Source organism: Stenotrophomonas capsici (assembly GCF_034961085.1).
Lineage (GTDB): Bacteria > Pseudomonadota > Gammaproteobacteria > Xanthomonadales > Xanthomonadaceae > Stenotrophomonas > Stenotrophomonas capsici.
On the sequence record NZ_JAYFUH010000249.1, the window covers coordinates 33,330 to 89,881 of the forward strand.

A 56,552-nucleotide genomic window follows, 5' to 3' on the forward strand; every position below is an offset into this window, starting at 1 on the left:
GAGCTTCGTTACCCTGGGCCTGGCCGGTGAGTTCGGCCCGCAGGGCGTGGCGGTCAACGCACTGTGGCCGCGCACCATCATCGCGACCGACGCGATCAACATGATTCCCGGCGTGGACCCGGCCGGCTGCCGCCGCCCGGAGATCCTGGCCGATGCCGCGCACGCGGTGCTGACCCGCCCGGCGGCCGGCTTGAGCGGGAAGTTCCTGATCGACGATGAAGTGCTGGCCGAGGCCGGTGTCACCGACCTGTCCGGCTATGCGGTGGACCCGTCCAGGCCGCTGTTGCCGGACCTGTTCCTCGACTGAGCAACCCCGCAGGCGCGGCCTCGGCCGTGAAGCACGGTAGGTGCTCAGGGCTCCAGCGGCTCGGGCAGCTCATGCCCGCAGCGGTTGCAGTAGTGGGCCTTGGCCTCGTGGCCCTCATGGCCGCAGACCACGCAGCCGCGGGTGTCCTGGCGACGCTCGCGCAGCATGGTGCCGGCCAGTTCGGCGGTGTAGATGCCGGTCGGCACGGCCAGGATGCTGTAACCGACCAGGATCAACGCCGAGGTGATGAAGCGGCCGAGCGTGGTGTGCGGGACGATGTCGCCGAAACCCACCGTCGCCATCGTCACCACCGCCCAGTACATGCTGGTCGGGATGTTGCTGAAGCCGTAGGCCGGCCCCTCGATCACGTACATCAGGGCGCCGGCGATGATAGCGATGGTGACCACCATCGACAGGAACAGCAGGATCTTGCGCCGGCTGCGCCACAACGCCAGCATCAGCACGCCGCTTTCCTCGATGTAGCGGGTCAGCTTGAGGATGCGGAACACCCGCAGCAGGCGCAGCACGCGCACCACCAGCAGGCTCTGCGCGCCGGGCACGAAGAAGGAGATGTACGAGGGCAGGATCGCCAGCAGGTCGATGATCCCCCAGATGCTGAACGCATAGCGCAGCGGCCGCCGCACCACCAGCAGACGCAGCACGTATTCGGCGGTGAACAGCAGGGTGAACCCCCACTCGACCACGTAGAACCAGCTGGCCCAGGCCACGTGGATGCGTTGCACGCTGTCGACCATCACCACCAGCACGCTGGCCAGGATGGCCCAGACCAGCAGCAGGTCGAACCGGCGCGAAGGCGGGGTGTCGGTGCGGTGGATGATGTCGAACCAGCGGCGGCGCCAGCCGGACTCGCTGGCGGGGTTCAGTTGGGGGGCAGAAAACAGGCGCATCCGTACATTGTGCCGCAGCCCGTGGAATGGGGGACAATGCGGCTTTCACACCCACCCCTCCGGAACGCCATGACTGCCGCCGCTGAACCGCTGTTGTCCCTGTCCAACTACTACCTTCCGGTCTACCGTCCGCGCCAGCTGGTGCTGGAGCGTGGCCAGGGCGCGCGGGTCTGGGATACGCAGGGGCGGGAGTTCATCGACCTGGCGGCCGGCATCGCGGTGTGCAGCCTGGGCCACAACGACGCCGACCTGAAGGCGGCCCTGTTCGCGCAGGCCGACAAGCTCTGGCACACCAGCAACATGTTCTACAGCGAGCCGCCGCTGCACCTGGCGCAGGAGCTGGTGGAGGCCTCGCGTTTCGCCAAGCGCGTGTTCCTGTGCAACTCCGGCGCCGAGGCCAACGAAGTGGCGATCAAGCTGGTGCGCAAGTGGGCCACCGCGCAGGGCCGTGCGCCGGACAAGCGCTTCATCGTCACTTTCCGTGGCAGCTTCCATGGCCGCACCCTGGCCACGGTGACCGCCACCGCCCAGCCCAAGTACCAGGAAGGCTATGAGCCGCTGCCCGGCGGCTTCCGCTACGTGGACTTCAACGACGTGGCCGCGCTGGAAGCGGCGATGGCCGGCGGCGACGTGGCCGCGGTGATGTTCGAGCCGGTGCAGGGCGAAGGCGGCGTGATGCCGGCCAGCGCCGAGTTCATGCGCCGCGCCCGCGAGCTGTGCGACCAGCACGACGCACTGCTGGTGCTGGACGAGATCCAGGTCGGCATGGGCCGCACCGGTGAACTGTTCGCGCATTGGAACTGGGGCGTCACCCCTGACATCGTCACCCTGGCCAAGGCGTTGGGCTGTGGCTTCCCGGTCGGCGCGATGCTGGCCGGCCCGAAGGTGGCCGAGGTGATGGGTGTGGGCGCGCACGGCAGCACCTTCGGCGGCAACCCGCTGGCTGCGGCGGTCGCCCGTGTGGCGCTGCGCAAGCTGTCCTCCGACGAGATCAAGGCCAACGTGGTGCGCCAGTCGGCCGCGCTGAAGGCCGGGCTGGAGGCCATCGGCGAAGAATTCGGCGTGTTCGAGCAGGTGCGCGGCATGGGCCTGATGATCGGTGCGGTGCTCAAGCCCGAGTACGTGGCCGACATCGGCGCGCTGCTGGACCTTGCCGCCGAGAAGCAGGTGCTGATCCTGCAGGCCGGCACCAGCGTGCTGCGCTTCGTGCCGGCGTTGAACATCACCGACGAGGAAGTCGCCGAAGGCCTCAAGCGCGTGCGTGAGGCGATTGCGGCCTACGTTGCTTCGCGCGGCTGAACACGGCCGGCGTTGATCCTGGATGCCCCGGGCAAGCCGCGGCATCCATGCCACCGGGAGAAGCGGCCTCGGCCGCGAAGCTGGTAGCCCCCTCCGGTAGCGGAGTTCTCCTGCCGGTGGAGCATCGCCGGCTTCGCGCCTGAAGGTGCTCTTGCGTCGTGGGATCAGTCCAGCAGGTGATGCCGCCGCAACAGCCGCCGCAACGACTGCGCGTGATAGGCGGTATCGGCCAGCAGGCCTGCCGCACGCGCGCCCTGCACGTTGCGGAACAGGTGATCCACGAACAACGTGCGCGACGGCGGGCAGCCGAGCATCTCGCAGGCGGCTTGATAGGCGGCGGGATCAGGCTTGCGCATACCTAGCTGGGCGCTGCCCAGCACCCGGATGTCCGGCAGCAGTTGCGCGATGAGCGGCAACGTCAGCGCGCCATTGTTGGTCAGGACCGCAACGCGCACGTGGCCTGGAATGCGACCGAGCAGGGCAATGCAGTCACGCCGCGGCGTGCTCGCCGCTCGGCGTGCGGCCAGCCAGTCCTTGGCCTGCAGCGTGCTGCCCAGTGCATCGTTCAGCGCCTCCAGCAATGCCCCGCCGGCCAATGCACCGCGGGCATGGGCAAGTTCCAACGATTGTCCGCGCAGCACGGCATCCAGTTGCGGTGATTCGACGCCCGCGGCGGTTGCCAGCACCTGCAGGAACCGACGGTGGTCGTAGTCGGCCAGCAGGCCATCGAAGTCGAGCAGCAGTGCATGGGGAGCAGGCATCAAGGCAGGGGCAGGCAGGATGGAGGGGAAGTATCGACGCGCGCGCTGGTTCCTGCATCCCTGCGACATCCCGTCGCAGGTGCCATCCGCGCAGCTTGCCTAGAATCACCGCAACCCACGTATTCACGGAGTTGTGCTTGAAGCGTTATTCCCTGCTGTTGGCCCTTGCGGTCCTGTTGCCCGCCGCACCCGCCATGGCCCGCACCTGTGCGGTGACCATCGAGGGCAATGACCGCATGCAGTTCTCGTTGCCGGAAATCCGTGTTGCCGCCGATTGCACCCAGGTCGACCTGATCCTGCGCCACACCGGCAAGCTGGGCGCCACGGCGATGGGCCACAACTGGGTGCTGACCCGTACGCCGGACTTCCAGCCGGTGGCCACGGCCGGCATGCGCGCGACGTTGGCCGACAGCTACCTGCCGAAGAACGATGCGCGGGTGATCGCGTTCACGCCGGTGATCGGTGGTGGTCAGACCACCCGGGTGCGCTTTGCGACCAGCAAATTGACGCGCGGTGGCGACTACACCTTCTTCTGCTCGTTCCCGGGGCATTGGGGACTGATGAAGGGCAAGCTCGTTTTCGGCTGAGCGGGCTGAGGTAGCAGCACACGTGGAGCGGCCCTCATCCGCCCTGCGGGCACCTTCTCCCGCGTGCGGGAGAAGGGCTTGGTCTATCGCGAACTGAAATCGTGCAGCATCCCTGGCGCTCACGCTGACCCCATCCCTTCTCCCGTCTACGGGAGAAGGTGCCCGAAGGGCGGATGAGGGAGGGCTTTCGTTTCTCTATCTACAGATCGTGCCGCAGGATCAGCCCGCCGCCACCACCTTGAACGCCTCGCGCGCTGCAACCAGCGTGGCTTCGATCACCGCATCATCGTGCGCGCTGGACAGGAAGCCGGCTTCGTACGCCGACGGTGCCAGGAACACACCACGCTCCAGCATCGCGTGGAAGAAGCGGTTGAACGCCGGGATATCGCAGGCAGTGGCCTGCGCATACGTTTCCACCTTCTCATCGGTGAAGAACAGACCGAACATCGCGCCGACGCGATTGGTGGTGACCGAAACACCGGCATCGCGCGCAGCCGCTTCCAGCCCATCGCACAGCTTGGCGGTGGCCGCAGTGAGACGGTCATGGAATCCGGGTTCCTGGATCAGCTGCAGCATCGCCAGCCCGGCGGCCATCGCCACCGGATTGCCGCTGAGCGTGCCGGCCTGGTAGATCGGGCCGGCCGGTGCGATCTGCGACAACAATTCGCGACGTCCGCCATACGCGCCCACCGGCATGCCGCCGCCGATGATCTTGCCGAAGGTGGTCAGGTCCGGGGTGATGCCGTAATGCGCCTGCGCACCGCCCAGAGCGACACGGAAGCCGGTCATCACTTCGTCGAAGATCAGCAGCGCGCCGTGCTGCGTACACAGTGCGCGCAGGTGCTGCAGGTAGCCATCGCGCGGCGGGATGCAGTTGGCGTTGCCGACCACCGGTTCGATGATCAGGCCGGCGATGTCGTTGCCCTGTTGCTCGAACAATGCGGTGGCGGCCTCGAAATCGTTGTAGGGCAGGGTGAGGGTGAGTTCGCTCAAGCCGGCCGGCACGCCCGGTGAGGTCGGCACGCCCAAGGTCAGCATGCCGCTGCCGGCCTTGACCAGGAACGAATCGCCATGGCCGTGGTAGCAGCCCTCGAACTTCACGATCTTGTTGCGGCCGGTGGCGCCACGCGCCAGTCGAATGGCCGACAAGGTGGCTTCGGTGCCGGAGTTGACCATGCGCACCATCTCGCACGACGGCACCAGCGCGGTGATGGTCTCGGCCATGGTCACTTCGGCCGCACACGGCGCGCCGAACGACAGCCCGTTGTCGATCGCCTTCTTCACCGCCTGGCGCACGGCCGGATGGTTGTGGCCGACGATCATCGGGCCCCACGAGCCGACGTAGTCGATGTAGCGGTTGCCATCGACGTCATGCAGGTAGGCGCCGTCGGCACGCTCCACGAAGAATGGCTCACCGCCGACCGACTTGAACGCGCGCACCGGTGAATTGACACCACCTGGCAGCAGCGTCTGGGCGCGCGCGAACAGGGCGTGGGATTGGGCGTGGTTCATGGGTAACTCCTCTGTAAGGTTGCAACAGCGTTGAAGCGCGCGGATTCAAAGCCCCTCTCCCGCTTGCGGGAGAGGGGTTGGGGTGAGGGGGGCTTCCAGCGAACAAACGCAAAAAACTCCCCTCATCCGCCCCTTCGGGGCACCTTCTCCCGCCGACGGGAGAAGGGAAAAGCCGTGCCTTTCAGCTGTCAGGTGAATTCAATCAGTGTGGAAACAGCGCCGGTACGCCTGCAACGCAGCCACCGGATCATCCTCGGCGAACACGCCGCTGATGATCGCGAGCAGGTCCGCACCGGCTTCGACAACGGGCCCTGCATTGTCCGGGGTCAGCCCACCGATCGCCACCCGCGGCACGCCCAGTGCGGCGCTTTGTCGCAGCAGGTCGGTGCTGGCGCGGCGGGAGGTGGTCTTGCTGCGGCTGGGGAAGAACGCGCCGAAGGCGACGTAGCTGGCCCCGGCCTGCACGGCACGTTCGGCCAGGGCCAGTTCGTCGTAGCAGGAGGCGCCGATGATGGCCTGCGGCCCGAGCAGGGCGCGGGCCGCGGCGATGTCGCCATCGTCCTCGCCCAGGTGCACGCCGGCGGCACCGACCTGCTGCGCCAGCGCCGCATCGTCGTTGATGATCAGCGGCACCCCGGCCGCGCTGCATAGCGCCTGCAATGCCGTGGCCTGGGCCAGTCGGGTCGGGGCATCCACCGCCTTGTTGCGGTACTGCAGCCAGGTGGTGCCGGCCAGCAGTGGCTGCACGCGCGCGATCAGGCGCGCGCTGTCGGTTTCGTCGGGGGTGATCAGGTACACGCCGCGGGCGGCGGGAGAAGCTGGGGACATGATGGCTACCGGTACGGCGGCGGGAGTGTGACAATCAACGCCGTTTCTCATTGCAGTGATTATCCCCGATGTCAGATGCCACGGCCTCCACCTTCCGCAACTGGATGTGCGTCGTCTGCGGTTTCATCTACCGCGAGGCCGATGGGCTGCCGGAAGAGGGCATCGCCCCGGGCACGCGCTGGGAGGACGTGCCCGATACCTGGACCTGCCCGGACTGCGGCGTGACCAAGGACGACTTCGAGATGGTCGAGCTGGACTGAGCCCCGGCAGGAGCGACCTTGGCCGCGGAGCCGGCGGTGGCTCCGGTGACGGCAGGCGCGGGCCTGCGGGTGGGCAGGTAACCTTCTCGGGAGGGTTGGCGTTGCTTGCAGCTCCGGGCGGTACCGGCTTCGCGGCCGAGGCCGCTCCTGCGGGATCAATGCAGTTTGGGGCGCTCGCCGCCCAGCTCGACCAGACGGTCGCGGATGCTGGCCGCGTCACTGGCCTCCGGTTCCATCTTCAGGTAGCGCGCCAGGTCGGCGCGGGCGCCGGCCAGGTGTTCCAGCTGCAAGTAGGCCAGGCCACGGTCGCGTACCGCATCGGCCTGTTCGGGGGCCAGCTTGAGGACGCGGTCGGCACTGCGCGCGGCGCGGTCCCATTCCCCGCGCTCGGCGTACACGCCATACAGGTTGCGCAGCATGCGCATCAGGATCGCGCGGTGCGGGGCCGGGTCCAGGATCTGCGCCAGCACGCTGTCGTCCGGTGCCTGCCCGCCCAGGTTGGTGCGCGCCCGCTCGCGCAGTTCATCCACGCCGAGCGGGCGACCGCCGTTGAACGGGTCCATGATCAGCACGCCGTCATCCACCGGCAGCCGCACCAGGAAATGGCCGGGGAAGGAAATGCCTTCCAGCGGCAGGCCCAGCCGGCGCGCGACCTCGATCTGCACCATCGCCAAGGAGATCGGGTTGCCCAGGCGCCGCTCGAACACCTCGTTGAGGTAGCTGTTGCGCGGGTCGTAGTACTCGTCGTTGTTGCCGCTGTAGCCCACCTCGTTGAACAGGTGGTGGTTGATGGCGGCGATCTTCAGCGGCCACTCGCGGGTGGCGTCCACCTCCACGCGCAGGTGGTCGGCATGGGCCTGCAGCAGGCGCTCGTAGGCGGCCGGATCCAGTTCGGGATACTCGTCGCGGGCAATCAGCAGCGCGGTCGGCAGCAGTGGCAGGGCGTCGTCGGCCAAGGTGGCCAGCTCGTCCCAGTGCGGAAGGGTGATGCGTGTATCAGACATGCCCCAAGACTGCGGGCAAAGCCCGGCCGGTTCAAGGCCGGGCGCCGGGACGGTTCAATCCGCCTTGGGGATGCCCGGGCCAAAGGTCAGCTCGGCGCCATCCTCCAGCTTCAACCGGGCAGCCTGGCCTGCATTCAGCTCCAGCACGTAGCGGGCCGGCTTGAAGCTGGGGTAGGGCGGGCACATGTCACCGGCCGAGCACGGCGGCACGTCGCGCTGCTGGCTGACCAGGCGGCGCTGGCTGTCGAAGTACAGGATGTCCAGCGGGATGCGGGTGTTCTTCATCCAGTACGCCTGCGGTTCCTCGAGGTCATGGATGAACAGCATGCCGCTGCCGGTATCCATCTGGTCGCGGAACATCAGGCCGCGGGCGCGGGTTTCATCGTTCTGGGCCAGTTCCACCTGGTAACGGGTACCGGCCAGTTCCACCCAATGCTTGCCATCGGCGCTGGCGCAGCCGGCGAGGGTCAGCAGGGAGAGCAGCAACAGGGAGCGCAGTAGGGACATGGAAGGCTCTGTCGGGAAGGAGTGGGTGGCGGTGCGGGGCGAGGGACGGCCGTGGCCTGTCCCCGGGCCCCGCATCAGGTCAAAGCACCTGCGGCGGTTCGCCGCCGACGATCACCACGTCGGCCGGGCGGCGCGCGAACAGGCCCACGGTGACCACGCCGGGGATCTGGTTGAGCTGCTGTTCCAGCTTGACCGGATCGGTGATGGACAGGTTGTGGATGTCCAGGATCAGGTTGCCGTTGTCGGTGACCACACCGTCGCGCCACACCGGCTGGCCGCCGGTCAGGGCCATGATCTCGCGGGCGACCAGGCTGCGTGCCATCGGGATCACTTCCACCGGCAGCGGGAACTTGCCCAGCACCTTGACCTGCTTGCTCGGGTCGACGATGCAGACGAACTGCTTGCTGGCCTCGGCGATGATCTTCTCGCGGGTCAGCGCGGCGCCGCCGCCCTTGATCAGGTTCTTGTTGCCGTCGCACTCGTCGGCGCCGTCCACGTACAGCGACAGGCCGCCGGTGTGGTTCAGGTCCAGCACCTCGATGCCGTGGCCCTTGAGCAGGGCGGTGCTCTGGTCCGAACTGGATACCGCGCCTTCGATCTGGTCCTTGATGCGGGCCAGTGCCTCGATGAAGTAGGCGACGGTCGAGCCGGTGCCGACACCGACGATCATTCCCTTCTGGACGTACTCGATGGCTTTTTCGGCGGCCAGGCGCTTGGCTTCGGACATGGTGGGACTCGATGGAGTTGGAGGAATGCGTGGAACAGGTAGGAGCGGGCTTGCCCGCGAAGCCAGTGTCGCCAACGCTTGCATGCATACCCGCAGCGGGAACAGCGCATGCTTCGCGGCCGAGGCCGCTCCTACGGGGTCAGCTTGATTTCTTTTCCAGCGACAGCAGGCGCTTCCACTGCGCGGCGGTGACCGGGAACACCGACAGCCGGTTGCCCTTGGCGGTCAGCGGGAAGCCTTCGCCCAGTTCGTCGGCATGCAGCTTGATCTCGTCCAGCGCGATCACCTGCGCCAGCTTGCGCTCGAAGGCCACGTCCACCAGCATCCAGCGCGGCTCCTCGCGCGTGCTCTTGGGGTCGTGGTAATCGGATTTGGGGTCGAACTGGGTGTCGTCCGGGTAGGCCTCGCTGGCCACCGTGGCCAGGCCGACGATGCCCGGCACCTTGGTATTGGAGTGGTAGAACAGGATGCCGTCGCCGACCTTCATCCCATCGCGCATGAAATTGCGCGCCTGGTAGTTGCGCACGCCATTCCACGGTTCGGTGCCCACGCGCTGCAGGTCATCGATGGAAAAGGCGTCCGGTTCGGACTTCATCAGCCAGTAGCGCTTGCGGGCGGTCATGCGTTCAACGGTTCCGGGTAGAGAGTGGCCTGCTCGGTACAGATCGCATCGACCGCCACGTCCCAGTCCTCGACCGGCAGCGACGGCACCTGCTGGGCGGAAAAACCAACCCCGACCAACCACGGCGGCGCGGCCTGGCGCTGCCGGAATGCGAAGCTGCGATCATACCAGCCGCCCCCCATCCCCAGCCGCCGTCCGTGCGGATCAAAGCCCACCAGCGGCGCAACGACCAGCGCCATTTCCTCCGGTTGCAGCGCCGTGGAAGGGTCCACGGCGGGCTCGGGAATGCCATAGCGGTTGCTGACCAGTGGCTGCCCGGGCCGCCACGGCGCGAAGCGCAGCCGTTTGCCGTGCAGTACCGGCAGGCAGTAGGTCTGCTGCGGTGGCAACTGCATCTGCCAGCGGTGCAGCGCGATTTCCCCATCCATCGCCCAGTAGCCGGCGACATGGCCGCTGGCGTGGGCAAAGGGCAGGGCAAGCAGGTGCGCGGCCAGGGCTTCGGCGGCGGCGATGCGGTCGGCGGCGGGAATATCACGGCGGCGCTGGCGCAGCTGTTGGCGCAGCCGTTGGCGAGGATCGTCAGTCATCGACACAGGGTATCGGAATCCGGCTGCAAAGCCCCTCTCCCGCAGGCGGGAGAGGGCACGGGCGCAGTCTCGTGCAGCCTGTTCTCACCGGGCTTTTCCCGCACCCTCATCCGCCCTCCGGGCACCTTCTCCCGGTGGCAGAAGGACAAAAAAGAACGGCGCCCATTGGGCGCCGTTCTGGAATATTGCATTCTCCGCGGTGACGATGCGTGCGAAACGACCTTGAACCCGGGGTTCAAGTGGGAGCGTTGGGGGGCCATCGGGCTTCCCGCTACAAGGCGGACTTGCACACCCGGCTCCGTCGCGCCCCCGTGGTCGTCATTAAGGGACAAGGCGAATGTTTGCACACGCCGTCGTTCACAGCAGAGAACGCGGGGCCAGTATAGCGGGGTTGCGTGCGCGGGGGCAGTCTTTTTGCCCGTCCGGCGAGTTCATCTGGCTTAGCCGCTCAGACTGTTCAACGGGCATTGTCGATGGCGATGTCCAGGCGCCGGTTCAGATCGTTCAGCGCGCTTTGGAAACGCTGCTGCTGGGCGGCCTGCTCGTCGCGCACCTGCTGCAGTTCATGGGCCAGGTTGAGCGCGGCCAGCACCGCCACGCGGTCGACCGCCGCCATGCGGTTGCTGCCGCGGATCTCGCGCATCTTCTGGTCAAGCATGCGCGCGGCGGCGGCAAGGCTGTCGCGTTCGTCCGGCTCCACGCCGACGGTGTATTCACGGTCAAGGAGGCGGACGCTGACCGGCTCGTTCTGGCTCACGTGTGCTGCTCCAGCGACTTGAGGCGGGTGATCATGGCTTCCACCCGCGAGCGGGCCTGTTCGTTCTTGGTCAGCAACTGCGAGCGCTCGGCGATCAGCTGCTCCTGCTGCTGGCGCAGGCTGCGGTTCTCGTCGGCCAGCCGCTGGTTGCGCTCGAGCAGCAGCTCGAGGCGGGCGGCGAGGGCGACCAGTTGGCCGGCGGGATCGAAGGCATCCATGGTCGGCACGATAGGCATGCAGGCAGGGGCCGGTCAAGGAGGGCAACACCGCGTGGTTGCTACACTGTGCAGCCGCTGCCGCGCACGGCGTGGTGGCGATCCTTTTCCCGCTTTACAGACCCGTGACATGACCGATCTTCCTGTCGTCAACGACATCCTCCAGGCCAGCCAGTCGCTGGGCCTGGGTGCTTCCCCGGCCGAACTCCACGGCGCGCTGGCCGGCTGGCTTGCCGCCGGCGGTGACGACCTGCCGGACTGGCCGGCCAAGGTGCTGGCCGACGACAACCTGCCGGCACCGGAGCCGGGCAGCGTGCTGGACCGGTTGCGACAGGCCACCGTGGCGCAGCTGGAAGACCGCGACTTCGCCTTCGAGCTGGTCCTGGCCGACGCCTCGGCCCCGCTGCAGGTGCGCACCGATGCCCTGTTCGAATGGTGCCGCGCGTTCTTGGGCGGTTTTGGCCTGGCCTCGGGCAAGCGCCCGGCGCTGAGCGAGGAAGGTGAAGAGGCCCTGCAGGACCTGGCACGCCTGGCGCAGTCCTCCAGTGACCAGTTCGACAGCGCCGACGAGGACGAGGACGCGCTGGCCGAGATCGAGGAGTTCGTGCGCGTGGCGGCGCTGCTGCTGCACGGCGACTGCGTGATGGGCTCGCGGCACCGCCAGCGCCTGAACTGAGGAGCGGCATGAAGCGCCTGTCCGGGATCACCCCCGCCGAATACGCCCGCCGCCGTCGCCAGCTGATGGAAGCGGCCGGCGATGACGCCATCCTGGTGCTGCCCGCCGCCCCCGAGCGCGTGCGCAGCCACGATACGTTCTATCCGTACCGGCAGGATTCGGACTTCTGGTACCTGAGCGGGTTCCAGGAGCCGGAGGCGGTGCTGGTGCTGATCCCGGGGCGTCGCCACGGCGAGAGCATCCTGTTCTGCCGCGAGCGCGACCCGGACCGCGAAGCGTGGGACGGCCCGCGTGCCGGCCAGGACGGCGCGGTATCGCGCTACGGGATGGACGACGCCTATCCCATCGAGGACCTGGACGAAATCCTGCCGGGCCTGCTGGAAGGCCGCTCGCGGGTGTACTACCACTTTGGCCGCGACGCGGACTTCGACCTGAAGCTGATCGGCTGGGTGAACCGGGTGCGCTCGCAGGTGCGGCACGGCGCGCAGCCGCCGCACGAATTCCTGGAACTGGGCCACCTGCTGCACGAGCAACGCCTGTACAAGTCCGATGACGAGATCGCGCTGATGCAGACCGCGGCGGACATCAGCGTGCGGGCCCACCGTGCCGCGATGCGCGTCGCCCGCCCGGGCATCCACGAGTACGAGCTGCAGGCCGAGCTGGAACGCGAGTTCCGCGCCAGTGATGCCTGGCCGGCGTACAACAGCATCGTCGGTGCCGGTGCCAACGGCTGCGTGCTGCACTACCGCGACAACAACGGCGGCAGCCGCGAGGGCGACCTGGTGCTGATCGACGCCGGCGCCGAGTTCCGCGGTTACGCCAGCGACATCACCCGCACGTTCCCGGTCAACGGCCGCTTCAGCACGGAGCAGCGCCTGCTGCACGAGCTGGTGCTGTCCGCGCAGGCGGCGGCGCTGGAGCAGGCGCGGCCGGGCATCGCCTACGAGGAAGGCCACCTGGCCGCGGTGGAGGTGCTGACCGAGGGGCTGCTGCGGCTGGGGCTGCTCAAGGGCGACCTGGAAGAGAACATCATCGAGCGCCATTACCAGCGCTTCTACCGGCACAAGACCGGGCACTGGCTGGGGCTGGACGTGCACGACGTGGGCGACTACCGGGTGGCCGGCGAGTCGCGCCTGCTGGAACCGGGCATGGTGTTCACGATCGAGCCGGGCCTGTACATCTCGCCGGACGATCGCGACGTGGAGCCGCGCTGGCGCGGCATCGGCATCCGCATCGAGGACGATGTGCTGATCACCGCAGCGGGGCACCACGTGCTGACCGGCGCGCTGGAGCGCAGCGCCGAGGAGATCGAAGCGTTCATGGCACGACGTTGAGGCCGCGCCAGGGCCATGGGGAGCCTGGCCCTGCGAAGTTGCGGAAGCCGTCGCTGCCGCCTGCGTGGCCGAACGCTTAGACTCCCCGGTTCGATCCACGGGGGACAACCGATGAGTGCCACCACACACCTGCGCCGGCTGCGGGCCGCGGCATTGATCCTTGCACTTTCCGGGCCAGCCGTTGCGGCACCGCCGGTGGCCGATGCCGCCGTCGATGTGCTGGACATGCATGGCACGCCGGCCAGTGAAACCGATCGCGGCTTCAACATCTTCTTCGATGCCGGCGCCTGGCATGGTTACAGCCTGCCGCTTGCCCGCGACGCCGGCAGTGGTTTCTCCGGGCCCTTCGTGCACAGCATCGGTGCCGGGCGCTGGGCGGGACGGCGGCTCGCGCAGGTGACGCTGGCCCCGCCGGGAGGCGGCGCGGTGATCGCGCTGCGCGAAGTCGGCAGCCATGCCGGGCCGGGCTACCTGCAGCGCCATTTTCATGGACAGGGTCTGCAACTACGGCAGACCCTGTTCTTCGCCGATGCGCAGCGCGCGCTGGTGCGCATCGAGCTGGAATCGTCGACCTCGCGCGCGCTGGACGTGGCGGTGGAGAACGAAGCGATGCTGGCGCCGGGGGATCGGCTCGTGCTGCATTCCGGTGCGGTGACGCAGACGTTCGCCGGCAGCGCCGAGACCGTGCTGACCCGCCTGCACCAGGACGTGGTGCAGCTGCTGCCACGGCAGGCGCGCAACCGGGTCGTGTTCGCGTCGAGCCAGCCGGTGCAGCTGGAGGCGGCGAAGCCACTGGTGCTGGTGCTGGAACAGCAGTTGTCGGCAGGGCCGGGACCGGCCATCGAGGTCGACGCCGATGCCGCCTGGTCACGCAACCGCGCGCGCTGGAACGGCTACCTGCAGGCGATCAAGCCCAGCCACGTGCCGGGCGTGCCGGATGCGACCGCGCGGCGCATCGCGCTGAAGGCCGTGCAGACCCTGATCGGCAACTGGCGCGCGGCGCGCGGCGACCTGCGCCACGACGGGGTGATTCCCTCCTACTCGGCCGATTACTTCAACGGCTTCTGGGCATGGGATTCGTGGAAGCACGCGGTCGCGCTGGCCCATTTCGCGCCGGACCTGGCGCGCGACCAGATGCGCGCGATGTTCGACTACCAGGCCGCCAACGGCATGGTCGCCGACAGCGTCTACCTCGATGCGAAGGAGAACAACTGGCGCAACACCAAGCCGCCGCTGGCTGCCTGGGCGACGCTGGAAATCCACCGTGCCACCGGCGATGCCGGTTTCGTCGCCGAGATGTACGACAAGCTGGTGCGCTATCACCATTGGTGGTTCGCCGAGCGCGACCACGACCACAACGGCCTGGCTGAATTCGGTGCCACCGACGGCACCCGCCTGGCCGCCGCGTGGGAAAGCGGCATGGACAACGCGGTGCGCTTCGATGACGCGAAGATGCTGCGCAATGGCGAGAACGCCTGGTCGCTTGACCAGGAGTCGGTCGACCTCAACGCCTATCTCTACCGCGAGAAGCTGGACCTGGCGGCATTGGCCGGCGTGCTGGGCAAGCTGGACGAACGCGATGCCTGGCTGCGTGATGCCGAGGCGATGAAGCAGCACATCGGTGCGCGCTTCCACGATGCCGAGGCGGGCTGGTTCTTCGATGCGCGACTGGGCAGTGGTGCGCATATCCGGGTGTTCGGCTCGGAGGGCTGGACGCCGTTGTGGGCGGGGCTGGCCAGTGATGCACAGGCGCGTGGGGTGATCGCTACGATGCTGGATCCGAAGCGTTTCGCCACGCCGATGCCGCTGCCCACGCTGGCGGCCGATGATCCGCGCTTCTCGCCGATCAAGGGCTACTGGCGCGGGCCGCTGTGGCTGGACCAGGCGCGATTCGGGGTCGAAGCCCTGCGCCGTCATGGCCACGTGCGCGAGGCCGACCAGCTGACCGCACGCCTGCTGTTGAATGCCGAGGGGCTGGATGCGCAGGCGCCGATGTACGAAAACTACGACCCGACCACCGGCAAGGGCTATCAGGCGCGCAACTTCAGCTGGTCGGCGGCAAGTTACCTGTGGCTGCTGGGCGTGGGACGCGAGTGAGGGTTGGCGGCGGGCCTGCCTGGCGCGCCCCGTTCTCGAACGTGCGGGCAGACGTCGGCGCCTCGTTCAGGTGAAAAAGGAAGCGCCGCGATCGCGGCGCTTCCTGTTCCTGCGGCGGACGGCATCGCTGCCGTGACCGATCAGGCGGCGGCGAACACCGGGCGGGTCAGGTTGTCGGCCTCGCCCTCGGTGCACAGCACCTCGTCCTCGATGCGGATGCCGCCGTAGGGGCGGAAGAAGTCCACGCGCTCCCAGTTCACGCTGGCCGCGCTGCCGGCCTGCTTCACCTCGTCCAGCAGCATGTCGATGAAGTACAGCCCCGGCTCGATGGTCACCACCATGCCCGGCGCCAGCACACGGGTCATGCGCAGGTAAGGGTGGCCGGCCGGACGCTCGACGCGGCCGCCGTGGTCGCCGGCGGCGAAACCGGCCACGTCATGTACCTGGGCGCCGATCAGGTGGCCGATGCCATGCGGGAAGAAGGCGGCGCTGACGCCGGTGGCCAGTGCGGCTTCCGGGGAGACGTTGATGACGCCGAAGTCCTTCAGGATGCCCATCAGCGACAGGTGTGCATCCACATGCAGCTGCTTGTAGTCGAAGCCGTTGCGCACGGCCGCGCACATCTTCCGCTGTGCGGCGTCGACGGCATCGATCAAGGCCTGGAATTCGTCATGACCGGCGGCGGCGTAGGTGCGGGTGATGTCACTGGCGTAGCCATGTGCGGAGGCGCCGGCATCGATCAGGAAGCTGCGCAGCGGCTGCGGGGCGACGCGGCCCAGCTCGGTGTAGTGCAGCACCGCGGCATGCTCATTGAGCGCGACGATGTTGCCGTAGGGCAGTTCGTTGCTGTCCTGGCCGACCGCACTGCAGTAGGCCATGTGGATGCCGAATTCGCTGGCGCCGGCGCGGAACGCGGCCTCGGCGGCCTTGTGGCCGCGCACGGCAAGCACCTGGGCCTGGCGCATCAGCGCGACTTCGTAGGGGGTCTTGTAGGCGCGGTACCAGTCCAGGTAATGGATCACCGCTTCCGGGTTGTTCGGCACGAAGCCGCCCAGCGCGCTCTGCGCTTCGCCGATGATCGCGCAACGGGCCGGGTCCCTGGGCAGCAGCGGCAGCGCGTCCTCCGGCTTGCGGATGATGTGGATGTCGAAGTGCTCGACCCACCAGCCGCTGGGGGCGTCCGGGACCACGTGCCAATAGTCGAAGGGCTGGTAGAACACCAGCGTCGGCCGCTTGCCGGGGGTGTACACCAGCCAGCTGCAGGGCAGCCGGGTCTGCGGCAGCCAGGTCTTGAACAACGGGTTCACCGCGTACGGGTAGTCGCGGTCGTCGAAGGCCTGGTAGTGCAGGGTGCCGCTGGGGACGACCAGGTGATCGAAGCCGCCGCGCGCCAGTGCCTCATCGGCGCGGCGCATGAGCACGCCCAGATGGTCGGAATACAGGGCGGCGGGATCGTGCTGGTTCATCGCGGTGGCTCGCTTGGATGACGTGATGCGGGGCCACGATTCTGCCGCAATCGGCCCACGGCTGCTGTGCCGTTTTCGTCACTCAGGCCTTCGGCAGGTTGCTTTCGATCCAGTGCACCAGCTGTTCGCGCTGGGCCTTGTCCATGGTCAGGAAGCGGAAGCCTGCCCAGGATTGTTCCGGGGCGTGCGCCGGCTCGCGCCAGAGCAGGTGCACGCCGGCATCGATCTGGTGCTGGCCGCCGCGGCCGTCGGGAATGGTGAACTGCAGCTGGTAGAGCGCGTCGTCCTGCAGCGGGCCGGAGGCGATCAGCAGCATGCCGCTTTCGGAGATGTTGCTGAGCCGGCCGATCACGCCGTCGGTCATCATGTCGCGGACCGGCACCAGGTCCGGCACCGGCATGCGGGGGGCGCGGCGGGTTTCGGTGATCATGCGTTTTCCTCCGCAGCGGCAGGGGCCTTGCCGGCCAGCGAACGCAGGGTACGCAGGGTGGCCTGCCAGGCGCGGTCGATCAGGCGGCCGCGGTCCTCGGTGACCATGCGCAACTGGCCCTTGGCCATCAGCCGGGCCATCGCATCGAGCGAGAGCTCAGCGATCTTCTGGCCGCGCTGGTTCACGAACAGGGCGTTGTCGGTGATCAGGCTGTACCAGGACAGGCGCTGGCGGCGGCTGTCACCCTGCTGGTTGACCACGAACTCGAACCAGGTGCCGAAGGGCAGGGTGCGCAGCTGCCGGTAATGGGTTTCCTCGGCCGGGTTGCGCTCGGGCTGTTCCTTGCGCCGGCGCTCCTCGTCCTCGTCACGGTCGCCGGCCTCGCCCAGGCGCGAGCGCGCCTTGAGCTTGGCGGTCAGCTCGGTCTTGGAGGTGATGTCGTCCTCGCCGCCGGGCGAGGACAGGCGGCGGGCAATCGCACCGGCCTCGTCGCGGTGGTAGCCGACCTGCTGCAGCGACTGCTCGATTTCGTCGCCGAAGGTGATGTCCGGGGTGCCGGACTTCAGCGCGGTGATCTCGCTGATGCGGCGCGTGGACTGCTCGCGCTGCTTCCATTCCTCCGACTGCTCGCCCTGGCGCAGCAGGGTGAGGGTCAATACGTCCGACCATGCCTTGCGCAACAGGGTCTGCACGAACTTGGGCGGGTTGCTGTTGGCGCAGACGTCCTCGATGGTGCGGCTGGCCAGCTGCTTGGCGGCCTCCAGCCGCTCCTTGCCGCGCGCGGCCTCGACCTGCCGGCGCTCGGTGACCTCGGCGCGCCGGGCGGCGGCGCGAAGGTGGGTCTGGATGCGCTCGTTGGCCTCGGTGAAGACGGTTTCGTCGCCCTGGTAGTCATTGACCACCGTGGCGACCGATTCGTTGAGCTTCTGCAGCAGTACCGGGTCGCTGTCGTCGTCGCTGAGCCACACCGCGCCGGACTCGGCCACGGCATTGAGCAGCTCGCGCGCGGGGTGCTGGTCGCGCTGGAAGAAGCTGGCGTCGCTGATGGCCGCGCGCAGCAGCGGCACCTGCAACTGGGTGAGCAGGCCGGTGGCCGGGCCGTCGCTGCGCACCTCGCGCTGGATCTGGGTGAACAGCATGCCCAGCAGGTCCAGCGTGTCGGTGTCCTGCGAGGACAGTGCCGCGGTCGGGCCGTGTTCGGCCTTGATCTGTGACAGCAGCGCGCCGTGGATGTCGCCGATGCTGCGGCGGTTGCCGGCCGCGGCGCTCTGCAGCTTGCCAAGCAGGTCCATCACGGCGCTGCTCGGCACGGCCACGGCATGGGAGCCCTCGGTGCTGCCGCCGGTCGTCAGGGTCGATGGCGCCGCGCTGGCGGAACCGGCCGCGCCGCCGGCCACGCCATGGCGGGCGGCATCCAGCAGGTTGTGCAGGCCCGACAGCACCGGGTTGCCGGCTGGAGCGGCGGCATCGGAGCCGCCGCCAGTGCCCGCACCGGACACCGCCGGCGCCGAGGCAGCGCCGGCGGCGGCACCGGCGAGGCCGCCCGGCAGCTGCAGTTCCTGCGACAGGCTGCTGGCCCAGGAGGCCGCCGGGGCCTGGCCCTGCCAGCTGGTCAGCGGACCCTGTCCGGCCGAACGGCTGCCCGGGCCCAGGCCGTTGCCGGTGTCCCTGCCGGCGGGGGCGTTGCCGCGCGGCGCGGAGGGGCGGACCAGGTACGGGCGGTAGACCAGCCCGGGCAGCACGCCTTCGCGCGCGAACAGGATGTTGAGGCGGTCGGCCAGCTCGGTATGGCGGTCCATGACCTGGCGTTCGAACACCTGGTACAGCGCCAGCTGGCTTTCCAGGTTGAGCTGCAGCCGCTCGCCGGCCTCGCGCAGGGCTCGGCACAGCGCATACGGGCCGGTGGGCAGCCGCTCGATGTCAAAGGCCGGTTGGGCGGCGAGCACCGCGAAGCGCTGCCCGAGCAGCTGCAGGGCGGTGATGCCGCGGGTACCTTCGCGGCGGGCCATCTCGTGCAGCACGATGTCGCGGTCGATGTCGGTGTCCTCGACCAGGGTCATGGTCTTGAACGCCGTGGCCTGGGTGTTGCCGATCGGTTGCGGGGTATCCCTGAAGCTGGCCAGCTGCCCGGCCAGGGCATCCAGGAACAGGCCCGGGAACTGCGGTGCCTGCTCGCGCAGCGTGCGCATCTGGGCGTAGATGTCCGACTGGATCTGGCTGTTGCGGGCCTTCTCGGCGTGCTGGAACAGCGCACGTTCCAGCTCCACCATGCACAGCTGCAGGGGCGTGCGCAGGACGTCGTCGGCGGCCTGCCAGACGGCTTCGAGCAACTGGCGGACGCGGGTGGGGACCGGCGCGTCTGCGATCCGGGCAGGCGCCTGACTGGACGAACTGGATGCGGTCCCTGACATCGTGGTGTGTTCTGCCCCCGTTAGACCGCGCTTTCTATCATTTTGGTGACAGCTTCGCCACTTTGGCTCTTACGATCAGGGCAGGAACAGCTCCACCACGTCGTTGGTGAAACGCCGGCCCAGCTCGGTCGGGAGCAGGCGGTCGCCCTCCATCGCCAGCCAACCGCGGTCGCCGGCGATGGCCAGCGCAGGCTGCAGCGCGGCGGCGGGCAGCCCGGTGCGGGACGCGAAATCGCGCAGGGTGAAGCCTTCGTGCAGGCGCAGCAGGTTGAGCATGTACTCGAACGGCAGCCGCTCGGGGCTGATCATGTCGTCACCACCGATGCTGGCCGGGGTGCCGGCGCTGTCCATGAAGGCCTGCGGATGCTTGTGCTTCCAGCGGCGCAGCACGTGCTGCCCGGCGCCGGAGCTGATCTTGCCGTGGGCACCGGCACCGATGCCCAGGTAGTCGCCGAAGCGCCAGTAGTTGAGGTTGTGCGCGCACTGGTAGCCGGGCCGGGCATAGGCGCTGACCTCGTACTGGCCGTAGCCGGCCTGGGCCAGCAGTGCCTGGCAGTGCTCCTGGATGTCCCAGGCACTGTCCTCGTCGGGGATGCCCTGCGGCGGCCGGGCGAAGAACACCGTGTTCGGCTCCAGCGTCAGCTGGTAGTGCGAGATGTGCGTGGGGTCCAGCGCGAAGGCGCGCTCCAGGTCATGCTCGGCCTGGGCCAGGGTCTGCTCCGGCAGCGCGTACATCAGGTCGATGTTGAAGTTGGTGTAGCCGGCGTCCTGGGCCAGCTTCACCGCGCGTTCGGCCTCGTTGCTGTCGTGGATGCGGCCCAGGCGTTTGAGCGCGTCATCGTTGAAAGTCTGGATGCCGAAGCTGATGCGGTTCACGCCGGCCACGCGGTAGCGGTCGAAGCGGCCGTGCTCGGCGGTGCCAGGGTTGGTCTCCAGCGTCACTTCCAGGTTCGGCGCGAAACGCAGCCGTGCGCTGGCCTCCTGCAGGAAACGATCGATCGCTTCGGGCGGGAACAGGCTGGGCGTGCCGCCGCCGAAGAACACGCTGCTGACCACCCGGCCCCAGACCAGTGGCAGGTCCTGGTCCAGGTCGCGGATCAGCGCATCGATGTAGGCATCGAACGGCAGCGCGCCCTTGCCCGCGTGCGAGTTGAAATCGCAGTAAGGGCACTTGCGCACGCACCAGGGCAAGTGCACGTACAGCGACAACGGTGGTGGCACCAGCTGCGGGCCGGCAGCGTGGCCGTGGTCGCCCGAACAGGATTCACCGGGCGCGTGGTGGCAATGGGCGTGGGAGTGCGACATGGGCAGGTCAGACGGGAATGAGGGGGCGGGGGGGCGAGGCGGGTCAGCGCCTGTCCAGCAGGATCGGATCGACCAGTGAGCGTGGCTGCGCGCGCAGCACGGCCGCGGTGATGTCATGGAACATCGGCGAGGCGCCCCGGTCGCTTCCCGCATCGTTGTCCATCAGCCGGTGGTAGGCCGGGCGGTTGCCGTTGCGCATATACAGCAGCAGTCCGGAGACCATGGCCCTGCGCTGGTCGGCGAAGTCGTCGTAACGGACTTCAAGCACGTCGTGGAGCCGGACCTGCCGCCATCGGTGCAGGGTACCGATGTTGTGGTAACGCAGGTGCCCGGCGGCTTCATCCAGGATCACGCGCTGCCAGATGATCGGCGCGCCGATCAGCGTGATGACCAGTGCGCAGCCCGACGCCCACAGCGGCGGTGCCCACCACGGCTGTTCGCCGTTGTAGGCCAGCACGCCGCCCAGGATCGCCCCGGTGAGGCCGCCGAGCATGGCCAACAATTGCACGAGTCCCAGCCGGGGCCGGTAGCGGCGCGCCGTCATCCGCCGTGACCTCAGTCGAGCCTGACCCGGGCCAGCTGCTGCTTGAGCTGCTGCAGTGCCTTGGCACGGTGGCTGCGGCCGTTCTTCTGCTCCGGCTGCATTTCCGCGGCGGTCAGGCCCAGTTCCTCGTCCAGGAACACCGGGTTGTAGCCGAAGCCGTGGGTACCACGCAGTTCATCGATGATGCGGCCTTCCCAGCTGCCTTCGCAGATCAGCGGCTGCGGGTCATTGGCGTGGCGCAGCAGCACGATCACCGCGTAGAAGCGGGCGCTGCGGCGTTCGGCCGGGACATCACGCAGGGCGTCGAGCAGCTTGGCATTGTTGGCGGCATCGTCGGTCGGGCTGCCGGCATAGCGCGCGCTGTACAGGCCGGGGGCGCCGTCCAGTGCATCGACGATCAGGCCGGAGTCGTCGGCCAGCGCCGGCAGTCCGGTCACCGCGCAGGCGTGACGCGCCTTGATCAGCGCGTTCTCGACGAAGGTCAGGCCGGTCTCCGGCACATCGTCCACGCCCAGCTCCCGCTGCGGCACGATCTGCAGCGGCAGCGCGCCGAGCATGGCCTGCAGTTCCTTCAATTTGCCGGCGTTGCCGCTGGCCAGTACCAGTTTCATTGCTTGGGCTCCAACAAGTCCCAGGTGTTGCCGTACAGGTCGCGGAACACCGCGACGGTGGCATAGGGCTCCTCGCGCGGGGCCTCGAGGAATTGCACGCCGCGCTCGGTCATGGCGGCGTGATCGCGCCGGAAGTCGTCGGTGTTCAGGAAAAAGCCGACCCGGCCACCGGTCTGGTTGCCGATGCGGCTGCGCTGTTCGGCGTCACTGGCGCGGGCCAGCAACAGCGCGGCGGAGCTACCGTCGGCCGGCCCGACCACCACCCAGCGCTTGCGGCCCTGGTCGATGTCCTCCAGCAGCTGGAAGCCCAGCTTGCCGGTGTACCAGGCGATGGCCTCGTCGTAGTCGGCCACCACCAGCGTGACCAGGGCGATGCGCCGGCTCATGCCTGGGCCAGTGCCGTCTGCTGGGCCTCGAACAATTCGCGGATGCCCTTTTCGGCCAGCACCAGCAGCGCGTCCAGCTCGTCGCGGCGGAAGGCATGACCCTCGGCCGTGCCCTGCAGCTCGATGAAGCCACCGCCGTCGTTCATCACGACATTCATGTCGGTATCGCAGTCGCTGTCCTCGGCGTAGTCCAGGTCCAGTACCGGCTGGCCCTTGTAGACGCCGACCGAGACCGCGGCCACCGCGCCGAACAGCGGGTTGCGCTTGATGTCACCGCGCTTGAGCAGCAGGTTGACCGCGTCCACCAGTGCCACGTAGGCGCCGGTGATGGCCGCCGTGCGGGTGCCGCCATCGGCCTGCAGCACGTCGCAGTCCAGGGTGATGGTGCGTTCGCCCAGCGCATTGCGGTCGATGCAGGCGCGCAGCGTGCGGCCGATCAGGCGCTGGATTTCCAGGGTGCGGCCGCCCTGCTTGCCACGTGCCGCTTCGCGGTCGGAGCGGGTATGGGTGGAGCGGGGCAGCATGCCGTACTCGGCGGTCACCCAGCCTTCGCCCTTGCCACGCAGGAAGCCGGGCACGCGGTTCTCGACGCTGGCGGTGCACAGCACGCGGGTGTCGCCGAAGCTCACCAGCACCGAACCTTCGGCATGGCGGGTGAAGGCGCGTTCGATGGTGACGGTGCGCAGCTGATCGGCCTGGCGGCCGCTGGGACGGGAAAAGGTCATGAAAGGTCCGGATGACAGGGGTATTCAATGGGGCGCCCGGGCGGCCGACGGGCCGGCGTCCGGGGGCGCCTAGGGTACCATTCGCCCTTTGCAACGCACCGGAATTCCACATGATTCGAAGCATGACCGCCTATGCCGGCGGCGAACGCGTCACGCCCTGGGGCACCCTGGGCTGCGAGCTGCGCTCGGTCAACCACCGTTTCCTCGAAGTCGGGGTACGGTTGCCCGAGGAGCTGCGCGCGCTGGAGCCGCAGCTGCGCGAGCGCGTGTCCGGCCGCATCAGCCGCGGCAAGCTGGACCTGGTCATGCGCCTGCGCAGCCCGGAGGCGGCGACCTCGCTGACGGTCAACGAGGTGCTGGTGAAGCAGCTGGGGGACCTGGCGGTCCGGCTGCATTCGAGCTTCCCGAACCTGCGGGTCGAGTTCACCGAGCTGCTGCAGTACCCGGGCGTGCTGCGTACCGAGGCCACCGACACCACCGCGTTGCAGGCCGAGGCCATGGCGCTGCTGGACGAGGTGATCAATGGCTTCGTGCAGGCCCGGGAGCGTGAAGGCGACAAGCTGGCCACGGCGATCAGCGAGCGCGTGGACAGCATCGAGCGCATCGCCGCCGAGGTGCGCGAGCTGATCCCGGTGATCCGTGAAGGCCAGCGCGCCAAACTGGCCGCACGCCTGGCCGACCTGCCGCACCCGATGGACCCGGGCCGCGCCGAGCAGGAACTGGTGCTGTGGCTGCAGAAGCTGGACGTGGACGAGGAGCTGGACCGGCTGGGCAGCCACATCGCCGAGATCCGCCGCATCCTGCGCCAGCGCGAGCCGGTCGGCCGTCGCCTGGACTTCCTGCTGCAGGAGTTCAACCGCGAGTCCAACACGATGGGCTCCAAGTCGGTGGACAGCCGCACTTCCAACGCCTCGGTCGAGCTTAAGGTGTTGATCGACCAGATCCGCGAGCAGGTCCAGAACATCGAGTGACACGCCGGTCCAGCCGTGCCGGGCCCTGCTCGGCACGGCAGCCGGTATCGGCGTCCCCGGCAAGGCGCTGGCGCGGCATGGCGGCGCTCCACGGCGGGGGCGTTCGGCACGAAACGGCCCGTCCCGTTACAATGCCGGGCCATTCCGACGCTGGCCCACCCTTCCATGCGTGGCACCCTCTATATCGTCGCCGCCCCGTCCGGGGCCGGCAAAAGCAGCATCGTCAACGCCACCCTGGCGCGCGACCCGCAGATCTCCCTGTCCATCTCCTTCACCTCGCGGGCCATGCGCCCGGGCGAGGAGAACGGCAAGCACTACCACTTCGTCAGCGCCACCGAGTTCGAGCGGATGATCGGTGAAGGCGACTTCTTCGAGCACGCGCGGGTGCATGGCGACTGGAAGGGTACGGCCCGTCAGTCGGTCGAGCCGCAGCTGGCCGCCGGCAAGGACGTGCTGCTGGAGATCGACTGGCAGGGCGCACGCCAGGTGCGGCAGAAGGTGCCGGGTGCGGTCAGCGTGTTCATCCTGCCGCCGTCGCGCCAGGCGCTGGACGAGCGCATGCGCAAGCGCGGCCAGGACAGCGAGGCGGTGATGGCCCAGCGTCTGGCCGCCGCCCGCGAGGAGATGCTGCATTACGACGAGTTCGACTACGTCATCGTCAACGAGGATTTCGACACCGCCGTGGGCGAGATGTGCGCGATCTTCGCCGCCAGCCGGCTGCGGCTGGAGCCCCAGCAGCGGCGAAATGCCGCCCTGATCGCCTCCCTGCTGGCCCCCGAAAACTGAGCAAGCGATTGATTCACAAGGGGCTGTTCAGCCGTCGGCTTGATTTCCGGGCGGCCGGGCCTCTACAATCGCTCCCCTTTCCCTCATTCGTTCGAGCGGCCGTGCAGGTCGCCGGGAGCCCGCATGGCCCGCATCACCGTAGAAGATTGCCTGGAAGTCGTTAACAACCGTTTCGAGCTGGTCATCATGGCGTCCAAGCGCGCCCGTCAGCTGGCCAATGGTGTCCAGGCGACGATCGACAACAGCGAGACCGAGGACAAGCCGACCGTGCTGGCGCTGCGCGAAATCGCCGCCCGCCGTATCGACAACGAGCTGATCGAGGAAGTCGAGAAGGCCGAGCGTGAGCGCGTGGAGCGCGAAGCGCTGGAGTGGGCCGCCGCCGAAGTGGTCGCCGACGAAGACATGTCCAAGAACGACGATTGATCGGCTCGATCAAGCGCATCGCTGCAGTACATCGGACAGCCCGCCCCGTGCGGGCTGTTCTGCATTCCGGGTTTGCCGAAGATCGCCTGCTGGCATAGTCTTCCGCCATGAACCCAGGCCCTTCCGCCCAGGTAGCCACGCCCGCGGGCGGGGCGGTACCTGACTACGTACTCCAACTCGAACGCGCAGCCAGCTACCTGCCCGCCGAGCAGCTGCCGTTGCTGCGTCGCGCCTGGGAAGTGGGCGCGACCGCGCACGCGGGCCAGACCCGCAAGTCCGGCGAGCCCTACATCACCCATCCGGTCGCCGTCGCGCGCATCCTGGCCGAGCTCGGCCTGGACGTGGAAACGCTGATCGCCGCGATCCTGCACGACACCATCGAGGACACCCCGCTCACCGCCGCGGAACTGGCCGGCGAGTTCGGGCAGGCCGTGGCCGACCTGGTGGACGGTGTCACCAAACTGGACAAGCTCAAGTTCCGCGACCGCCAGGAAGCGGCCGCCGAGAGCTTCCGCAAGATGCTGCTGGCGATGTCGCGCGACCTGCGCGTGATCATGATCAAGCTGGCCGACCGCCTGCACAACATGCGCACCCTGGGCGCGCAGAGTGCCGAGGCGCGCCGCCGCATCGCCACCGAGACGCTGGACATCTACGCGCCCATCGCCCAGCGCCTGGGCATGAACCTGATCAAGTCCGAGCTGCAGAACCTGGGCTTCCGTGCGCTGTACCCGTGGCGTCACGCCATCATCGAAAAGCACATCCGCAGCCAGCCGGTGGTCCGCCGCGAGGCGATGGCGCAGGTGGAGGTGCAGCTGTCGCAGCGGTTGGCGCGCGAAGGGCTGGAGCACCGCCTGATCAGCCGCATCAAGACGCCCTGGAGCATCTACACCAAGATGCGCGAGGAGAACAAAACCTTCGACCAGGTGATGGACGTGTTCGGCTTCCGCCTGGTCGTGCGCAACGTGCCCAACTGTTACCACGCGCTGGGCGCGGTGCATGCCGCGTTCAAGCCGCTGGACGGGCGCTTCCGCGACTTCATCGCCATCCCCAAGGCCAACGGCTACCAATCGCTGCACACCGTGCTGTTCGGGCCGTACGGCTCGCCGATCGAGGTACAGATCCGCACCGAGGAGATGGACCTGATCGCCGAGCGCGGCGTGGCCGCGCACTGGACCTACAAGTTCGGTGGCGACAGCCCCAACAGCGCGCAGAGCCGCGCGCACGCGTGGATCGTGGAGCTGATCGACTCCCAGCGCACCGCCGGTTCGTCGCTGGAGTTCCTGGACAACGTCAAGGTCGACCTGTTCCCGGACGAGGTCTACCTGTTCACGCCCAAGGGCAAGATCCTGGCGCTGCCGCGCAACTCCACCGCGCTGGACTTCGCCTATGCGGTGCATACCGACGTGGGCAACCGCGCGGTGGCTTCGCGCGTGGACAAGAAACTGGTGCCGCTGCGCACGCGCCTGGTCAGCGGGCAGACGGTGGAGATCATCACCGCGCGCTCGGCCTCGCCCAAGCCGCAATGGCTGGAATTCGTGGTCAGCAGCAAGGCACGCACCGCCATCCGCCACCAGCTCAAGCAGCTCGAGCACGAGGACGCGGTGCAGCTGGGGCACAGCATGCTCGACCGCGCGCTGGAAGCGATGGACAGCTCGATCGAGCGCCTGCCCAAGGGCCGCCTGGATGCGTTCCTGGCCGAGCAGCGTTATCCGCGCCTGGAGGCTTTCCTGGCCGACGTGGCGCTGGGCAACTGGATGCCCACCCAGGCCGCGCAGGCACTGATGTCCTACGCCGAGCTGCGCGGTGGCAATGCGCCGAGCCGCCGCCAGGAGAAGATCCTGATCAACGGCAGCGAGCGTGGCGTGGTCAGCTTCGCCGGCTGCTGCCAGCCGATCCCGGGCGACGACATCATGGGTTACCACACCGCCGGCAAGGGCATCGTGGTGCACCGGCTGGACTGTCCGAACCTGGCCGAGCTGCGCAAGTCGCCCGAGCGCTGGGTGCCGATCGGCTGGGACACCAACGTGGTGGGCGACTACGACACCGCGCTGGTGGTGGAAGTGGAGAACGGCACCGGCGTGCTGGCGCAGCTGGCCGCGGCCATCGCGCAGAGCCACTCCAACATCGAGCGCGTGGATTACCTGGACCGCGACTTCAACGCGGCGGTGCTGTGCTTCAACATCCAGGTCCGTGACCGCAACCACCTGGCCGAAGTGATGCGTCGCCTGCGTCGGTTGCAGGTGGTGCAGGCAGTGCGCCGGCAGTAGTCGGCGCTTGGCCTGGGCAAGCGTGGCGGGGAGCGCATCCCTTCCATGCAGCCCCCATGTGCCGGTAGCGCCGGGTCATGCATGGCGAATGCAGGCCGGAAGCGCTTTTCCACAACCGGTGTGCGGCACTGCACGGAAAACTTGTGGATAAGGGCGCGCAGCCCTTGTGCCCCAAGGCTTCGCAACGTTTGGTGAAGATTTGTCCAGCCCGGCCTGCGTGGTCACCATGCACCGGTAGCGCCGAGCCGTGCGTGGCGAATGCAGGCCCGAACCGCTTTTCCACAACCGGTGTGCGGCACTGCACGGAGAACTTGTGGATAAGGGTGCGCAGCCCTTGTGTCCCAAGGCTTCGCAACGTGTGGTGAAAATTTGTCCAGCCAGGCGACGCCATAGGCAGGGACGCAATCCCGGTGTCCTCAGCATCGCGCGTCAAATTGGTTTGGCCAGGGGGCTCCACCCCCGCCTGCGCGGCATCCCACCCACCGGTAGCACCGTGCCACGCGCAGCGGATGCGGGCCGGAGCGGCTTTTTTCCACAACGCGTGTGCGGCACCCCGGGTGGAACCTGTGGATAAGCGTGCACGGCCCTTGCGCTGCAAGGCTCTACAACGTGTGGTGAAGAATTGTCCATGTGCATGAACCGGCCATTGCGCGGGTGATGACTGGGCCGTCATGGGCCGACGTTACAATGGCCGACCTTTTTCCCATGTGGAGCTGCCCATGTCCCGCCAGATCATCAACACCGCCAACGCCCCGGCCGCCATCGGCCCGTACTCGCAGGCCGTGCGTGCCGGCAACACCGTCTACTTCTCCGGCCAGATCCCGCTGGACCCGGCCACCGGTGACATCGTCGCCGGCGACGTGACCGCACAGGCCCGTCGTGCGTTCGACAACCTCAAGGCCGTGGCCGAGGAAGCCGGCGGTTCGCTGGACAAGATGGTGCGCCTGGGCCTGTACCTGACCGACCTGGGCGAGTTCGCCAAGGTCAACGCGGTGATGCAGGAGTACTTCCAGGCGCCGTTCCCGGCCCGTTCGACCATCGAAGTGTCGGGCCTGCCGAAGGGCGCCGCGTTCGAAGTCGACGCCATCATGGTGCTGGAGTAATCCAGCGGCCAGGCAGGGCCTGCCTGCAGGCCCTCAGGCCAGGGGACGCCGGGTCTGGCTCGGCGTCTGCCCGGTCCAACGCTTGAAGGCGCGACGGAACTCACGCGCGTCGTTGAAGCCGAGCTGGTTGCCGATCGCGGCGATGCCCAGTTCGGGATCCTGCAGCAGTTCCAGGGCCCGTTCGGTGCGGATGCGGTCGTGTACCTCGCTGAAGGAGGTTTCCTCCTCGGCCAGCTGCCGGCGCAATGTGCGTTCGCTCAGGTGCAGGGCCAGGGCGACGTCGCTCATCTGCGGGTTGTCCCGCAACTGCGGGCGCAGCAGCCGCTCCACCGCCGCGGTGGTCTCGCCGCGCATCGACAGGCTGGCGAGCTGGCCATGGCACAACGCCAGGGCCTGCTGCGAGGTCACCGGGTTGTAGCTGGCGAAAGGCAGGTCCATCCAGCGCCGGTCGAGCAACACCGCATGCCGCGCCTGCTCGAAGCGGACCTCGCAGCGGAACAGCGTTGCGTACTGGGCCGCGTAGCCGGGTGCGGGATAGCCCAGCTCCACCCAGAGCGGGCTGAAGCGCTCGCCGGCCAGTTCACGGCCCAGCATCAGCACGCTGGAAAACAGTTCCTCGCACAGGAATGGCAACAGGTCATGTGATTCCTCCGGCGCGGTGGCCACCAGCGCCAGGGTCTGGGCATCGTGCTCATGCAGGCTCAATGTCATCAATGGGCCCAGGTTGCGCTGGTAGTCTAGGCCGATGCGCACCGCATCGCCGAAGGTGCGCGCGGTCTTCATCGCCAGCCCGAGCAGGCCGAAGTTGCCGCCGTTCTGGCTGCTGCCCATCGCCAGTCCGACGCCGTCGATGGGGAGCGTGGGCAGGGCGCGGCGGATGACCTCGATCGCCTGCCGGTAGGAAATGCGCGTGCGCGGGTCGTCCAGCTGCGTGACGCTCAGGCGCAGGCCGGCCAGCCAGCTCTCGCTGTTGACGCCCAGTTCGCGGCCCATCAGCAACAGGCCACACAGCATGTTGGTGGGGACATCGGCGATGGCCAGCCGGTCCCCGGATCTGCGATGCATCGAAGCTCCCTCCAGCTTGTCCGCTTTGCCCCCCCAAGTATGCCGCTCCTGCCCTTCGCGTGAACACTGGCTGAAAGCCAGACTGCGGCAACATCTGGCGGCGTATGGGAGGCCGAATCATGCAGCGCAGCAATAAATGGGCGGTGGCAGCCGCAGTGGCGGTGCTGGCGTCCGGTTGCCAGAAGCAGGCCGAGCCGGGTCCGGCCGTGGCCGCCGCCGATGGGGCATTTGCGGCCAGCCTGCAGGAACGCCTGCTCGACGCCAAGCCCGGGGACGTGATCGAGATCCCGGCCGGCCGGCACCAGTTCGAGCGCAGCCTGACCCTGCGCGCCGACGGGGTGACCCTGCGCGGTGCCGGCATGGACAAGACCGTGCTCAGCTTCAAGGGGCAGAAGGCCGGTGCCGAAGGGCTGCTGGTCAATGGTGACAACTTCACCATCGAGAACCTCACCATCGAGGACTCCAGGGGCGACGGCCTGAAGATCAGCGAGTCCGAGCACATCACCATCCGCGGCATCAAGGTGCAGTGGACCGGCGGGCCGAGCACCAAGAACGGTGCCTACGGCATCTACCCGGTGCTGACCAAGGACGTGCTGATCGAGAACACCATCTCCATCGGTGCGTCCGATGCGGGCATCTACGTCGGCCAGTCCGACGGGGTGATCGTGCGCGACAGCCGCGCCGAGCAGAACGTGGCCGGCATCGAGGTGGAGAACACCCGCAACGCCGATGTCTACAACAACGTGGCCACCGGCAACACCGGCGGCATCCTGGTGTTCAACATGCCCGGGCTGTCGCAGCAGGGCGCCAACATCCGCGTGTTCAACAACAAGGTCATCGCCAACAACCACGCCAACTTCGGTGCCAAGGGCACGCCGGTGGCCAGCGTGCCGGCCGGTTCGGGGGTGGTCATCAATTCCAACGATGACATCGAGGTGTTCGACAACGAGATACGCGACAACGCCACCGCCAACATCATCGTCTCCAGCGTCTATTCCACCGGCTACAAGGACAGCAGCGCGTCGGCCAGCTTCGACCCCTACCCCGAGCGCATCTACATCCACAACAACACGCTGTCCGGCGGCGGTGATTCCCCCGATGGCCTGGACCTGAAGGCGCTGAAGGTCGCCACCTTCGGCCTGACCGGCAACTTCCCGGACGTGTTGTGGGATGGCTACTTCAACGCCAACCGAGTGGTCGATGGGGTCCGGATGGGCCCGCAGATCTGCCTGCGCGACGTCAACGGCGTGATCAACGCCGATGGCCCCGGGGGCTACAAGAATCCGAGCAAGGACCTCAAGCCGTTCGACTGCGAATTGCCGCGCTTGCCGGCAATCGACCTGAAGCGGGGTTGAGGACGACCGATGCGTGCGATGCGTGTGCGGGTAGGCATGATGATCGGCGTACTGCTGGCCCTGGTGGGGTGCAGCGGCAAGCCGGCGGTGCATTTCTTCGACGAGGGCCAGCCTGCGACGCTGGACCAGTGGCACGTGCTGCGGGTCGAGGGGGGCAAGCTGCGACTCAATGACGGGGTGGTGCCGTATGACCTGAACACCCCGTTGTTCAGCGACTACGCGCACAAGCTGCGCACGGTGTGGATGCCGGAAGGAAAGGCCGCCGGCTATCAGCCGGAGAATGCCTTCGATTTCCCGGTCGGCACCATCCTCAGCAAGACGTTCTACTACCCGCTGCCGGCAGGGGGCGGCGCTGACGCCATGGCGGTGGCGCGCACGCCGCCCTCGCAGTCCTCGTTGCAGGGTGAGGTGCTGGACCTGTCCAGGGTGCGCCTGATCGAAACGCGGCTGCTGGTGCATCGCCAACAGGGCTGGGTGGCGTTGCCGTATGTATGGAACCGCGAGCAGACCATTGCCACGCTCAAGCGCACCGGCGATACGGTTGAACTGGAGCTGGTGGACGCGGCCGGCGCGCGCGAGGCGCTGAGCTACCAGGTCCCGGACCAGAACCAATGCGGCGGCTGCCACATCACCGACAACCGGTCGCGCAAGTTGCTGCCGATCGGCCCCAAGGCCCGGAACCTCAACCGTGACTTCGACTACGCCGGGGGGCGCGAGAACCAGTTGGCGCACCTGGCGCGGGTGGGTTACCTGCAGGGCGCGCCGGCCCCGGCGCAGGCACCACGGGCCGCCGATGCCACCGATCCGCAGGCATCGCTGGATGCGCGTGCACGTGCTTACCTGGACGTGAACTGCGGGCATTGCCACAGCCGCACCGGCCCGGCGATCACCTCCGGGCTGTGGCTGGACGCGCCCACTCGCGATCACCTGAAACTCGGCCTGTGCAAGCAGCCCATCGCCGCCGGCAAGGGCACCGGAAACCGGTTGTATGACGTGCTGCCCGGTGATGCCGATGCCTCGATCATCGCCTTCCGCATGGACAGCGACGATCCGGCGGTGATGATGCCGGAGCTGGGCAGGGCGGTGGTGCACAAGGAAGGTCTGGCATTGATCCGGCAATGGATCAATGGGCTTGAAGGGAGTTGCGATACGACGGCCGGCGCGGGGCCGGTCAACACGACGGGACCGCCGGCCGGTTGAGGTCGGTTTCACCCACTGCTGGGAGAGAGGCGATGCGAGTGAAACAACGGAGTCTGGTGACAGGGCTGCAGCGGGCGATGGCCGGGCTGGTGGTGCTGGGGACGGCTGGTACGGCCATGGCGCAATCGGCGAGGGAGGACGCGGCGACCACGCTGGACCGGATCACGGTCACCGCGCAGAGCCGCCAGCAGGAGATCCAGGACGTACCGATCGCCTTGCAGGTGGTCGACCAGAACCTGCTCAGCGACGTGGCCGCCGAGAACCTGGGTGACATCGACGCGTTCGTGCCGGGCCTGGTGATCGATGCGGTACAGCCGACCCAGCCTTCGTTCCGGCTGCGCGGCGTGGAAACCGACGATTTCGGCATCGGCACCGATCCGGCCGTGGGCATCTTCGTCGACGGCGTGTACGGGGGGCGCGGCGGCGGGGTGCTGTTGCCGTTCGTCGACGTGGAGCGCATCGAAGTGCTGAAGGGCCCGCAGGGCACGCTGTTCGGCCGCAACACCGCCGCCGGTGCGATCTCGCTGATCACCCGCCGGCCACAGGCCGACGTGGAAGCGCGCGCAACGGTGCGGGTCGGCAACTACGGCAAGAAGTACGCCGATGCGATGTGGAACATCCCCACCGGGGACAACTCCGCGCTGCGCTTCAACGCCCTGATCAATACCAGCGATGGCTGGTTCCAGGACGGTGCCACCGGCAAGGACCTGGGCGGGGACAATGTCTGGGCCACGCGCGCGGCCTGGCAGTCGCGCTTTGGCGACAACACCACCGCCTACATCACCTGGGACCATGAAAGCCTGGATCAGAACGGTCGCGTCACCACCGGCATCGTGGCGCTGCCGGACTACCCGGCGCGCCCCACCGTGCCAGTGGATCCCAACGACTATCTGGACCCGCGCAAGGTCAAGACCTACAGCGATGCCGACAATGCCGAATGGCGCACGTTCGATGGCGTGACGCTGATCGTCGACCATGCGCTGGCCTGGGGCAATTTCACCTCGACCAGTTCCTGGCGCAAGTACGACTCGACCAACCACACCGAGGAGGACGGCACCAACCGCGCCGACCTGTACGTGGATTCGAAGAACACCGAGAGCAACGAGACCTTCTACCAGGAGTTCAAGTTCTCCGGCAGCAACGACCACATCGACTGGGTGGCCGGCGCCAGCTACTTCAACGAGGACGCGCGCCAGACCAGCGAGGTCAATACCAATACCGAGGCGGTGGACAACATCGTCCGCAACATGGGCATCGCCCCCACGCCCGACGGCAGCCTGTTCGGCTTCACCTCGATGCTGGCGCAGATGAACGGCATCCCGATCTCGCTGGTGGGCGAAAAGTGGAACGAGCGCTTCCTCAACACGCTCGACACCACGTCCTATGCGGTGTTCGGTGACGTGATCTGGAAGGCCACCGACCGCCTCAACCTGACCTTCGGCCTGCGCTACACGCGCGACGAGAAGGACTTCACCTGGCTCAACACGCCGCGCAACGCGCCCGGCCTGGAGGCCAAGCTGGACACGCTGGAGGCGCTGGGCTTCTTCCAGGCGCTGGCCGGCATGGGCGTTCCGATCACCCGTGAACTGCTGACCTTCGACATGGCCTTCATCGATGCGCCGGCGATGGTCAACAAGGGCAAGCTGGTCCGCGACAAGAAGCGCTGGAGCGACTGGAGCCCGCGCTTCGTCATCGACTACCACGTCAATGACGACACCATGGTGTTCGCGTCGCTGGCCAAGGGCTACAAGGCCGGTGGCTTCAACGCGCTGCAGATCGGCCCGGCGTTCGAGAACGAGGACGTGTGGAACCTGGAGATGGGCATCAAGCAGAGCTTCGCCCGCTTCTCGTACAACGCCTCGGTCTTCCACTACCGCTATGACAACCGCCAGGCCATCCGCCTGGTCGACCCGGACCCTAACAACCCGGTCGACATCCCGCGCTACGTCTTCGACACCGGTGACCTGGAAGCGACCGGCGTGGACTTCGACATGCGCTGGAAAGTCACCGATGCCTTCAGCCTGGATGCGCAGGCCGAGTGGATCGACTCCAAGTACAAGAACTACGTGACGCCCGAGGGAGTCGACCTGGACGGCGAGCCGACCGGCGAGCCGCGCTTCACCGCTTCGGCCGGCGCCGCATACCAGGCTGATCTCGGTGGCAACGGCCAGCTGCGCTTCTCGGTCCGGCAGGCGTACCGCGGCGCACAGCGTTGCAACGAGGCCTCCGACCTGCAGGGTGACTGCGGCATCAGCAGGCTGCTCAACGTGGGCCAATCCCGGCAACGCACGGATGCACGCATCGCCTGGACCTCGCCGCTGGGCCACTTCAACTGGGCGGTGTACGCCAACAACGTGTTCGACAAGCAGTACGTGCGCGGCCTGAACACCTACGGCCGTGGCCCGCTGGGCGTGGTCGGCGCGACCATCACCGATCCGCGCACCTACGGTCTGGAAATGACCGTGAAGTTCTAGGCGTTCCAAGCCCTTCTCCCGTGCACGGGAGAAGGGCCGGGATGAGGGCAGGGGGACATGCAGGTCCCCCGAAGGCGCCCAGACACAGCCCTCATCCCACCTTTCACCTCGGACTTCCAACGCTGCAAGGGGAAGGAAACCCCGGCGCCCACCGCGGCCGGGGTTTCTGTTTTGGGCACATGACGGCATCCTTGTCACATGTCTGCCCGTCGTGACGCCGTATCCCTTGACCTGTCCACCGAACCGCTCAGCCGCCTTGCCGGCGTCGGGCCGCGGGTGGCCGCCAAGCTGGAGGCGCGGGGGCTGACCACGCTGCAGGACCTGTGGCTGCACCTGCCGCTGCGCTACGAGGACCGCACCACGCTGCTGCCGATCCGCGCGTTGAAGGCGGGCCTGGCCGCGCAGGTGGAGGGCAGGGTGGAGGCGGTGGAGCGTGGTTTCCGCTACCGGCCGATGCTGCGCGTGGCCATCGGCGATGATTCCGGCGGCACGCTGGTGCTGCGCTTCTTCCATTTCCGTGCCGCGCAGGTGGCGCAGTTCAGCGTCGGCACGCGGCTGCGTTGCTATGGCACGCCGCGCCCTGGACAGCACGGGCTGGAAATCGTCCATCCCAGCTATCGGGTACTCGGCGACGCCGAGGAGGCCGGGCTGGGCGAAGCGCTGGACCCGGTGTATCCGGCGGTGGAAGGCATCGGTCCGGCCAGCCTGCGCAAGCTGATCGGGCAGGCGCTGGATCGCCTGCCGGAGGAGGCACGGCTGGAACTGCTGCCGGCCGATCTGCTGGCCGGCCTGAACCTGCCATCGCTACGTGACGCCCTGCTGACCATGCACCGCCCGCCGGCCACGGCCGACATCGCCGCGCTGGCCGCCGGGACGCATCCGGCGCAGCGTCGCCTGGCGATGGAGGAACTGCTGGCCCATCACCTGAGCCTGCGCCGCCAGCGCATCGCCCTGCAGCAGCATCGCGCGCCGTCGCTGCGTGGCCGTGATGGGCTGGTCAAGGCTTTGCTCGACGCCTTGCCGTTCAAGCTGACCGGTGCCCAGCAGCGCGTGTTCGACGAGATCCGCAAGGATCTGGCGCGGGCCCACCCGATGTTGCGGCTGGTGCAGGGCGATGTCGGTTCGGGCAAGACCGTGGTCGCCGCGCTGGCGGCGATGTTGGCGGTCGAGCGCGGCAAGCAGGCGGCGCTGGCCGCGCCGACCGAGTTGCTGGCCGAACAGCATCTGGCCAACCTGCGTGGCTGGCTGGAGCCGTTGGGCGTGCGCGTCGCGTGGCTGGCGGGCAAGGTCACCGGCAAGGCGCGCAACAAGGTGCTGGAGGACGTCGCCTCCGGGCACGCGCAGGTGGTGGTCGGCACGCATGCATTGATGCAGGACAACGTGGTGTTCAACGACCTGGCGCTGGCCATCGTCGACGAGCAGCACCGCTTCGGCGTGCACCAGCGCCTGGCCCTGCGCGACAAGGGCGCCAGCGCCGGCGTCGTGCCGCACCAACTGGTGATGACCGCCACCCCCATCCCGCGCACGCTGGCCATGGCCGCGTATTCGGACCTGGATGTCTCGGCCATCGACGAGCTGCCCCCCGGGCGCACGCCGGTGCAGACCATCGTGATCAGCGCCGAACGTCGTCCCGAACTGGTCGAGCGCATCCGTGTCGCCTGCCAGCAGGGGCGCCAGGTGTATTGGGTGTGCACGTTGATCGACGAAAGCGACGAGGTCGTTGCCACTGCCGCGCAGGCCACCTTCGAGGCGCTGTCGGCGCAGTTGCCGGAACTGCGCATCGGGCTGGTGCACGGGCGCATGAAGGCGGCCGAGAAGCAGGCGGCCATGCGTGCCTTCAAGTCCGCCGGGACCGACCTGTTGGTGGCCACCACCGTGATCGAGGTCGGCGTGGACGTGCCCAATGCTTCGCTGATGATCATCGAGAACGCCGAGCGGCTGGGCCTGGCCCAGTTGCACCAGCTGCGCGGGCGGGTGGGGCGCGGGGCCACCGCCTCCAGCTGCGTGCTGATGTACCAGGCGCCGCTGTCGAACATGGCGCGCGAACGGCTGGAAACCATGCGCCACACCGCCGACGGCTTCCTGATCGCCGAGAAGGACCTGGAGCTGCGCGGTCCCGGCGAACTGCTGGGCACTCGCCAGACCGGCCTGGCCGCGTTCCGCGTGGCCGACCTGGCGCGCGACGCGGGCATGTTGCCGGCGGTTCACGACCTGGCCGAGCGCCTGCTGGCGCAGTCGCCGGACCTGGCCGACCGGGTGGTCCGGCGCTGGATCGGTGGCGCGGTGCGCTACGCATCGGCCTGATCGCGTGCTTCCCCTGTCATGGAGGAGATGACAGACTCCATTGCCAACCAAAGTGAAGCAGAAGATGAGCAAGAAGATACCGTTGCTGATTGATACCGATCCGGGTGTGGACGACGCGCTGGCGCTGTTGATGGCCTTTGCCGACGAGCGCCACGAGGTGATCGGTCTGACGGTAGCGGCCGGCAACGTCGGGCTCGAGTACACCGTGCGCAATGCGTTGAAGCTGTGCGAAGTGGCCGGCCGTGAAGACGTGCCGGTGTTTGCCGGCACGCCCGACCCGCTGGTCTACCCGGCCGAGGACGCCGCCCACGTGCATGGCCGCGATGGTTTTGGCGACGTCGACCTGCCGCATGCCGCGTGCCAGGTCCAGGCCGAGCACGCCGCATTGGCAATCCTGCGCCTCTCCCACGAATACGCCGGCGAGTTGCTGCTGGTGGCCTTGGGTCCGCTGACCAACATCGCGCTGGCGCTGAAGCTGGACCCGACCCTGCCGCAGCGCGTGAAGCGCTTCCTGGTGATGGGCGGTGCCATCAATGGCCACGGCAACATCACCCCGGTGGCCGAGTTCAACATCGCCTTCGATCCGGAAGCGGCGCACATCGTGTTCACCAGCTTCCCGCATATCGAAGTGGCCGACTGGGAAGCCACGATCGCCCACGGCATGCTGCACCGGAGCGTGGAGACGTGGCTGGCCGCCGATTCGGACAAGGCGCGCTTCTATGAGCTGATCTCGCGCAAGACGCGTCTGTGGTCGGAAGACAGCCGCGGCGAGCACTGGTATGCCGCCGATGCCCTGGCCATGGCATGGGCGCTGCAGCCCGACGGCGCCACGCAGCTCGAGCAGCGCCCGCTGTCGATCGAGCTGACCGGTGCGCGGACCCGCGGTGCGACCGTGGTGGACTGGAACCGCCAGACCGGCGCGCCGGACAACACCACCTTGTTGGTCGGCTACGACCAGGCCCGGTTCGAAGCCCAGGTGCAGCGCGCCCTGGGCGCCTGAAACCCGGGTTGAATTCCCGGCTTGCTCCCGAGGCAAGCCGGGACTATAATGCCGCTCTTGACCACCAGCCCACACGGTGCGAGCCCATGAAGGCCGATATCCATCCCGATTACCACAACGTCGTTTTCCACGACGTCACCTCCGACTTCAAGTTCCTGACCCGTTCGACCATGTCCTCCAAGGAGACGGTCAAGTGGGAAGATGGTGAAGATTACCCGCTGATCAAGGTCGAAATTTCCTCGGCCTCGCACCCGTTCTACACGGGCAAGCACAAGGTCATCGACACCAGCGGTCGTATCGACAAGTTCCAGAAGCGCTACGCCCGCTAATCTGGTTGTTGTTGTACGCACACAAACATCGGCCGCGCATTGCGTGGCCGATGTTTTGTGCTGTCTGCAGCTTGCTGAACCGATGCTCAATCCGACTGACATTGCCGATAACGCTGTGTCGCATTGCCGGGGCTGCTATAAGACTTTCGTCTGCGCAATCTGGAATTGCTGCTGTGCGATAATAGTGGCAACCGCAGCCGGAAACAGCATGAAAAGCTGCGGATTTCCTTCACGCGTCTGGCCACGGTCACCTCTCTGATCCATGGTCGGCGCCTTCCACTTGAGGAGCGCACACTGTGTCCGATCTTGATCAGGTCACGCTCAACGCCGGCGACAAGTCGGTCGTTCTGCCTGTCGTCAAACCCGTTCTGGGCAATAACTGTGTCGATATCTCGAAGCTGACCAAGGAAACCGGTCTCTTCACCTACGACTCGGGCTACACCGCCACCGCCAGCTGCAAGTCGGCCATCACCTACATCGATGGCGACAATGGCGTGCTGCTGTACCGCGGTTACCCGATCGAACAGCTGGCAGAGAAGTCCAGCTTCGTCGAAGTCGCCTACCTGCTGATCAATGGCGAGCGCCCGGACGCCGCCCAGCTGAAGGCCTTCGAAGCCGAACTCACCGCCGAAGCCGGCGTTGACGCCTCGATCAACACGCTGATCGGCAGCTTCGCCAAGGATGCCCATCCGATGGCGATCCTGGCTGCCTCGATCGCGCAGCTCTCGGCCAAGTACCACGACTCGCTGGACCTGGCCGACGCCGAGCAGCGCCGCCAGGCCGCCGTGCGCCTGATCGCCAAGGTGCCGACCCTGTCGGCCCTGATCTACCGCCATGGCAAGGGCCTACCGGCCAACACCCCGGACACCTCGCTGGATTACGTCAGCCGCTTCCTGAAGCAGACCTTCGAGTCGGCCGATGGCAAGTACGACCTGAACCAGGACGTGGTCAAGGCGCTGGACCTGCTGTTCATCCTGCACGCCGACCATGAGCAGAACGCCTCGACCTCGACCGTGCGTCTGGTCGGTTCCACCGGCGCCAACCCGTACGCCTCGGTCGCCGCTGGCGTGACCGCGCTGTGGGGCCCGGCACACGGCGGCGCCAACGAAGCCGTGCTGAAGATGCTGGAAGAGATCGGCACCGCCGACAACGTCGAGTCCGCCGTGGTCAAGGCCAAGGACAAGACCTCCGGCTTCCGCCTGATGGGCTTCGGCCACCGCGTCTACAAGAACTTCGACCCGCGCGCCAAGGTCATCGGCGAGATGACCAGCAAGGTGCTCAAGCAGCTGGGCGTGCAGGATCCGCTGCTGGACGTGGCCGTCAAGCTGGAACAGGCCGCGCTGCAGGACGAATACTTCGTCGCCCGCAAGCTGTACCCGAACGTCGATTTCTACAGCGGCATCATCTACAAGGCGCTGCAGATCCCGACCGAGATGTTCACCGTCATGTTCGCCCTCGGCCGCACCGCCGGCTGGGTGTCGCATTGGCTGGAACAGCAGGTCGACCCGGAAATGAAGATCGGCCGTCCGCGCCAGGTCTACACCGGCCACGACGTGCGCGACTACAAGTAATGGCATCAGCGCAGCGATGCGCCACTCCATGAAAGAAAGGCCCCGCGATGCGGGGCCTTTTTGTTGCGGGCTGCCGGGCGTTCCAGCTTCGCGCCCAGGTTGCTCCTACTCGTCGGCCAGCAGCTGGCGCAGCTGGGCCAGCGTGGCACGCGGCAGGGGTTTGCCGTCATCGCTGGATACTGGCGGTTGCCGCACCGCGTCCTCGGGCAGGATCACCAGCTCGAAGGCAATCCCATCAGCGGCGAACTCCCAGCCCGGGTAATGCTGACGCGAGGCATGCCCGGCCAGCTGCAGCGGCCACGCGCGTGCCTCGGCGGGAATCTGCTGGTCATGCAGGAAGTGCTGCACGGTCTCGGCGTCGTCGCAGTGCAGGTGCAGGATGACCGGGCTGCTGTCACCGGCCAGGCCGGTCAGCACCGGGCCGGCCAGGCGCGGCTGGAACGCCTGCAGGAACTGCATCGCCTGCAGCGCCGATGCACGCCGTTGCCGCAGCGCGCCCGGCTGGGTGGTGGAGGCAAACAGGCGCTGGTGCTCGCGCAGCGCCTGCTCGACATCGGCCAGGCGTGGCCACAACGCTTCTTCGTGGATGCCCAGCCGGCTGGCGGCCTTGCGGCGTGCGTGTTCGAAGTCCTGGATGCCGCTCTCGGCGATCAGGCGCGCGGCTTCCTGGGCGATCCGCTGGCGGCCACGTGCATTGCGCTGGGCGCTCTGTGGGGATGATGGCATCGCGGGCTCCTCCCGGTGGGTGCGGCCCGATTGTAGGCAGGCGGCGGGGTGTGCGTCCCGCCGCCTGCGGCCATGCGTCAGAAGATGTCGAACGCGGCGTCGTCGGCGCTCTGGTCCTGCTGCTCGAAGTCGAACTCCTGCATGCGGTCCAGGTCCTCGTTCTTGACCCATTCGGTGGCGCCGTTGAGCGTGGCCTGCACCATGCCCGACGGGGGGTCGTTGCGCGCGACCGGCGCATCCTTCAGGGCCACGCGCATGTAGTCGATCCAGATCGGCAGGGCGGCCTTGCCACCGTACTCGCGGTACCCCAGCGAGCGGAAGTCATCGCGGCCCACCCACACGGTGGTGGCGAACGGGCCCCCGAAGCCGGAGAACCAGGCGTCGCGGTGGTCGTTGGTCGAACCGGTCTTGCCGCCGACGTCCTCGCGGCCCAGGACCTTGGCCGCGGTGCCGGTACCGCGCTGGACCACGTCACGCATCATCGATACCAGCTGGTAGGCGGTGCGCTCGTCGATGGCGCGTGGCGCGGTGCGTGCATCCGGGTTGACCGGCTTCGGCGGTTGGGACGCGTCGGGCGTGGCGCTGCCGGGCTTCGGGGCGGGGGCAGGGGCGGCTTCGGCACCGAAATTGAAGCCGTCCACCACCTGCGCGACAGGCGCGGCGCCCGGGCCGGAGAGGCCGCCGCAGCCGCGGCAGGCCATGGCCGGGTTCTCCTTGAAGATCACGGTGCCGTCGCGGTCCTTGACCTCATCGATCACCCAGGTATCCACGCGCGAGCCACCGTTGGCGAACACGGCGTAGCCGCGCGCCACCGACAGCGGCGTCACCGAGGCCGTGCCCAGCGACATCGACAGGTTCGGCGGCAGCTCGGCTTCCTGGAAGCCGAACTCGCTGATGTACTTGCGCGCGTAGTCCACGCCGATGCTGTCGAGCAGGCGCACCGAGACCAGGTTGCGCGACTGCACCAGTGCCTCGCGCAGGCGCATCGGGCCACGGAAGCCGCCGCCGTCGTTCTGCGGCTGCCAGGTCTTGCCGCGGCGGTCGCGGAACACCACCGGTGCGTCGAGCACGATCGAGGCCGGGTTGAAGCCCTTGTCGAACGAGGCGGCGTAGATGAACGGCTTGAAGCTCGAGCCGGGCTGGCGGCGGGCCTGGGTGGCGCGGTTGAACTTGTTGCCGGCGAAGCTGAAGCCGCCGACCAGGGCGCGCAACGCGCCGCTCTCGGCGTCCAGCGACACCAGTGCGGCCTGGCCGCGCGGGAGCTGGTCGATCAGCCACTCGCCTTCCTTGCTGCCCGCGCGCACGCGGATCAGGTCGCCGCGGGTGGCCAGCTTGGCCGGGGTGCGGTTGGTCCAGCGGCTGGCTGCAGCCGGCAGGGTCAGTTCGGTGCGATCGGCCAGCACCACGCTGATGCCGCCGTCGGCATGCGTGGCCGAGACCACCGCCGGCAGCAGGCCGGCCTGAGCCGGAATGCCGGCGATCTGGCGGGCGAGGGTGGCGGCATCGGCATCGGCGGCGACATCGAAATGCTGCTCGACGCCGTGCCAGCCATGGCGATGGTCATACAGCATCAGGCCATCGCGCACGGCGATGTTGGCCGCCTCCTGCCAGGTGCCATTGATGGTCGTGGTGACGTGGTAGCCCTTGTTGAGCACGTCGCCGCCGTACTTGGCGATCATCTCCTGGCGGACCATTTCGGCCACGTAGGGCGCGTAGACCTCCACCGGCGGCTCATGCGGGGCGGCATGCATCGGCACGGCCTTGGCCGCGTCGGCTTCAGCCTGGCTGATGAAGTGCAACTCGGCCATGCGCTGCAGCACGTAGTTGTCACGGCGCTGGCGCGCGCGCTCGGGGTTGCTGATCGGGTTGCCGCTGGACGGGAACTTGGGGATGCCGGCCAGCGAGGCCATCTCATCTAGGTCCAGTTCGTTGAGCTTCTTGCCGTAGTAGTACTCGGCCGCGGCACCGATGCCATAGGCGCGATTGCCGAAGAAGCTCTTGTTCAGGTAAAGCTCGAAGATCTCGTCCTTGCTCAGCTCGCTTTCGATCTTGCGGGCCAGCAGGATCTCGGCCAGCTTGCGGGTGTAGCTGTACTCCGAGCTCAGGAAGAACTGGCGGGCGACCTGCTGGGTGATGGTCGAGCCACCGGGCACGCGCTTGGCGTCGGTGGTGGCCAGCAGCCAGATCGCGCGGCCCACGCCTTTGTAGTCGACGCCGTCATGCTGGTAGAAGCGGGCGTCCTCGGTGGCCAGAAACGCCTGCTTCAGGCGCTCGGGGACGTCCTTCATCTGGATGGGATAGCGCCGGGTCTCACCGAAGACCGCCATCAATTTCCCTTCGCTGTCATAGACATACATCGGCTCCTGGAGCTCGACGTCACGCAGCGACTGGACGTCGGGCAGCTTGGAGGAGACAACGTAATAGAGCGCTCCGGCGGCGATCGCCCCGATCAGGGCGAAGGCGACGAACAGGGCCAGCAGCCAGCGCAGCCAGCGACGGAAACGTGCCATCCAAAGGTCCCAATTGCGGTTTTTGTGGCCGCAGAGTATAGATTACGCAGGGGAACGGCTGGGGCCGGATCCTTGGGGAGTGCAAAGGGGGTCTTCGGAGCGTGTGATGCGGATCGCGTCTCGTGCCCGGGATGGTTGCCATTTCAGAAAAATCCGTTATTAATGCGCGGACGCAACACTTGCGTCCAAGTGCCCGTCGGCAGGGGAGAATCCGTGGGGCTTATCCCAAAAAGTCAGGCGCCAATCATTGGCGTCGACATCAGTTCTACTGCGGTGAAGCTGCTACAGCTTTCCCGCAGCGGTAATCGTTTCCGCGTGGAACACTACGCCGTGGAACCTCTTCCGCCGAATGCGGTGGTCGAGAAGAACATCGTCGAAGTCGAGGCGGTTGGCGAAGCCATTCGTCGCGCCGTCGCCCGTTCAGGCAGCAAGGCCAAGAGCGCTGCGGCTGCCGTGGCCGGTTCGGCCGTGATCACCAAGGTGATCCCGATGCCGGCCGACCTGGACGAGGACGAGCTGGAGGCGCAGGTCGAGCTGGAGGCGGTGAACTACATCCCGTACCCGATCGACGAAGTGAACCTTGATTTCGAGGTGATCGGCGCGGTGCCTAACAATCCCGAGATGGTGCAGGTGCTGCTGGCCGCGTCGCGCTCGGAGAACGTCGAGCTGCGCCAGTCCGCGCTGGAACTTGGCGGCCTGACCGCCAAGGTCATGGACGTGGAGGCCTTCGCCATCGAGAACGCGTACGCGCTGGTGGCCAGTGAGTTGGCGGTGGGCAGTGACGCGGTGGTGGCCCTGGTGGACATCGGCGCGACCATGACCACGCTCAACGTGTTGCGCAGCGGCCGCAGCCTGTACAGCCGCGAGCAGGTCTTCGGCGGCAAGCAGCTGACCGATGAGGTGATGCGCCGCTACGGGCTGAGCTACGAGGAAGCCGGTCTGGCCAAGCGCCAGGGCGGCTTGCCGGAAAGCTACGAGGTCGAGGTGCTGGAGCCGTTCAAGGAAGCGACGGTGCAGCAGATCAGCCGCCTGTTGCAGTTCTTCTATGCCGGCAGCGAGTTCAACCGCGTCGATCATGTGGTCCTGGCCGGCGGTTGTGCCGCGTTGCCGGGCCTGCCGACGATGGTTGAAGAGCAGCTGGGCGTTGCGACGTCGGTGGCCAACCCGCTGTCGCAGATGACCCTGGGCCCGAAGGTGCAGGCACACGCACTGGCCCAGGACGCACCTGCGCTGATGATCGCAACCGGTCTGGCCATGAGGGGGTTCGACTGATGGCACGGATCAATCTTCTGCCGTGGCGCGAGGAGCGCCGCAAGCAACGGCAGCGTGAGTTCTACAGCATGCTCGGCTTTGCCGCGCTTGCTGGCGTGTTCCTGTCCGGCTTGTTGTGGTTCTACCACAGCCAGCAGATCAGTGGGCAGAACGAGCGTAATGCGTTCCTTCAGGCCGAGATCACCAAGGTCAAGGAGCAGAACAAGGAAATCGAGCGGCTGGACAAGCAGAAAGCGCGATTGCTGGCCCGCAAGGCGGTGATCGAGGAGCTGCAGGGCAAGCGTTCGCAGATGGTGCACCTGTTCGATTCGCTGGTGCGCACGATTCCGGACGGCGTGGTGCTGACCGCGTTGAAGCAGGAAGGGGACACCCTGACCCTGGAAGGCCGCACCCAGTCGAATGCGCGCGTCAGTACCTACATGCGCAATCTGGAGGGCTCGGGTTGGATGACCAATCCGGAACTGTCGATCATCGAGGCACGTGCACAACAGAGCGGGAGCAATGGCGTTGCCGTCAACGTCAAGTCGCTGCCCTACGTGTTCACGCTGCGCGTGAAGCTGCCGGCGCCGGGTGAGACCACTCCGGGCCAGACGGGTGAAGGCGCGGGCGAGGTTGCGCCTGCCGCCCCGGCCCCGGCGATGACCGACGCACCGACGACGACCGCACCCGCACCTGCCTCCGCGCCGGCTGCCGCACCGGCGGCGGACGCGCCGAAGGCCGAGGCCGCACCGGCGTCTGCCCCCGCTCCGAAGGAGGCCCGCTCGTGAGCAAGAAGTTCAACGCCAAAGATCTGGATTTCAACAACATCGGCAGTTGGCCGCGCAACGCGAAGATGGTGTTCTGCGCACTGCTGACGCTGCTGATCCTGATCCTTGCCTATCTGCTGGTCATCAAGGGCCAACGCGAGGAGCTGGCAGGGCTGGAAAGCAAGGAGACCAGCCTGCGCAGCGACTTCGAGAAGGAGCAGCAGCGCGCTGCCAATCTCGAGCCGCTGAAGCAGCAGTTGGCGCAGATGGAACAGGTGCTGCAGCAGATGTTGCGCCAGTTGCCCAGCAAGACCGAGATGCCGGACCTGATCATCGACGTGTCGCAGACCGCGCTGTCCAGCGGCCTGAACAACGAGTTGTTCCAGCCGGGTGCGGAATCGCTGAAGGAGTTCTACGCCGAGAAGCCGATCGCCTTGCGTCTGGTCGGTAGCTACCACCAGTTCGGTGCCTTCGTCAGTGGCGTGGCCTCGTTGCCGCGCGTGGTGATCCTGACCATGCACGACATCAACCTGAAGCCCAAGGGTGGCAATGGTGTGATAACTGCAGGTGGTGCGCTGGAGCTGTCGGGGACGGTGAAGACCTACCGCTATCTGGATGACTCCGAGTTGGAGGAGCAGGAGCGTCTGGCTGCCGAGGCCGAGAAGGGCAAGCGCAAGGGGGGATCCAAGCGATGAACAGAGTTTCTTCCTTCGTGCTCGGCGCGATGTGCGTGCTGGCTTTGGCCGGGTGCGCCCGTGGCATCAGCAGCACGCCCGGTGAAGCGCCGAATCTCAAGAAGTGGGTGGCCGACGTGCGCGCACGTCCTGCCGAGCCGCTGGAGCCGCTGCCGGTGATGCAGCAGTTCGAAACGTTTGAGTACGCCGCGCAGGGCTTGCGCGATCCGTTCAGTGACGCGTGGGTGTCCGCCGATGGTGGCAACCAGTTGCGCCCGGACCCGGACCGTCGCAAGGAACCGCTGGAGGCGTATCCGCTGGACAGTCTGGACATGGTCGGCACCATCGGCGGGGGCAGCGGCATCGTTGCCCTGGTGATGGGGCCGGACAAGGTCACCTATCGCGTGCGCCCGGGGGTGTACATGGGCCAGAGCGATGGCCGTGTCACGGCGGTGCGCGAAGACGGGATTGAACTGATTGAACTGGTGCCGGACGGTGCGGGCGGTTGGCTGGAACGTCCAGCCTCGCTCGCACTGGACGATCGTTGATTGATTAGGGGATAGCACGATGACTTTTACCAAAGCCCTGAGCCTGCGTCCCATCCGGCGCCATGCACTGGTCCGCGTCTGCGCCCTGGGAGTGGCGTTGGCTGCGGTGTGCGGCTCTTCATTCGCGGCCACGCCGCCGGTGGCAGCAGGTGGCACGGCCACCGGCATGCAGCAGGCGACGTCCGCGGTTTCCGTGACTAAGATCGATTTCAAGCGGGGCGATGACGGCGCGGGCCGGCTGATCCTGCAGTTCGACGGACAGGGGGCCAGCCCGGACCTGCGTAACCAGGGCGGCAACGTGGTGGTGGACGTCGGCAATGCGGTATTGCCGGCCGAGCTGCAGCGTCCGCTCAACGTCACCGACTTCGCGACACCGGTGCAGCGCATCGATGCCAAGCCCTCCGGGCATGGCTCGCAGTTGGTGCTGAGCACGAACGGTCCGTATGAATCGCTGGCCTACCAGACCGGCAACGAGTACGTGGTAGAGATCACGCCGCGCAAGGAGGATGTCGCCACCGGTGCGGTGACCTCCAGGACCGTGGCGCAGGCGGCGGCGACCGTGGCGGCACGCGGCTACAGCGGCCGTCCGGTGACCTTCAACTTCCAGGACGTGCCGGTGCGCACGGTCCTGCAGCTGATCGCCGAGGAGTCCAACCTCAACGTGGTCGCCTCGGACACCGTGCAGGGCAATGTGACCCTGCGGTTGGTCAACGTGCCGTGGGACCAGGCGCTTGACATCGTCCTGCGCGCCAAGGGCCTGGACAAGCGTCGTGACGGCGGCGTGGTCTGGGTGGCGCCGCAGCCGGAACTGGCCAAGTTCGAGCAGGACAAGGAAGACGCGCGTATCGCGATCGAGAATCGGGAAAACCTGATCACCGATTACGTACAGATCAACTACCACAGCGCCGAGGCCATCTTCAAAGCCTTGACCGAGGCCAAGGGGATCGGTGGATCGAACGGCGGTGAGGGCGGTTCGGGTGGCGGATCGCAGGAGAATGGCTTCCTGTCGCCGCGTGGTCGCCTGGTGGCCGATGAGCGCACCAACACCCTGATGATCAGCGACATCCCGAAGAAGGTCGCGCAGATGCGTGAGCTGATCGCCGTGATTGACCGTCCGGTGGATCAGGTCCTGATCGAAGGCCGCATCGTCATTGCTTCGGATACGTTTGCCCGTGACTTGGGTGCGAAGTTCGGTATCGGCGGCAAGCACAGCTATAACAACGGTGACAACACCGCCACCATCGGCAGCTCGGCCAGCGGCAACGGCAATGCCGGTCGCGGGCTGAACGTGAACCTCCCGGCAGGTACGTTCACCTCTGCCAACGGTGCGGGTCCGAGCCTGGCCTACACCTTGCTGGGTGCCAACTTCAACCTCGATCTGGAACTGTCGGCACTGCAGGAGGAAGGGCGTGGCGAGATCATTTCCAACCCGCGCATCGTCACGGCCAACCAACGTGAAGGCGTGATCAAGCAGGGTAAGGAAATTGGCTATGTCACCATCAGTGGTGGCACTGGTGGTAGTGCTGCCACGGCCAACGTGCAGTTCAAGGAAGTGCTGCTGGAACTGAAGGTGACCCCGACCATCACCAACGACAACCGCGTATTCCTCAACATGAACGTCAAGAAGGACGAAGTTGACGAATACATGGAGGTCACCAACTTCGGCAATGTGCCGATCATCAACCGCCGCGAGATCAACACGGCAGTGCTGGTGGATGATGGTCAGACAGTCGTGATTGGTGGTGTGTACGAGTTCACCGACCGTAGCAGCGTGAGCAAGGTGCCGTTCCTGGGCGATATCCCGTTCCTGGGCAACCTGTTCAAGAAGCGCGGCAGCAGCAAGGCCAAGGCTGAATTGCTGGTGTTCGTGACGCCGAAGATCCTGCGCGTGGCCAAGGCCGCGAACTGATCTTCACCGCACTTGGGAAAGGGGCCGCGCAAGCGGCCCTTTTTCGTTGTTGGCCATTGTTGGAACCATTTCACGCCGGATCAGTCAAACTGCGCCTATGAACCTGCCTCCCGAATTGCCCAACGAGACCACCGCAGCGGTCGTGACCAGCGCCCTGCACGAGGAATTCACCGCGCTGCGCGATGCACTGGCCGCCGAGATCGTCGGCCAGTCACTGCTGATCGACCGCCTGTTGATCGCGCTGCTGGCCGACGGCCACCTGCTGGTGGAGGGCGCGCCGGGCCTGGCCAAGACCACCGCGATCCGGGCCTTGGCCTCGCGCGTGGATGCCAGCTTCGCGCGTATCCAGTTCACCCCGGACCTGCTGCCGGCCGACCTGACCGGTACCGATATCTGGCGCGCCCAGGAAGGGCGATTCGAATTCCAGGCCGGGCCGATCTTCCATCCCATCCTGCTGGCCGACGAGATCAACCGCGCGCCGGCCAAGGTGCAGTCGGCGTTGCTGGAGGCCATGGGCGAGCGGCAGGTGACCGTGGGTCGCAATACCTATGCACTGCCGCAGGTGTTTCTGGTCATGGCGACCCAGAATCCAATCGAGCAGGAAGGTACGTTCCCGCTGCCGGAGGCGCAGCTGGACCGCTTCCTGATGCATGTGCGCATCGGGTACCCCGATGCCAGCGCCGAGACCGAGATCCTGCGCCTGGCGCGGGAGCGTGCCCTGCAGGCGATGCAGCCCAAGGCCGCTCCTGCGCGCAAGCTGTCGCTGGAGAAGATCGAGCAGGCGCGCCGTGCGGTGTTGGAATTGCACATGGCGCCGCAGCTGGAGCGCTACCTGGTGGCGTTGGTGCTGGCCTCGCGCGATGCCAGTGCGTATGACGCGGCGTTGGCGCGGCGCATCGCCTGGGGTGCCAGCCCGCGCGGTTCCATTGCCCTGGAGCGTTGCGCCCGGGCCCGGGCGTGGCTGGCTGGCCGCGACTTCGTCACTCCGGACGATATCCGCGCGGTTGCCCCGGATGTGCTGCGCCACCGTGTGCTGCCCAGCTACGAGGCTGCTGCCGAAGGCTGGGATGGCGAGCGCCTGGTCGCCGCGCTGCTCGACAGCGTGCCGTTGCCCTGAGCCATGGCCGCAGGTGATGGACAGGATCGATGCGCCCATGGCCCGGGCATCCTGAGCGGGGGCGGACGATGAGCGCTCCGGCGAGGGAATCCACACGGGAGCCGGCAGTTGACGCCGGCCTGCGCCCGACGCTGCCGGAGCTGATCGCCCTGCGCCAGGCCGGCGTGCAGGGGCGGCAGGCGCGGCGCGGTCGCTATGCGGTCAGCGGCCGCGCGGCATCGAGCATGCGTGGGCGTGGCATGGAGTACGCCGAGTCGCGCGAGTACGTGGCCGGAGACGATGCCCGTCATATCGACTGGAAGCTGACCGCGCGCACCGATGCCACCCATACCAAGACGTTCCAGACCGAGCGCGAACGGGTGACGTTGGTGATCGCCGATACGTCGGCGGCCTTGTATTTCGGTACCCGCGTGCGCTTCAAGTCGGTGCAGGCGGCGCGTGCCGGCGCTGTCGCGGCGTGGTCGGCCATGCGCGACGGTGACCGGCTTGCAGCGTTGCGTGGTGCCCGGCAGCAACCCCTGGTTCCGCCCGCCGGTGGCACGCGCGGTGTGTTGCGCGTGCTGGATGCGCTGGTGCGCTGGTACGCCGAGCCCCCCGCCGACGACGCGGGGCTGCAGTTGGCGTTGGAGCGCGCCGCGCGCGTCCTGCACCCGGGGGCACGGGCCTTCGTCCTGGCTGACCCGGCAAGCGCCCTGGCGGTCCCGGCAGCGGTATGGTCGGCGCTGTCGATGCACGTGGAGGTCCAGTTGATCCTGTTGGTGGACCGACTGGAAACCGATCCGCCCCATTGCCTGTTGCCGGTCGCCACGCCGGCGGGACGGATGCGTTTCGACCTGGCTGCCGAAGGCGTTCGCCAGTCGTGGCATGAGGCGTTGGTCGGGCCGATGGAGACATTGCTGCGGCAGTTGCCGGGGCGACGCGTGCGGGTGACACCGCTGGCGTCGGACCAGGCCAGCGACGCATGGCTGGGTGCCAGCGCACAGGGAGCGTACTGATGGTCGCGAAACTGCCGTTGCGTGACGTGCATCTTCCCGCCGCGCCGTCCTGGTGGCCACTTCCGCCGGGCTGGTGGATGGTCATTGGGGCGGTTCTGGTCGTGACCGTGGTCGTGGCCGGGCTGTTGTGGCTGCGCCGTCGCCGCCGCCGGCGCTGGCTGGCCCTGTTCGATGGACAGGTCGCCGCCGCGCTGGAGGGGCCGGTACGCCTGGCGGCGATATCGGACCTGTTGCGCCGCGCCGCGCGCCGCGCGGATGCCCGCGCCGCACAGTTGCAGGGCGAAGCCTGGCTGAGGTTCCTGGATGGCCGTCAGGGGCGGGAGTTCAGTGACGGCGAGGGCCGCCTCCTGCTGGAGGGGGCATACCGCCCGCAGGTGGACGTGCAGGGCGTGGAGCAGGTACGTGCCCTTGCCCGCGCGCGTTTCCTGGAACTGATGGAAGGGAAACGCTGATGCAGCAGTGGCTCGATCTGGTCGCCGGATGGTTGCCGCCGTTCGCCTGGCCCTGGCTTTGGCTGTTGCTGCCCTTGCCGGTGCTGATGCGCTGGTGGCCGCTGCGCGACAGCCAGGCTCCTGCGTTGCGGGTGCCGTATGACCCGGCCCGGTTGCAGTTGCAGGCGTCCTCGTCCAGTGCCGGAGCGTGGTTTGCCGGCGTGCTGTTGTGGCTGGCATGGCTGTGCCTGTGTGCGGCTGCCGCGCGTCCGCAGCAGTTGGGTGAGCCGGTCGAGCCGCCGCGCGAGGGGCGGCAGATGATGTTGGCGGTGGACCTGTCCGGCAGCATGAGCGAAGCGGACATGCAACTGGGTGGGCGCGTGGTTGATCGCCTGACCGCCGCGAAGGCGGTGCTGGCCGACTTCCTGGACCGCCGCGAAGGTGACCGGATCGGCCTGGTGGTGTTCGGCCAGCAGGCTTATGCGTTGACGCCGCTGACGGCCGATCGCGCCACCGTGCGCGAGCAGCTGCGCGACAGCGTGGTCGGCCTGGCCGGTCGTGAGACGGCGTTGGGCGATGCGATCGGGCTGGCGGTCAAGCGCCTGCGCGAACAGCCCGAAGGACAGCGGGTATTGATCGTGCTGACCGATGGCGTCAATACCGCCGGCGTGCTCGAGCCGTTGAAGGCTGCCGAGCTGGCCAAGGCCGAAGGCGTCCGCGTCTACACGGTGGCGTTTGGTGGTACCGGCGGGATGTCGTTGTTCGGCGTGCAACTGGCTGGCGGCGACGACCAGGTCGATGAAGCCACCTTGACCCAGGTGGCGAGCGAAACCGGCGGCCGTTTCTTCCGCGCACGCGATACCGATGAACTGGCCGGCATCTATGCCGAACTGGACCGGTTGGAGCCGATCAAGAGCGTGGGCCCGGCGGTGCGCCCGCGCATCGAACGTTATCCGTGGCCGTTGGCCTGTGCGCTGGTGCTGGGCGTGTTGGGCCTGGCCTGGCGGGGGCTGCGCGCATGAACCTGCTCGACGCACTGCACTTCGTCCGCCCGGATTGGTTGTGGGCCTTGTTGTTGCTACCACTGGCGATGCTGGCGCGATGGTACCGCCGCCGTCGCCACGCGCGTTGGCATGACGCCGTGGATCCACACCTGTTGCCGCATGTGACCACCGGCGGCAAGGCGCGGGGTGGCGGCTGGGGAACGCTGGCATTGCTGCTTGGGCTGTTGCTGGCAGTGCTGGCACTGGCTGGCCCGAGCTGGCGCCAGGTGGAACAGCCGCTGTGGGAATCCAAGACACCGCTGGTGATCCTGCTGGACCTGTCCAGCAGCATCCGCACGCCCGACCTGCCGCCCTCGCGCCTGTTGCAGGCGCGGGCCAAGCTGGCCACCCTGCTGCGTGAGCGCAAGGGAGGCGAGGTGGCGCTGGTGGCGTATGCATGGGAGCCGTTCACGGTGGCGCCGTTGACCGATGACGCTGCCAATGTCGCCCTGTTCCTGGACGCATTGACGCCGGAAGTGATGCCGGTGGATGGACAGAAGCTGGACAAGGCATTGGCCTGGGCCGGCACGTTGCTGAAGCAGTCCGGTGCCCGCCAGGGCGACGTGCTGGTGCTCACCGATCATGCCGACGGCGCTGCGCTGGCCGCGGCAGCACCGCTGCGGGCGGCAGGGTACCGGGTGTCGGTACTGGGCCTGGGCAGCCTGCAGGGCGCGTCCTACCGTGACGTGCGCGGCGAGATCGAACACGCGCACCTGGAAGAGACCTCGCTGCATGCGTTGGCCGCCGCCGGTGGCGGCAGCTACCGGCGCATCGCGCCCACGGATGCGGACCTGCAGGCGTTGGATGTGTTGGAACCGCAGGTGGGCAAGGCCGAACGCGGGCAGGTGCCGCAGGGAACCTCCTGGCAGGACGAAGGCTACTGGTTGTTGCTGCCGCTGCTGTTGCTGGGGGCATTGGCATTCCGGCGTCCACGCCAGGGCGCTGTCGCGGTCGTGCTGTGCCTGCTGCTGCCGACGCTGCAGCCGGCGCATGCGGCCACGCCGGTACGCGCGGCCGTCGAGCCGGGGACCCTGTGGCAGCGTGCCGACCAGCGCCAGCACCAGCGCTTGAACGATGGCGTGGATGCCTATCGCGCAGGTGATTTCGGTATGGCGCAGAAGCGCTTCGAAGGCATCGACACCGACCAGGGGTGGTACAACCTGGGCAATGCGCTGGCCCGACAGGGCAAGTACGACGATGCAATCAAGGCCTATGACCGCGCCCTGCAGTTGCATCCGGGGATGCCGGATGCGGTGGCCAACCGCCAGGCGGTGGATGCAGCGCGCAAACGGCGTGGCCAGCAGGGTCAACAAGGCCAGCAGGGCAAGCCGAATCAACAGGACCGGCAAGGGCAGCAGCAATCCGGACAACAGCAGTCAGGACAACAACAGTCAGGACAGCAGCAATCCGGGCAACAGCAGCAGGGCAACCCCGGGCAGCAGTCACGGCAGAATGGCAATGACCCTCGCTCACAACAGCAAGGGCAGGGGCGGCAATCACCGTCCGATCAACAACAGCCGCAGGATGGCTCCCGGCAGGGACAGCAGGGAAGGGACGGCCAGCAGCGGCGGGACCAGGGCGGCAGCGGCCAGGCGCAACCGCAGCAGCCGCTGGATGCGGAGAACGGCGGCGCGCAGCAGCAGGCCGATGCGGCGCAGCGCGAGCGCATGGCCCAGGCGATGCGCCAGCAGGCCGACGCTGCGCGTGAAGGTGAGCGTGCCGCCGCGGCGGCGCGCGCGGCGATGACGCCGGAGCAGCGCGAGCGCCAGCAGGCGCTGGACGCCTGGATGCAGCGCGTGCCGGATGAGCCGGGCAATCTGTTGAAGGCGAAATTCCAGCTCGAGTACGAGCGACGGATGCGGGAACAGCGATGAAGACGAAGATCGGGCGCCTCTGCTGCAGGGGTTGGATGGCACTGTGGCTGCTGCTCACGTGCATGGGCATGGCACAGGCACAGACCCGCGCCTGGCTGGACCGCGAAAGCATCAGCCTGGGGGAAACGGTCATCCTCAACATCGAGACCGACCAGTCCGGACAGCCGGACTACGGCCCGTTGCGGGCCGAGTTCGACCTGAGCCGGCAGAACACCAACCGCCAGATGCAGATGAGCAACGGAACGGTCAGCAGCAGTGCGTTGTTCTCGGTCGCGTTGTCGCCACGCCGCAATGGCGAGCTGCAGATCCCGGCGCTGCGGGTGGGCAATGCGCAGACCGCGCCATTGCGGCTGGTGGTCGCGCAGGCACCGCTGGCCACCCGTGACAGCAACGCGCTGGCCTTCGTCGAGACCACCGTGGACGACACCCAGCCCTACGTGCAGCAGACCGTGGGCGTGGTGGTGCGGCTGTACTTCGCCACGCAGCTGGCGTCCGGCGAGCTGGTACTCGACACCCCGGCCGGTGCCTCGTTGCAACGCGTGGGCGAGGATGCCACCTCCACCCGCGATATCGGCGGACGTCGCTACAACGTGGTCGAACGCCGCTTCATGCTGGTGCCCGAGCGCAGCGGGGCGTTGCAGGTGCCCGGCGCGCGCTTCAGCGGGCAGGGCGTGGGTGGGTTCTTCGATGATTTCCTCGGCCGCGACAGTGGCCAGCTCAGCGCACGTGCCCCGGACCAGACCCTGCAGGTCCGGGCGGTCCCGGCCAATGCATCGCAACCGTGGTTGCCGCTGAAGAGCCTGCAGCTGCGTTACACCACGGCACCCAACAGCGCTCGTACCGGTGAAGCGGCCAACATCGTGGTCGAGGCCACTGCTACCGGCGTGACCAAGGCGCAGTTCCCGGACCTGCCGGTGCCATCGCTGGGCGATGCCGCGCAGGTGTTCGCCGAGCCGCCGCAGTACGACGAGAGCTTCGTCGGCGGCAGCCCGCAGTTGAAGCTGACCCGGCGTTACTCGGTGGTGCCACAGCAGGCCGGCCCGTTGACGGTGCCGGGCATCAGGCTGGGGTGGTGGGACGTGCGGGCCGGCCAGGCGCAGGTGACCGCGTTGCCGGACCTGCAGTTGCAGGTCGAGCAGGGCAGCGGTGGCGTGCAGCCCCCGCCGGTGGCGCAGGCGGCGGTCGGTTCGCCGGCGCTGAAGGGCACGGACCTGGCACTGGCGGCGGCCGGTCAGCGTGACTGGTTGTGGCCGGCGCTGGCGGCGGGTTTCGCGCTGCTGTGGCTGGTGACGCTGATCTGGGGGCTGTCGCGCCGTCGCGACGCACCGGTGCGGGAGCGGCGCCCGAGCGTGTCCGGAACGACCGGCACTGCCGCGCCCGCCTACAGCCAGGCCGACCTGCGGCGTGCGTTGGATGCCGGTGGCCTGGACGAAGTGGTGCAGATCCTCGCCGCGATGGCCGGTGTGCGGGACCTGGATGCGGTGCTGGCCCGCCTTGGCGACACCGGGCAACGCCAGGCGCTGGAGCGGATGCAACGGGCGCGCTGGGCAGGCCAGGGCGATGTCAGCCAGGCCCGGGCACAGCTGCGCGAGGCTTTCCGTGCGGGACCGCGTTGGCGCGATGCCGGCAAAGTGGCGGAAAAACCGCTCCTGGACCCTCTTTATCCGGGACAAAGCTGAAAAGGCGCCGTGGAGGCGTCTGCTAAGCTGCTTCACTGACCAAGGGGAATCCGCGTATGACCAACCCAGCAACTGCCGGCAAGCTGCCGTTCCACTGGAAAATCGGGATTGGCTTCGGTGTTGGCCTGTTGTTGGGCCTGATCGTGCACCTGGTATCGCCGGGCGCGGAATGGGTGCATTGGGTGACCACGTACCTCACCACGCCGGTGTCAGGCCTGTTCCTGAGCCTGATTTTCATGCTGATCGTGCCGCTGATCTTCTCGGCGCTGGTGATGGGCGTGTCCGAGATGGGCGACATCCGCTCGCTCGGCCGCATCGGCTGGAAGTCGCTGGCTTACACCATCGTGCTGTCGGGCCTGGCGGTGCTGATCGGCCTGGTGCTGGTCAACCTGCTCAAGCCTGGCGCGGGTGTCGATCCGAGCGTCGCCGCGCAGCTGCTGGCCGAGAACGCCGAGCGCAGCAAGGAGATCGTGGCCGGTGTCGGCTCCCAGCCCAAGGGCATGGAAATGCTGCTGTCGATCGTGCCGAACAACGTGCTGGAGGCCGCCTCCGACAACGGCAAGATCCTGTCGCTGATGTTCTTCGCGCTGATGCTGGGCGTGGGCATGGTGCTGTCGCCGGCGGAGAAGGTGGCAACGCTGCGCAAGGCGATCGAGGGCCTGTTCGAAATCTCGATGACCCTGATCAACCTGGTCATCCGCCTGGCCCCGTACGCGGTGGCCTGCTTCATGTTCAACCTGGCGGCCATCTTCGGCTTCGGCCTGCTGGTCAAGCTCGGGGCCTATGTGGGCGTGGTGGTGCTGGCGTTGGCCGTGCACATGTTCATCAGCTATGGCGTTGCGGTGAAGTTGGCCGGCCGTTCACCGATGGCGTTCTTCCGTGAAACCCAGGAAGCGACGCTGATGGCGTTCTCCACGGCCTCGTCCAATGCAACCCTGCCGACCGCGATGCGCGTGGCCGACCAGATGGGCCTGCCGCACAAGGTCTCGCGCTTCGTGCTGACCGTCGGTGCCACCGCCAACCAGAACGGCACGGCGCTGTTCGAGGGCGTGACGGTGATCTTCCTGGCGCAGTTCTTCGGCGTGGACCTGAGCATCGGCCAGCAGTTCATGGTGATGGTGGTCTGCATCCTGGGCGGCATCGGCACCGCCGGTGTGCCGTCCGGTTCGCTGCCGGTGGTGGCGCTGATCTGTGCCATGGTCGGCGTCAACCCGGTCGGCATCGGCCTGATCCTGGGCGTGAACCACTTCCTGGACATGTGCCGCACCGCGCTCAACGTGACCGGCGACCTGGCCCTGACCACCCTGGTGGCGC

Annotated in this window: 53 protein-coding genes and 1 other RNA gene (1 of these 54 only partly in view); 31 read left to right on the forward strand and 23 right to left on the reverse strand. The window is 67.5% G+C overall.

Going from position 1 to position 56,552, the window contains the following annotated elements; genetic code table 11:
* The coding region (locus tag VA603_RS13410) for a Rossmann-fold NAD(P)-binding domain-containing protein (protein ID WP_486679298.1) at positions 1-307 on the forward strand (307 nt) is incomplete at its 5' end.
* Positions 308-351: 44 nt separating this feature from the next.
* On the opposite strand, the gene VA603_RS13415 is transcribed toward VA603_RS13410, so the two are convergent.
* Positions 352-1,215, reverse strand: coding sequence for an ion transporter (locus tag VA603_RS13415; protein ID WP_192287544.1), 864 nt, complete (start codon positions 1,213-1,215; stop codon positions 352-354).
* 69 nt (positions 1,216-1,284) lie between these two features.
* Between VA603_RS13415 and VA603_RS13420 the strand changes: the two genes are divergently transcribed.
* Positions 1,285-2,514: an acetylornithine transaminase gene (locus VA603_RS13420; protein WP_132865492.1), complete on the forward strand. Its 1,230-nt coding sequence runs from the start codon at positions 1,285-1,287 to the stop codon at positions 2,512-2,514.
* Between the two features lie 164 nt (positions 2,515-2,678).
* Here the strand turns inward: VA603_RS13420 and VA603_RS13425 are convergent, their stop codons facing one another.
* Complete coding sequence (locus tag VA603_RS13425; RefSeq protein WP_323439152.1) at positions 2,679-3,275, reverse strand: HAD-IA family hydrolase; 597 nt, start codon at positions 3,273-3,275, stop codon at positions 2,679-2,681.
* Positions 3,276-3,469: 194 nt separating this feature from the next.
* Between VA603_RS13425 and azu the strand changes: the two genes are divergently transcribed.
* A complete protein-coding gene (gene azu, locus VA603_RS13430) occupies positions 3,470-3,862 on the forward strand; it encodes an azurin (protein WP_425603736.1) in 393 nt (130 codons plus the stop codon).
* 219 nt (positions 3,863-4,081) lie between these two features.
* On the opposite strand, the gene hemL is transcribed toward azu, so the two are convergent.
* Positions 4,082-5,374, reverse strand: coding sequence for a glutamate-1-semialdehyde 2,1-aminomutase (hemL, locus tag VA603_RS13435; protein WP_323439154.1), 1,293 nt, complete (start codon positions 5,372-5,374; stop codon positions 4,082-4,084).
* 198 nt (positions 5,375-5,572) lie between these two features.
* Positions 5,573-6,202: a thiamine phosphate synthase gene (thiE, locus tag VA603_RS13440; RefSeq protein WP_323439155.1), complete on the reverse strand. Its 630-nt coding sequence runs from the start codon at positions 6,200-6,202 to the stop codon at positions 5,573-5,575.
* A gap of 68 nt (positions 6,203-6,270) precedes the next feature.
* Here thiE and VA603_RS13445 point away from each other — a divergent pair, with 68 nt between their 5' ends.
* Positions 6,271-6,462, forward strand: coding sequence for a rubredoxin (locus VA603_RS13445; RefSeq protein ID WP_132865487.1), 192 nt, complete (start codon positions 6,271-6,273; stop codon positions 6,460-6,462).
* 155 nt (positions 6,463-6,617) lie between these two features.
* On the opposite strand, the gene VA603_RS13450 is transcribed toward VA603_RS13445, so the two are convergent.
* The 8 genes from VA603_RS13450 to VA603_RS13485 all read right to left on the reverse strand — a co-directional run bounded on the left by VA603_RS13450 (position 6,618) and on the right by VA603_RS13485 (position 10,884).
* Positions 6,618-7,466, reverse strand: a complete 849-nt coding sequence (locus tag VA603_RS13450; protein ID WP_192287537.1) for a SirB1 family protein — start codon at positions 7,464-7,466, stop codon at positions 6,618-6,620.
* Between the two features lie 54 nt (positions 7,467-7,520).
* Complete coding sequence (locus VA603_RS13455; protein ID WP_323439156.1) at positions 7,521-7,973, reverse strand: DUF192 domain-containing protein; 453 nt, start codon at positions 7,971-7,973, stop codon at positions 7,521-7,523.
* Positions 7,974-8,052: 79 nt separating this feature from the next.
* Entirely contained in the window at positions 8,053-8,700 is a 648-nt protein-coding gene (gene rpiA, locus VA603_RS13460) for a ribose-5-phosphate isomerase RpiA (protein WP_132865484.1), read from the reverse strand.
* A gap of 139 nt (positions 8,701-8,839) precedes the next feature.
* The gene (locus tag VA603_RS13465; RefSeq protein WP_132865483.1) at positions 8,840-9,322 is read right to left on the reverse strand and encodes an EVE domain-containing protein; all 483 of its coding nucleotides are present in this window, start codon (positions 9,320-9,322) and stop codon (positions 8,840-8,842) included.
* Positions 9,319-9,909 carry a 5-formyltetrahydrofolate cyclo-ligase gene (locus VA603_RS13470; protein ID WP_323439157.1) on the reverse strand — a complete coding sequence of 197 codons (591 nt, stop codon included), beginning with the start codon at positions 9,907-9,909 and terminating at the stop codon, positions 9,319-9,321. Before VA603_RS13470 ends, VA603_RS13465 begins: the two co-directional genes overlap by 4 nt.
* Positions 9,910-10,096: 187 nt before the next feature.
* Positions 10,097-10,281: non-coding RNA, 6S RNA (gene ssrS / locus VA603_RS13475), on the reverse strand.
* A gap of 85 nt (positions 10,282-10,366) precedes the next feature.
* Positions 10,367-10,666 (reverse strand): cell division protein ZapA, encoded by a 300-nt coding sequence (locus VA603_RS13480; RefSeq protein ID WP_132865481.1) that lies wholly within the window; start codon positions 10,664-10,666, stop codon positions 10,367-10,369.
* The gene (locus tag VA603_RS13485) at positions 10,663-10,884 is read right to left on the reverse strand and encodes a TIGR02449 family protein (protein ID WP_132866209.1); all 222 of its coding nucleotides are present in this window, start codon (positions 10,882-10,884) and stop codon (positions 10,663-10,665) included. Before VA603_RS13485 ends, VA603_RS13480 begins: the two co-directional genes overlap by 4 nt.
* A gap of 127 nt (positions 10,885-11,011) precedes the next feature.
* Here VA603_RS13485 and VA603_RS13490 point away from each other — a divergent pair, with 127 nt between their 5' ends.
* The 3 genes from VA603_RS13490 to VA603_RS13500 all read left to right on the forward strand — a co-directional run bounded on the left by VA603_RS13490 (position 11,012) and on the right by VA603_RS13500 (position 14,988).
* Complete coding sequence (locus VA603_RS13490; protein WP_323439158.1) at positions 11,012-11,557, forward strand: YecA/YgfB family protein; 546 nt, start codon at positions 11,012-11,014, stop codon at positions 11,555-11,557.
* Positions 11,558-11,565: 8 nt separating this feature from the next.
* On the forward strand, positions 11,566-12,891 hold the full coding sequence (gene pepP, locus VA603_RS13495) for a Xaa-Pro aminopeptidase (protein WP_132865479.1): 1,326 nt from the start codon (positions 11,566-11,568) through the stop codon (positions 12,889-12,891).
* Between the two features lie 111 nt (positions 12,892-13,002).
* Positions 13,003-14,988, forward strand: a complete 1,986-nt coding sequence (locus VA603_RS13500) for an MGH1-like glycoside hydrolase domain-containing protein (RefSeq protein WP_323439159.1) — start codon at positions 13,003-13,005, stop codon at positions 14,986-14,988.
* 140 nt (positions 14,989-15,128) lie between these two features.
* Here the strand turns inward: VA603_RS13500 and pepQ are convergent, their stop codons facing one another.
* The 8 genes from pepQ to rph form a co-directional block, all read right to left on the reverse strand.
* The gene (pepQ, locus tag VA603_RS13505; protein WP_323439160.1) at positions 15,129-16,454 is read right to left on the reverse strand and encodes a Xaa-Pro dipeptidase; all 1,326 of its coding nucleotides are present in this window, start codon (positions 16,452-16,454) and stop codon (positions 15,129-15,131) included.
* Between the two features lie 82 nt (positions 16,455-16,536).
* Positions 16,537-16,884, reverse strand: coding sequence for a PilZ domain-containing protein (locus VA603_RS13510; protein ID WP_132865476.1), 348 nt, complete (start codon positions 16,882-16,884; stop codon positions 16,537-16,539).
* On the reverse strand, positions 16,881-19,295 hold the full coding sequence (locus VA603_RS13515; RefSeq protein ID WP_323439161.1) for a DUF1631 domain-containing protein: 2,415 nt from the start codon (positions 19,293-19,295) through the stop codon (positions 16,881-16,883). The genes VA603_RS13510 and VA603_RS13515 overlap by 4 nt, the downstream gene beginning before the upstream one ends.
* Positions 19,296-19,370: 75 nt before the next feature.
* A complete protein-coding gene (gene hemW / locus VA603_RS13520; protein ID WP_323439162.1) occupies positions 19,371-20,600 on the reverse strand; it encodes a radical SAM family heme chaperone HemW in 1,230 nt (409 codons plus the stop codon).
* Positions 20,601-20,643: 43 nt separating this feature from the next.
* Positions 20,644-21,108: a hypothetical protein gene (locus VA603_RS13525; protein ID WP_323439163.1), complete on the reverse strand. Its 465-nt coding sequence runs from the start codon at positions 21,106-21,108 to the stop codon at positions 20,644-20,646.
* Between the two features lie 47 nt (positions 21,109-21,155).
* Complete coding sequence (gene rdgB / locus VA603_RS13530) at positions 21,156-21,755, reverse strand: RdgB/HAM1 family non-canonical purine NTP pyrophosphatase (RefSeq protein ID WP_165931202.1); 600 nt, start codon at positions 21,753-21,755, stop codon at positions 21,156-21,158.
* On the reverse strand, positions 21,752-22,141 hold the full coding sequence (locus tag VA603_RS13535) for a VOC family protein (protein ID WP_313252012.1): 390 nt from the start codon (positions 22,139-22,141) through the stop codon (positions 21,752-21,754). Before VA603_RS13535 ends, rdgB begins: the two co-directional genes overlap by 4 nt.
* A complete protein-coding gene (gene rph, locus VA603_RS13540; RefSeq protein WP_323439164.1) occupies positions 22,138-22,866 on the reverse strand; it encodes a ribonuclease PH in 729 nt (242 codons plus the stop codon). Before rph ends, VA603_RS13535 begins: the two co-directional genes overlap by 4 nt.
* A 110-nt stretch (positions 22,867-22,976) precedes the next feature.
* Between rph and VA603_RS13545 the strand changes: the two genes are divergently transcribed.
* The 5 genes from VA603_RS13545 (at position 22,977) to VA603_RS13565 (ending at position 28,416) form a co-directional block, all read left to right on the forward strand.
* Positions 22,977-23,837, forward strand: a complete 861-nt coding sequence (locus VA603_RS13545; protein WP_132865469.1) for a YicC/YloC family endoribonuclease — start codon at positions 22,977-22,979, stop codon at positions 23,835-23,837.
* Between the two features lie 165 nt (positions 23,838-24,002).
* The gene (gmk, locus tag VA603_RS13550; protein WP_323439165.1) at positions 24,003-24,623 is read left to right on the forward strand and encodes a guanylate kinase; all 621 of its coding nucleotides are present in this window, start codon (positions 24,003-24,005) and stop codon (positions 24,621-24,623) included.
* 123 nt (positions 24,624-24,746) lie between these two features.
* Complete coding sequence (gene rpoZ / locus VA603_RS13555; RefSeq protein ID WP_132865467.1) at positions 24,747-25,046, forward strand: DNA-directed RNA polymerase subunit omega; 300 nt, start codon at positions 24,747-24,749, stop codon at positions 25,044-25,046.
* 107 nt (positions 25,047-25,153) lie between these two features.
* Positions 25,154-27,313: a RelA/SpoT family protein gene (locus VA603_RS13560; RefSeq protein ID WP_132865466.1), complete on the forward strand. Its 2,160-nt coding sequence runs from the start codon at positions 25,154-25,156 to the stop codon at positions 27,311-27,313.
* 719 nt (positions 27,314-28,032) lie between these two features.
* Positions 28,033-28,416, forward strand: a complete 384-nt coding sequence (locus VA603_RS13565; protein ID WP_132865465.1) for a RidA family protein — start codon at positions 28,033-28,035, stop codon at positions 28,414-28,416.
* Between the two features lie 33 nt (positions 28,417-28,449).
* Here the strand turns inward: VA603_RS13565 and VA603_RS13570 are convergent, their stop codons facing one another.
* Positions 28,450-29,481 (reverse strand): AraC family transcriptional regulator, encoded by a 1,032-nt coding sequence (locus VA603_RS13570; protein ID WP_207911823.1) that lies wholly within the window; start codon positions 29,479-29,481, stop codon positions 28,450-28,452.
* Between the two features lie 119 nt (positions 29,482-29,600).
* Between VA603_RS13570 and VA603_RS13575 the strand changes: the two genes are divergently transcribed.
* The 7 genes from VA603_RS13575 to VA603_RS13605 all read left to right on the forward strand — a co-directional run bounded on the left by VA603_RS13575 (position 29,601) and on the right by VA603_RS13605 (position 39,714).
* Positions 29,601-30,836: a parallel beta-helix domain-containing protein gene (locus VA603_RS13575; RefSeq protein ID WP_313252003.1), complete on the forward strand. Its 1,236-nt coding sequence runs from the start codon at positions 29,601-29,603 to the stop codon at positions 30,834-30,836.
* A gap of 9 nt (positions 30,837-30,845) precedes the next feature.
* A complete protein-coding gene (locus VA603_RS13580; RefSeq protein WP_243694037.1) occupies positions 30,846-32,036 on the forward strand; it encodes an SO2930 family diheme c-type cytochrome in 1,191 nt (396 codons plus the stop codon).
* 56 nt (positions 32,037-32,092) lie between these two features.
* Complete coding sequence (locus VA603_RS13585; RefSeq protein WP_313252000.1) at positions 32,093-34,510, forward strand: TonB-dependent receptor; 2,418 nt, start codon at positions 32,093-32,095, stop codon at positions 34,508-34,510.
* A gap of 198 nt (positions 34,511-34,708) precedes the next feature.
* Positions 34,709-36,814, forward strand: coding sequence for an ATP-dependent DNA helicase RecG (recG, locus tag VA603_RS13590; RefSeq protein WP_323439166.1), 2,106 nt, complete (start codon positions 34,709-34,711; stop codon positions 36,812-36,814).
* Between the two features lie 64 nt (positions 36,815-36,878).
* Positions 36,879-37,814: a nucleoside hydrolase gene (locus VA603_RS13595; protein ID WP_323439167.1), complete on the forward strand. Its 936-nt coding sequence runs from the start codon at positions 36,879-36,881 to the stop codon at positions 37,812-37,814.
* Positions 37,815-37,900: 86 nt separating this feature from the next.
* The gene (locus tag VA603_RS13600; protein ID WP_132865460.1) at positions 37,901-38,143 is read left to right on the forward strand and encodes a type B 50S ribosomal protein L31; all 243 of its coding nucleotides are present in this window, start codon (positions 37,901-37,903) and stop codon (positions 38,141-38,143) included.
* A 296-nt stretch (positions 38,144-38,439) separates the two neighbouring features.
* Entirely contained in the window at positions 38,440-39,714 is a 1,275-nt protein-coding gene (locus VA603_RS13605) for a citrate synthase (protein ID WP_132865459.1), read from the forward strand.
* 105 nt (positions 39,715-39,819) lie between these two features.
* Here the strand turns inward: VA603_RS13605 and VA603_RS13610 are convergent, their stop codons facing one another.
* Positions 39,820-40,440: a hypothetical protein gene (locus tag VA603_RS13610; protein ID WP_323439168.1), complete on the reverse strand. Its 621-nt coding sequence runs from the start codon at positions 40,438-40,440 to the stop codon at positions 39,820-39,822.
* A 77-nt stretch (positions 40,441-40,517) separates the two neighbouring features.
* A complete protein-coding gene (locus VA603_RS13615; protein WP_323439169.1) occupies positions 40,518-42,950 on the reverse strand; it encodes a penicillin-binding protein 1A in 2,433 nt (810 codons plus the stop codon).
* Positions 42,951-43,163: 213 nt separating this feature from the next.
* Between VA603_RS13615 and VA603_RS13620 the strand changes: the two genes are divergently transcribed.
* From VA603_RS13620 to VA603_RS13675, 12 genes are all read left to right on the forward strand, one after another.
* Positions 43,164-44,222 carry a pilus assembly protein PilM gene (locus tag VA603_RS13620; RefSeq protein ID WP_132865456.1) on the forward strand — a complete coding sequence of 353 codons (1,059 nt, stop codon included), beginning with the start codon at positions 43,164-43,166 and terminating at the stop codon, positions 44,220-44,222.
* Entirely contained in the window at positions 44,222-44,989 is a 768-nt protein-coding gene (locus tag VA603_RS13625; protein WP_323439170.1) for a PilN domain-containing protein, read from the forward strand. The genes VA603_RS13620 and VA603_RS13625 overlap by 1 nt, the downstream gene beginning before the upstream one ends.
* On the forward strand, positions 44,986-45,663 hold the full coding sequence (locus VA603_RS13630) for a type IV pilus inner membrane component PilO (RefSeq protein ID WP_323439171.1): 678 nt from the start codon (positions 44,986-44,988) through the stop codon (positions 45,661-45,663). The genes VA603_RS13625 and VA603_RS13630 overlap by 4 nt, the downstream gene beginning before the upstream one ends.
* The gene (locus tag VA603_RS13635; protein ID WP_425603712.1) at positions 45,660-46,190 is read left to right on the forward strand and encodes a pilus assembly protein PilP; all 531 of its coding nucleotides are present in this window, start codon (positions 45,660-45,662) and stop codon (positions 46,188-46,190) included. Before VA603_RS13630 ends, VA603_RS13635 begins: the two co-directional genes overlap by 4 nt.
* A 19-nt stretch (positions 46,191-46,209) precedes the next feature.
* A complete protein-coding gene (locus VA603_RS13640; RefSeq protein WP_323439172.1) occupies positions 46,210-48,099 on the forward strand; it encodes a type IV pilus secretin PilQ in 1,890 nt (629 codons plus the stop codon).
* 97 nt (positions 48,100-48,196) lie between these two features.
* The gene (locus VA603_RS13645) at positions 48,197-49,216 is read left to right on the forward strand and encodes an AAA family ATPase (protein ID WP_192287512.1); all 1,020 of its coding nucleotides are present in this window, start codon (positions 48,197-48,199) and stop codon (positions 49,214-49,216) included.
* A gap of 68 nt (positions 49,217-49,284) precedes the next feature.
* Complete coding sequence (locus tag VA603_RS13650) at positions 49,285-50,211, forward strand: DUF58 domain-containing protein (protein ID WP_132865451.1); 927 nt, start codon at positions 49,285-49,287, stop codon at positions 50,209-50,211.
* A complete protein-coding gene (locus tag VA603_RS13655; protein WP_425603737.1) occupies positions 50,208-50,663 on the forward strand; it encodes a DUF4381 domain-containing protein in 456 nt (151 codons plus the stop codon). Before VA603_RS13650 ends, VA603_RS13655 begins: the two co-directional genes overlap by 4 nt.
* Positions 50,663-51,664, forward strand: a complete 1,002-nt coding sequence (locus tag VA603_RS13660) for a vWA domain-containing protein (RefSeq protein WP_132865449.1) — start codon at positions 50,663-50,665, stop codon at positions 51,662-51,664. The genes VA603_RS13655 and VA603_RS13660 overlap by 1 nt, the downstream gene beginning before the upstream one ends.
* Positions 51,661-53,559 carry a VWA domain-containing protein gene (locus VA603_RS13665; protein WP_323439174.1) on the forward strand — a complete coding sequence of 633 codons (1,899 nt, stop codon included), beginning with the start codon at positions 51,661-51,663 and terminating at the stop codon, positions 53,557-53,559. Before VA603_RS13660 ends, VA603_RS13665 begins: the two co-directional genes overlap by 4 nt.
* A 35-nt stretch (positions 53,560-53,594) precedes the next feature.
* Positions 53,595-55,238, forward strand: coding sequence for a BatD family protein (locus VA603_RS13670; RefSeq protein WP_323439175.1), 1,644 nt, complete (start codon positions 53,595-53,597; stop codon positions 55,236-55,238).
* Between the two features lie 56 nt (positions 55,239-55,294).
* Positions 55,295-56,552 carry the 5' portion of a dicarboxylate/amino acid:cation symporter gene (locus VA603_RS13675; RefSeq protein WP_132865446.1) on the forward strand. The gene runs 50 nt beyond the window's last position, so 1,258 of the gene's 1,308 nt are visible here — the first part of the coding sequence; it begins with the start codon at positions 55,295-55,297; its stop codon lies off the right edge, out of view.

Excerpts from the sequence above, each read along its gene's own strand:
- VA603_RS13415 (WP_192287544.1), bottom strand. The coding sequence starts at position 1,215 with ATGCGCCTGTTTTCTGCCCCCCAACTGAACCCCGCCAGCGAGTCCGGC.
- VA603_RS13420 (WP_132865492.1), top strand. The coding sequence starts at position 1,285 with ATGACTGCCGCCGCTGAACCGCTGTTGTCCCTGTCCAACTACTACCTT.
- VA603_RS13425 (WP_323439152.1), bottom strand. The coding sequence starts at position 3,275 with ATGCCTGCTCCCCATGCACTGCTGCTCGACTTCGATGGCCTGCTGGCC.
- azu (WP_425603736.1), top strand. The coding sequence starts at position 3,470 with ATGGCCCGCACCTGTGCGGTGACCATCGAGGGCAATGACCGCATGCAG.
- hemL (WP_323439154.1), bottom strand. The coding sequence starts at position 5,374 with ATGAACCACGCCCAATCCCACGCCCTGTTCGCGCGCGCCCAGACGCTG.
- thiE (WP_323439155.1), bottom strand. The coding sequence starts at position 6,202 with ATGTCCCCAGCTTCTCCCGCCGCCCGCGGCGTGTACCTGATCACCCCC.
- VA603_RS13445 (WP_132865487.1), top strand. The coding sequence starts at position 6,271 with ATGTCAGATGCCACGGCCTCCACCTTCCGCAACTGGATGTGCGTCGTC.
- VA603_RS13450 (WP_192287537.1), bottom strand. The coding sequence starts at position 7,466 with ATGTCTGATACACGCATCACCCTTCCGCACTGGGACGAGCTGGCCACC.
- VA603_RS13455 (WP_323439156.1), bottom strand. The coding sequence starts at position 7,973 with ATGTCCCTACTGCGCTCCCTGTTGCTGCTCTCCCTGCTGACCCTCGCC.
- rpiA (WP_132865484.1), bottom strand. The coding sequence starts at position 8,700 with ATGTCCGAAGCCAAGCGCCTGGCCGCCGAAAAAGCCATCGAGTACGTC.
- VA603_RS13465 (WP_132865483.1), bottom strand. The coding sequence starts at position 9,322 with ATGACCGCCCGCAAGCGCTACTGGCTGATGAAGTCCGAACCGGACGCC.
- VA603_RS13470 (WP_323439157.1), bottom strand. The coding sequence starts at position 9,909 with ATGACTGACGATCCTCGCCAACGGCTGCGCCAACAGCTGCGCCAGCGC.
- VA603_RS13485 (WP_132866209.1), bottom strand. The coding sequence starts at position 10,884 with ATGGATGCCTTCGATCCCGCCGGCCAACTGGTCGCCCTCGCCGCCCGC.
- VA603_RS13490 (WP_323439158.1), top strand. The coding sequence starts at position 11,012 with ATGACCGATCTTCCTGTCGTCAACGACATCCTCCAGGCCAGCCAGTCG.
- pepP (WP_132865479.1), top strand. The coding sequence starts at position 11,566 with ATGAAGCGCCTGTCCGGGATCACCCCCGCCGAATACGCCCGCCGCCGT.
- VA603_RS13500 (WP_323439159.1), top strand. The coding sequence starts at position 13,003 with ATGAGTGCCACCACACACCTGCGCCGGCTGCGGGCCGCGGCATTGATC.
- pepQ (WP_323439160.1), bottom strand. The coding sequence starts at position 16,454 with ATGAACCAGCACGATCCCGCCGCCCTGTATTCCGACCATCTGGGCGTG.
- VA603_RS13510 (WP_132865476.1), bottom strand. The coding sequence starts at position 16,884 with ATGATCACCGAAACCCGCCGCGCCCCCCGCATGCCGGTGCCGGACCTG.
- VA603_RS13515 (WP_323439161.1), bottom strand. The coding sequence starts at position 19,295 with ATGTCAGGGACCGCATCCAGTTCGTCCAGTCAGGCGCCTGCCCGGATC.
- hemW (WP_323439162.1), bottom strand. The coding sequence starts at position 20,600 with ATGTCGCACTCCCACGCCCATTGCCACCACGCGCCCGGTGAATCCTGT.
- rdgB (WP_165931202.1), bottom strand. The coding sequence starts at position 21,755 with ATGAAACTGGTACTGGCCAGCGGCAACGCCGGCAAATTGAAGGAACTG.
- VA603_RS13535 (WP_313252012.1), bottom strand. The coding sequence starts at position 22,141 with ATGAGCCGGCGCATCGCCCTGGTCACGCTGGTGGTGGCCGACTACGAC.
- rph (WP_323439164.1), bottom strand. The coding sequence starts at position 22,866 with ATGACCTTTTCCCGTCCCAGCGGCCGCCAGGCCGATCAGCTGCGCACC.
- VA603_RS13545 (WP_132865469.1), top strand. The coding sequence starts at position 22,977 with ATGATTCGAAGCATGACCGCCTATGCCGGCGGCGAACGCGTCACGCCC.
- gmk (WP_323439165.1), top strand. The coding sequence starts at position 24,003 with ATGCGTGGCACCCTCTATATCGTCGCCGCCCCGTCCGGGGCCGGCAAA.
- rpoZ (WP_132865467.1), top strand. The coding sequence starts at position 24,747 with ATGGCCCGCATCACCGTAGAAGATTGCCTGGAAGTCGTTAACAACCGT.
- VA603_RS13560 (WP_132865466.1), top strand. The coding sequence starts at position 25,154 with ATGAACCCAGGCCCTTCCGCCCAGGTAGCCACGCCCGCGGGCGGGGCG.
- VA603_RS13565 (WP_132865465.1), top strand. The coding sequence starts at position 28,033 with ATGTCCCGCCAGATCATCAACACCGCCAACGCCCCGGCCGCCATCGGC.
- VA603_RS13570 (WP_207911823.1), bottom strand. The coding sequence starts at position 29,481 with ATGCATCGCAGATCCGGGGACCGGCTGGCCATCGCCGATGTCCCCACC.
- VA603_RS13575 (WP_313252003.1), top strand. The coding sequence starts at position 29,601 with ATGCAGCGCAGCAATAAATGGGCGGTGGCAGCCGCAGTGGCGGTGCTG.
- VA603_RS13580 (WP_243694037.1), top strand. The coding sequence starts at position 30,846 with ATGCGTGCGATGCGTGTGCGGGTAGGCATGATGATCGGCGTACTGCTG.
- recG (WP_323439166.1), top strand. The coding sequence starts at position 34,709 with ATGTCTGCCCGTCGTGACGCCGTATCCCTTGACCTGTCCACCGAACCG.
- VA603_RS13595 (WP_323439167.1), top strand. The coding sequence starts at position 36,879 with ATGAGCAAGAAGATACCGTTGCTGATTGATACCGATCCGGGTGTGGAC.
- VA603_RS13600 (WP_132865460.1), top strand. The coding sequence starts at position 37,901 with ATGAAGGCCGATATCCATCCCGATTACCACAACGTCGTTTTCCACGAC.
- VA603_RS13610 (WP_323439168.1), bottom strand. The coding sequence starts at position 40,440 with ATGCCATCATCCCCACAGAGCGCCCAGCGCAATGCACGTGGCCGCCAG.
- VA603_RS13615 (WP_323439169.1), bottom strand. The coding sequence starts at position 42,950 with ATGGCACGTTTCCGTCGCTGGCTGCGCTGGCTGCTGGCCCTGTTCGTC.
- VA603_RS13625 (WP_323439170.1), top strand. The coding sequence starts at position 44,222 with ATGGCACGGATCAATCTTCTGCCGTGGCGCGAGGAGCGCCGCAAGCAA.
- VA603_RS13635 (WP_425603712.1), top strand. The coding sequence starts at position 45,660 with ATGAACAGAGTTTCTTCCTTCGTGCTCGGCGCGATGTGCGTGCTGGCT.
- VA603_RS13640 (WP_323439172.1), top strand. The coding sequence starts at position 46,210 with ATGACTTTTACCAAAGCCCTGAGCCTGCGTCCCATCCGGCGCCATGCA.
- VA603_RS13645 (WP_192287512.1), top strand. The coding sequence starts at position 48,197 with ATGAACCTGCCTCCCGAATTGCCCAACGAGACCACCGCAGCGGTCGTG.
- VA603_RS13650 (WP_132865451.1), top strand. The coding sequence starts at position 49,285 with ATGAGCGCTCCGGCGAGGGAATCCACACGGGAGCCGGCAGTTGACGCC.
- VA603_RS13660 (WP_132865449.1), top strand. The coding sequence starts at position 50,663 with ATGCAGCAGTGGCTCGATCTGGTCGCCGGATGGTTGCCGCCGTTCGCC.
- VA603_RS13665 (WP_323439174.1), top strand. The coding sequence starts at position 51,661 with ATGAACCTGCTCGACGCACTGCACTTCGTCCGCCCGGATTGGTTGTGG.
- VA603_RS13670 (WP_323439175.1), top strand. The coding sequence starts at position 53,595 with ATGGCACTGTGGCTGCTGCTCACGTGCATGGGCATGGCACAGGCACAG.